General features: G+C 63.0%; 41 protein-coding genes (1 of these 41 cut by a window edge). 13 read left to right on the forward strand and 28 right to left on the reverse strand.

The genetic code is table 11. From position 1 onward, the window contains the following. From BLW02_RS09270 to BLW02_RS09280, 3 genes are all read left to right on the forward strand, one after another. A protein-coding gene (locus BLW02_RS09270; protein WP_092698023.1) for a cyclic di-GMP phosphodiesterase crosses the window boundary here: on the forward strand, positions 1-66 show its end. 1,209 nt of this gene lie to the left of the window's left edge; 66 of the gene's 1,275 nt are visible here — the last part of the coding sequence; its start codon lies beyond the left edge, outside the window; its stop codon occupies positions 64-66. Positions 67-245: 179 nt separating this feature from the next. Next, positions 246-1,472, forward strand: coding sequence for a cyclic di-GMP phosphodiesterase (locus BLW02_RS09275; RefSeq protein WP_092698024.1), 1,227 nt, complete (start codon positions 246-248; stop codon positions 1,470-1,472). A 92-nt stretch (positions 1,473-1,564) separates the two neighbouring features. Then, positions 1,565-2,512, forward strand: a complete 948-nt coding sequence (locus tag BLW02_RS09280; protein WP_092698049.1) for a 1-phosphofructokinase family hexose kinase — start codon at positions 1,565-1,567, stop codon at positions 2,510-2,512. 81 nt (positions 2,513-2,593) lie between these two features. Here the strand turns inward: BLW02_RS09280 and BLW02_RS09285 are convergent, their stop codons facing one another. After that, positions 2,594-3,739 (reverse strand): GGDEF domain-containing protein, encoded by a 1,146-nt coding sequence (locus BLW02_RS09285; RefSeq protein ID WP_092698025.1) that lies wholly within the window; start codon positions 3,737-3,739, stop codon positions 2,594-2,596. 239 nt (positions 3,740-3,978) lie between these two features. Here BLW02_RS09285 and queA point away from each other — a divergent pair, with 239 nt between their 5' ends. Beyond that, positions 3,979-5,085 carry a tRNA preQ1(34) S-adenosylmethionine ribosyltransferase-isomerase QueA gene (gene queA, locus BLW02_RS09290; protein WP_092698026.1) on the forward strand — a complete coding sequence of 369 codons (1,107 nt, stop codon included), beginning with the start codon at positions 3,979-3,981 and terminating at the stop codon, positions 5,083-5,085. A 41-nt stretch (positions 5,086-5,126) separates the two neighbouring features. Here queA and BLW02_RS09295 read toward each other — a convergent pair whose 3' ends face one another. The 8 genes from BLW02_RS09295 to trpE are packed head-to-tail and all read right to left on the reverse strand — an operon-like array spanning position 5,127 to position 11,005. After that, the gene (locus tag BLW02_RS09295) at positions 5,127-5,858 is read right to left on the reverse strand and encodes a uracil-DNA glycosylase (RefSeq protein WP_092698027.1); all 732 of its coding nucleotides are present in this window, start codon (positions 5,856-5,858) and stop codon (positions 5,127-5,129) included. A gap of 58 nt (positions 5,859-5,916) precedes the next feature. Continuing rightward, on the reverse strand, positions 5,917-6,717 hold the full coding sequence (gene trpC, locus BLW02_RS09300; RefSeq protein WP_092698028.1) for an indole-3-glycerol phosphate synthase TrpC: 801 nt from the start codon (positions 6,715-6,717) through the stop codon (positions 5,917-5,919). Further along, complete coding sequence (locus tag BLW02_RS20020; protein WP_167544069.1) at positions 6,710-6,862, reverse strand: hypothetical protein; 153 nt, start codon at positions 6,860-6,862, stop codon at positions 6,710-6,712. The genes trpC and BLW02_RS20020 overlap by 8 nt, the downstream gene beginning before the upstream one ends. 7 nt (positions 6,863-6,869) lie before the next feature. After that, positions 6,870-7,907: an anthranilate phosphoribosyltransferase gene (trpD, locus tag BLW02_RS09305; protein WP_092698029.1), complete on the reverse strand. Its 1,038-nt coding sequence runs from the start codon at positions 7,905-7,907 to the stop codon at positions 6,870-6,872. Between the two features lie 24 nt (positions 7,908-7,931). Further along, positions 7,932-8,567: a LysE family translocator gene (locus BLW02_RS09310; RefSeq protein ID WP_092698050.1), complete on the reverse strand. Its 636-nt coding sequence runs from the start codon at positions 8,565-8,567 to the stop codon at positions 7,932-7,934. 23 nt (positions 8,568-8,590) lie between these two features. Then, the gene (locus BLW02_RS09315) at positions 8,591-9,175 is read right to left on the reverse strand and encodes an aminodeoxychorismate/anthranilate synthase component II (protein ID WP_092698030.1); all 585 of its coding nucleotides are present in this window, start codon (positions 9,173-9,175) and stop codon (positions 8,591-8,593) included. A gap of 4 nt (positions 9,176-9,179) precedes the next feature. Continuing rightward, entirely contained in the window at positions 9,180-9,509 is a 330-nt protein-coding gene (locus BLW02_RS09320) for a chorismate mutase (protein ID WP_026435349.1), read from the reverse strand. Then, the gene (gene trpE, locus BLW02_RS09325; protein WP_026435350.1) at positions 9,506-11,005 is read right to left on the reverse strand and encodes an anthranilate synthase component I; all 1,500 of its coding nucleotides are present in this window, start codon (positions 11,003-11,005) and stop codon (positions 9,506-9,508) included. The genes BLW02_RS09320 and trpE overlap by 4 nt, the downstream gene beginning before the upstream one ends. A gap of 346 nt (positions 11,006-11,351) precedes the next feature. Between trpE and BLW02_RS09330 the strand changes: the two genes are divergently transcribed. Further along, complete coding sequence (locus tag BLW02_RS09330) at positions 11,352-11,951, forward strand: chalcone isomerase family protein (RefSeq protein ID WP_026435351.1); 600 nt, start codon at positions 11,352-11,354, stop codon at positions 11,949-11,951. A 48-nt stretch (positions 11,952-11,999) separates the two neighbouring features. Here BLW02_RS09330 and gph read toward each other — a convergent pair whose 3' ends face one another. From gph to BLW02_RS09390, 13 genes are all read right to left on the reverse strand, one after another. Then, on the reverse strand, positions 12,000-12,701 hold the full coding sequence (gene gph / locus BLW02_RS09335) for a phosphoglycolate phosphatase (RefSeq protein ID WP_092698031.1): 702 nt from the start codon (positions 12,699-12,701) through the stop codon (positions 12,000-12,002). 49 nt (positions 12,702-12,750) lie between these two features. Beyond that, positions 12,751-13,536 carry a S1C family serine protease gene (locus BLW02_RS09340; RefSeq protein ID WP_092698032.1) on the reverse strand — a complete coding sequence of 262 codons (786 nt, stop codon included), beginning with the start codon at positions 13,534-13,536 and terminating at the stop codon, positions 12,751-12,753. Continuing rightward, on the reverse strand, positions 13,533-14,627 hold the full coding sequence (locus tag BLW02_RS09345) for a nucleotidyltransferase domain-containing protein (protein WP_026435353.1): 1,095 nt from the start codon (positions 14,625-14,627) through the stop codon (positions 13,533-13,535). Before BLW02_RS09345 ends, BLW02_RS09340 begins: the two co-directional genes overlap by 4 nt. Beyond that, positions 14,627-15,559, reverse strand: coding sequence for an HprK-related kinase A (locus BLW02_RS09350; protein WP_034711791.1), 933 nt, complete (start codon positions 15,557-15,559; stop codon positions 14,627-14,629). The genes BLW02_RS09345 and BLW02_RS09350 overlap by 1 nt, the downstream gene beginning before the upstream one ends. Continuing rightward, entirely contained in the window at positions 15,556-15,969 is a 414-nt protein-coding gene (locus BLW02_RS20310; RefSeq protein WP_342029665.1) for an HPr-rel-A system PqqD family peptide chaperone, read from the reverse strand. The genes BLW02_RS09350 and BLW02_RS20310 overlap by 4 nt, the downstream gene beginning before the upstream one ends. Further along, on the reverse strand, positions 15,857-16,465 hold the full coding sequence (locus BLW02_RS19925) for a hypothetical protein (RefSeq protein ID WP_159433780.1): 609 nt from the start codon (positions 16,463-16,465) through the stop codon (positions 15,857-15,859). The genes BLW02_RS20310 and BLW02_RS19925 overlap by 113 nt, the downstream gene beginning before the upstream one ends. Before the next feature lie 94 nt (positions 16,466-16,559). After that, positions 16,560-19,337, reverse strand: a complete 2,778-nt coding sequence (gene prsT / locus BLW02_RS09360; RefSeq protein ID WP_092698033.1) for an XrtA/PEP-CTERM system TPR-repeat protein PrsT — start codon at positions 19,335-19,337, stop codon at positions 16,560-16,562. A 22-nt stretch (positions 19,338-19,359) separates the two neighbouring features. After that, complete coding sequence (gene prsR / locus BLW02_RS09365) at positions 19,360-20,721, reverse strand: PEP-CTERM-box response regulator transcription factor (RefSeq protein ID WP_026435358.1); 1,362 nt, start codon at positions 20,719-20,721, stop codon at positions 19,360-19,362. Continuing rightward, entirely contained in the window at positions 20,718-22,811 is a 2,094-nt protein-coding gene (prsK, locus tag BLW02_RS09370) for an XrtA/PEP-CTERM system histidine kinase PrsK (RefSeq protein WP_092698034.1), read from the reverse strand. The genes prsR and prsK overlap by 4 nt, the downstream gene beginning before the upstream one ends. Before the next feature lie 23 nt (positions 22,812-22,834). Further along, on the reverse strand, positions 22,835-24,229 hold the full coding sequence (locus BLW02_RS09375) for a TIGR03013 family XrtA/PEP-CTERM system glycosyltransferase (RefSeq protein WP_092698035.1): 1,395 nt from the start codon (positions 24,227-24,229) through the stop codon (positions 22,835-22,837). A 146-nt stretch (positions 24,230-24,375) separates the two neighbouring features. Beyond that, positions 24,376-26,376: a hypothetical protein gene (locus BLW02_RS09380; protein ID WP_139285344.1), complete on the reverse strand. Its 2,001-nt coding sequence runs from the start codon at positions 26,374-26,376 to the stop codon at positions 24,376-24,378. Beyond that, positions 26,355-27,560: a pyridoxal-dependent decarboxylase, exosortase A system-associated gene (locus BLW02_RS09385; RefSeq protein ID WP_092698036.1), complete on the reverse strand. Its 1,206-nt coding sequence runs from the start codon at positions 27,558-27,560 to the stop codon at positions 26,355-26,357. The genes BLW02_RS09380 and BLW02_RS09385 overlap by 22 nt, the downstream gene beginning before the upstream one ends. Next, positions 27,532-29,184: an acyl-CoA ligase (AMP-forming), exosortase A system-associated gene (locus BLW02_RS09390; RefSeq protein WP_092698037.1), complete on the reverse strand. Its 1,653-nt coding sequence runs from the start codon at positions 29,182-29,184 to the stop codon at positions 27,532-27,534. The genes BLW02_RS09385 and BLW02_RS09390 overlap by 29 nt, the downstream gene beginning before the upstream one ends. A gap of 103 nt (positions 29,185-29,287) precedes the next feature. Here BLW02_RS09390 and BLW02_RS09395 point away from each other — a divergent pair, with 103 nt between their 5' ends. The 3 genes from BLW02_RS09395 to BLW02_RS09405 are packed head-to-tail and all read left to right on the forward strand — an operon-like array spanning position 29,288 to position 31,253. After that, positions 29,288-29,548, forward strand: coding sequence for an acyl carrier protein (locus tag BLW02_RS09395; RefSeq protein ID WP_092698038.1), 261 nt, complete (start codon positions 29,288-29,290; stop codon positions 29,546-29,548). Beyond that, positions 29,545-30,396: a hydrolase 2, exosortase A system-associated gene (locus BLW02_RS09400; protein WP_092698039.1), complete on the forward strand. Its 852-nt coding sequence runs from the start codon at positions 29,545-29,547 to the stop codon at positions 30,394-30,396. Before BLW02_RS09395 ends, BLW02_RS09400 begins: the two co-directional genes overlap by 4 nt. Further along, positions 30,393-31,253, forward strand: a complete 861-nt coding sequence (locus tag BLW02_RS09405) for a hydrolase 1, exosortase A system-associated (RefSeq protein ID WP_092698040.1) — start codon at positions 30,393-30,395, stop codon at positions 31,251-31,253. The genes BLW02_RS09400 and BLW02_RS09405 overlap by 4 nt, the downstream gene beginning before the upstream one ends. A 65-nt stretch (positions 31,254-31,318) precedes the next feature. Here BLW02_RS09405 and BLW02_RS09410 read toward each other — a convergent pair whose 3' ends face one another. The 4 genes from BLW02_RS09410 to BLW02_RS09425 form a co-directional block, all read right to left on the reverse strand. After that, positions 31,319-32,368, reverse strand: coding sequence for a GNAT family N-acetyltransferase (locus BLW02_RS09410; protein ID WP_244273656.1), 1,050 nt, complete (start codon positions 32,366-32,368; stop codon positions 31,319-31,321). A 22-nt stretch (positions 32,369-32,390) separates the two neighbouring features. Continuing rightward, positions 32,391-33,713, reverse strand: a complete 1,323-nt coding sequence (locus tag BLW02_RS09415) for a UDP-glucose dehydrogenase family protein (RefSeq protein ID WP_092698041.1) — start codon at positions 33,711-33,713, stop codon at positions 32,391-32,393. An 83-nt stretch (positions 33,714-33,796) separates the two neighbouring features. Then, a complete protein-coding gene (locus BLW02_RS09420) occupies positions 33,797-34,162 on the reverse strand; it encodes a DMT family transporter (RefSeq protein WP_092698042.1) in 366 nt (121 codons plus the stop codon). Continuing rightward, a complete protein-coding gene (locus BLW02_RS09425) occupies positions 34,159-35,607 on the reverse strand; it encodes a UbiA family prenyltransferase (protein ID WP_092698053.1) in 1,449 nt (482 codons plus the stop codon). Before BLW02_RS09425 ends, BLW02_RS09420 begins: the two co-directional genes overlap by 4 nt. A 1,175-nt stretch (positions 35,608-36,782) precedes the next feature. Here BLW02_RS09425 and BLW02_RS09430 point away from each other — a divergent pair. Beyond that, a complete protein-coding gene (locus BLW02_RS09430; protein ID WP_244273657.1) occupies positions 36,783-38,609 on the forward strand; it encodes a hypothetical protein in 1,827 nt (608 codons plus the stop codon). 172 nt (positions 38,610-38,781) lie between these two features. On the opposite strand, the gene BLW02_RS09435 is transcribed toward BLW02_RS09430, so the two are convergent. Then, on the reverse strand, positions 38,782-40,308 hold the full coding sequence (locus BLW02_RS09435) for a hypothetical protein (RefSeq protein ID WP_139285345.1): 1,527 nt from the start codon (positions 40,306-40,308) through the stop codon (positions 38,782-38,784). Positions 40,309-40,779: 471 nt separating this feature from the next. On the opposite strand from BLW02_RS09435, the gene BLW02_RS09440 reads away from it, so the two are divergent. From BLW02_RS09440 to BLW02_RS09455, 4 genes are all read left to right on the forward strand, one after another. After that, complete coding sequence (locus BLW02_RS09440) at positions 40,780-42,231, forward strand: oligosaccharide flippase family protein (RefSeq protein WP_244273658.1); 1,452 nt, start codon at positions 40,780-40,782, stop codon at positions 42,229-42,231. A 120-nt stretch (positions 42,232-42,351) separates the two neighbouring features. Then, positions 42,352-43,347, forward strand: coding sequence for a glycosyltransferase family 2 protein (locus BLW02_RS09445; protein WP_092698056.1), 996 nt, complete (start codon positions 42,352-42,354; stop codon positions 43,345-43,347). Further along, on the forward strand, positions 43,344-44,501 hold the full coding sequence (locus BLW02_RS09450; RefSeq protein WP_092698044.1) for a glycoside hydrolase family 88 protein: 1,158 nt from the start codon (positions 43,344-43,346) through the stop codon (positions 44,499-44,501). The genes BLW02_RS09445 and BLW02_RS09450 overlap by 4 nt, the downstream gene beginning before the upstream one ends. Before the next feature lie 60 nt (positions 44,502-44,561). After that, complete coding sequence (locus tag BLW02_RS09455) at positions 44,562-45,773, forward strand: polysaccharide pyruvyl transferase family protein (RefSeq protein ID WP_092698045.1); 1,212 nt, start codon at positions 44,562-44,564, stop codon at positions 45,771-45,773. Positions 45,774-45,866: 93 nt separating this feature from the next. On the opposite strand, the gene BLW02_RS09460 is transcribed toward BLW02_RS09455, so the two are convergent. Continuing rightward, on the reverse strand, positions 45,867-46,298 hold the full coding sequence (locus BLW02_RS09460) for a GNAT family N-acetyltransferase (RefSeq protein ID WP_244273660.1): 432 nt from the start codon (positions 46,296-46,298) through the stop codon (positions 45,867-45,869). Positions 46,299-46,386 lie beyond the last annotated feature (88 nt).

Genomic DNA, 46,386 nt, shown 5'->3' on the forward strand with positions numbered 1-46,386 from the left:
CCCGGCCACTGGAATTTTCCCGACATGATCGAGCTGTGGTCGGGTTTTTCCGAGCAGGTCTGGTAGCTTTACGCCGCCAGCGGCCTGCGGTCGCACCGGCCGCCCGCCCCCAACGCCAGTCACGGGTTCGCCCAGGGTGACTGCAGGCTGCAGCTGGCTCAGCGATCTGTCAGCCCCGGTGAAGAAAAAGACTAATATGGTTGCTGATTGTTACGCCTTTTTGCCACCCATTCCAGCCAGCCACCATGCTCAAACGCATCGACGTGAAGCACCTCACCCTGGGTATGTACCTGCACGAGTTTTGCGGCTCGTGGATGGAGCATCCCTTCTGGCGCGCCAAATTCCTGCTCCAGGACCCCGACGACCTGGCCCGTATCCTGGCCACCTCCATCCGCGAATGCTGGATCGACACCGACAAGGGCGCGGACGTCGCTGTCGGCACCGCCTCGGTGTCACGTGAAGAGGTCGATGCACAGATCGAAACCGACTTCAGTCTGCTGTCGGATCTGCCCCCCATCGAGGTCACCCTGCCGACCCCGCCGCCTCCGCCCAAGCGCAACCGCCAGCCTGCGGACATGCAAAGTGAGCTCGAAATGGCGGCCGCCATCTGCGTGAAGTCAAAGCAGGCAGTGGTCTCCATGTTCAATGAGGCGCGCATGGGCCGCGCGGTGGATTCGGTGGGACTGCAGAGCCTGGTAGAGGAAATCTCCGATTCCGTGACCCGCAATCCGGGTGCGCTGATCAGCCTGGCCCGCCTGAAAACGGCCGACGACTCCACCTACATGCATTCGGTGGCGGTGTGCGCGCTCATGATTGCACTGGCAAAACAGCTCAAGCTCGGGGACGACCAGCAGCGGCTGGCCGGTTTGGCCGGTCTGATGCATGACCTGGGCAAGGCCGCCATTCCCCTGAAGGTGCTCAACAAGCCGGGCAAGCTCACAGACCAGGAATTCACCGTGGTCCGCAGCCACCCGGTGGAAGGCTTTCACATGCTCAAAGAGGGTGGCAATATCCCCGAAGCCGTGCTGGACGCCTGCCTGCACCACCACGAGAAGGTGGATGGATCGGGCTACCCCGACAAGCTCAAGGGCGATGGCATCAGCGTGATCGCCCGCATGACGGCCATCTGCGACGTGTACGACGCCATCACCTCCGACCGACCTTACAAGCGCGGCTGGGACCCCGCCGAGTCGCTGCGACGCATGGCCGACTGGACCAACGACCACTTCGACCCCCGGCTGTTCCAGGCGTTCGTCAAAAGCATTGGCATCTACCCGGTGGGCTCGCTGGTGCGGCTGACTTCTGGTCGCCTGGGCGTGGTGGTAGAGCAGGCCCCTGCAGCGCTCACCACCCCGGTCGTCAAAGTGTTCTTTTCGACCAAATCCGACCTGCGCATTCCAGCCGAGCTGGTGAACCTGGCCGCGCCCGGCGCCACCGAGAAAATCGTGGCGCGGGAAGACCCCGGCCAATAGAATTTCCCCGACATGAACGAGCTGTGGTCGGGTTTTTCCGAGCAGGTCTGGTAGGTTCGCGCCCAACTGTTTGCCCCACCCGAATGCTGCCCGTGCCCGCACTGATCACCCTCACCCTGAACCCCGCACTCGACCTGGCCACCACCATCGAACGCGTGGAGCCTACGCACAAGCTGCGCTGCGGCCCTGCGCAACGGTTTGCAGGCGGTGGCGGCATCAATGTGGCCCGCGTGCTGCACCGGCTGGGCAGCGATGTGCAGGCCTGGGCCCTGGTGGGGGGTGCCTCGGGCGCGCAAGTGCGCCAGTTGTTGGCAGACGAAGGTGTGGCCGCCGACATCCGCCCCATTGCGGGCGATACCCGGGAAAATTTTTCGGTCGTCGAAACTGCCACCGGCCAGGAATTTCGCTTCGTGCTGCCCGGCCCCACTCTGCAGACTGCGGAATGGCAGGCGTGTCTGGATGCCCTGGCCACAGTCACCGTGGCCCCGCGCTGGCTGATTGCCAGCGGCAGCCTGCCGCCCGGCGTGCCGGATGATTTTTATGCCCGGCTTGCACCCGGCGCCCGCGCACGCGGCACGCGCCTGGTGGTGGACACCTCTGGCCTGCCACTGGCCGCTGCGCTGCAAGCCGGCACCACCCTGGTCAAGCCCAGCCTGCGCGAATTGCGCGAGGTGCTGCGGCAGCCGTTGGAACACCCCGCGGACCAGTGCGCGGCCGCGCAAGCGCTGGTGCACTCTGGCCAGACAGAGATGGTTGCGCTATCGCTGGGGGCGCAAGGCGCCGTGCTGGCCACGCGCGATGGGGTGTGGCAGGCGCCAGCCCTTGACGTGTCCGCGGCCAGTGGAACCACGGGTGCGGGCGACTGCTTTCTGGCCGCGCTGGTCTGGTCACTGGACCGCGGCGCCCCCCCGCCTGATGCCCTTCGCTGGGGCATGGCGGCGGGCGCTGCCGCGCTGCTGGTGCCCGGCACAGCGCTGGCCCGGGCGACCGACGTGCACCGGCTGCAATCGCAGGTCATCGTGCGCGCATCACCGGTTTGAATGGCGTGGCCGGCGTGAGAACAGTGCGAACGGCGAGCTGGGCGCGGGCGCCCTTGTGCCCTCACGCACTGATCGGTCGCGTCAGGCCGATTCCGCCATAACCCAGCGATTGCGCCCCTGCTCCTTGGCCCGGTAAAGCGCCGCATCGGCCTGGGCCACCAGGGGTGCACTGGCATCGCGCTGCGCCGGAATGCCGCTTACCGCCCCCACGCTGACCGAGACATGCGTAGCGACGCCCGAGGCCTTGTGGGCCAGCCCCAGCGCTGCCACCGCAGCCACCACCCGTGCAGCCACGGCGGCGGTGCCGGCGGCGTCGGTATCGGGCAAGATCACGGCCAGTTCCTCACCGCCATACCGGGCCACCAGATCGCTGGCGCGCAGCATGGCACCCTGCACTGCAGCAGCCACCGCCTGCAGGCACGCATCGCCAGCCTGGTGGCCGTAGCTGTCGTTGTAGCGCTTGAAATAGTCCACATCGATCATCAGCAGCCCCAGCGGTTGCTCGCGCCGAAAAGCGGTCGCACAGGCTTCTGCCAGCCGGGTGTCGAAATACGCGCGGTTTGCCAGCTGCAGCAGCCCGTCGGTGCGCGAGAAGGCTTCCAGCCGAACATTGGCCAGCTTCAGTTCTTCATTGGTCTGGGCCAACTCTGCGGTGCGCTGGGCCACGCGGTCTTCCAGGTGCAGGTTGGCCCGCGCCAGATCGGCGTTCTGCCGGGACAGCACACGGTAAAGATTGCCAATCATCTTGATCAGGGCCTGCGTGCCGTGGTCTTGCGCCGCCCCCTCGCGCTCGAAGGCATCGGCCGGGGCAACCCCCTGGCGTATCAGGTTGATCTGGCGTGCCAGCGACTGGTCGATGCCCAGAATATGCAAACCCAGCCACGCCGTCAGAAACCCGACAAAGGTCTCCGCCGGATCACCCATGTCGGCGCGCCGCCCCCACATCGTGTTGACCTGCGCCACAAACTGCTCATGCAGGGCGTGGTGCACCGCGATGTGGCGCGCGTCCACCCCCTCGGAATGCATGAGGGCCTCTTCGTCGCTGAAATGCTCGCGGGTATAGGCTTCCAGCCGCCGGAAGGTATCGGCAAGCACCACCTCGCGGTTACCTTCCGCCAGAAAAAACGAGCTGCTGAGTTCATTGAAAAGGTCCACCAGCGCGTGGTGCTGCTGGTCCACCAGGGGCAGGCCGGTGAGCAGGTTCTGATCCCGGACAAAAGTTTCCATAGAGGCAGATAGGTGTTGTGTTCGAGTGGCCGGGCGTTCAGATGCGTCAATGCAAGGCGGCATTGTCAGCCCAGGCACCACACCGCGCAATGCATGGCCGGTTGTGTGGCTTTACCTCCGACTTGCCTTTCTCGCGTCACCGTCACCGTCACCGTGGGCGTAGGCGTGGGCGTGGGAAAATCTGCGCCTCCCTCACCTCCCCCTTTTCTTGGCACGGACCCGTCCGGTCCTCAAGCTCCATGATCGATCACCCCGGCGGCAGCGCCCGCACTTTTACCCTCAGCGATTTTGATTTTTCGCTGCCCCCCGCACTGATTGCCCAGCACCCCGCCCCGGAACGCAGCGCCTCGCGCCTGCTTGACGGCCGCGCCATGCAGCCCGTGGACCGCATCTTTCGCGAGCTGCCCGGCCTGCTGCGCGAGGGCGACCTGCTGGTGTTCAACGACACCCGCGTCGTCAAGGCGCGCATCTTTGGCGAGAAAGCCAGCGGCGGCAAGCTCGAACTCCTGATCGAACGTGTGCTCACCGGTCACGAGGTGGTGGCGCACATGAAAGTCAGCAAGAAGCCCCAGAGCGGCAGCACCGTGCACATGGCCGGCGGGCGCCAGGGCGGCGGCTTCGACGCCACCTTGCTGGGCCGTTGGCCTCATGAAGACGGCCCGCTGTTCCGCTTTGCACTGCACGGCCCGGCCGGCGAGAGCCCCTGGGAGCTGATGGAGCGCCACGGCCACCTGCCGCTGCCGCCCTACATCGAGCGCAATCAGAACACCGACCACGACCCCGACGCCGCCGAGGACAGCCAGCGCTACCAGACGGTATTTGCCCGCGCCCCCGGCGCCGTGGCCGCACCCACAGCGGCGCTGCACTTTGACGACGCCGTGCTGGCCGACCTGGCAGCGCGCGGCATCGAGCGTGCCAGCGTCACGTTGCATGTCGGCGCGGGCACCTTCCAGCCCGTCAAGACCGAGAACCTGGCCGAGCACCAGATGCACAGCGAGTGGTACGAGGTGCCCCTGGCCACCCTGGCCGCGCTGGAGCGCTGCCGCCAGCGCGGCGGGCGCGTGGTGGCCGTGGGCACAACGACGGTGCGCACGCTCGAATCCTGGGCGCGCTCGGGCCAGGCGAGTGGCGACACCAATATCTTCATCACGCCGGGCTTTCGCTTCCAGGTGGTGGACCTGTTGCTGACCAACTTCCACCTGCCCAAGAGCACGCTGATGATGCTGGTGAGCGCGTTTGCGGGCTATGCCCACATCATGGGCCTGTACCGGCATGCGATTGCGCAGGAGTACCGGTTTTTCAGCTATGGCGACGCGATGCTGCTGGAGCGCCAGGATTTGAAATAGAAAAGACCTCCAGCGCCTGATGGAAAAGCGCCAACAGCTATCTAATCAGTCGCAACTGGTGCCTCATGCGCCTGCCGAAACAGCCGCGCCTGCCCGAAATGCCCGCACCCGATGAACGGCACCGGCGGCCGCAGCGCCGACAGCGGCGAGGGGTGGTTGGCCGTGAGCACCAGGTGCCCCCGGTCGCGCGGAATCACGGCGCGCTTGCTCTGCGCGTGCGCGCCCCAGAGCATGAACACCACGGGCCGCTGCCCCTGTGCCACATGGCGGATGACGGCGTCGGTCAGCACCTCCCAGCCCTTTCCCGCATGGCTGGCGGGCTGGCCTTCTTCCACGGTGAGCGTGGTGTTGAGCAGCAGCACGCCGTTACGGGCCCACTTCACCAGGCTGCCGCCGGGGTCGGGCATTGCCGGGAAAGGCGTTCCCAGGTCGCGCTGCATCTCCTTGAAGATATTCTGCAGCGAGGGCGGCAGGCGCACACCCGGCACCACCGAGAACGCCAGCCCCTCGGCCTGGCCCCGGCCGTGGTACGGGTCCTGCCCCAGGATGACCACGCGCACCTCCTCGGGTGGCGTGAGTTCCAGCGCGCGCAGCGGGCGCGGCGGGAAGATGGTGGCACCGGCAGCCAGCCGGGCCTGCAGAAAGGTCAGCAGCTTGTGGCCGGTAGTGCTGGCGAAAAAGTCCTGCACCAGCGGCTGCCAGCCAGACGCCACGGGCCAGTCGGCCGGGTCGGCGCTTTGCAGTTGCGTGGGTGCATTTTGCAGATCATTCATGATCAAACTGGGTTCCTGCGTTTAACCAGAAAGCGCAAGCAACTATCGATTTTGCAGGTCAGGCGAACAGCTTGGCCAGCTCCAAACCCGGCTCCGGGGCGCGCATGAAGGCCTCGCCCACCAGGAAGGCGTGCACGCCAGCATCGCGCAGGGTCTTCACGTCCGCAGGCTTTAGGATGCCCGACTCGGTGACCAGCAGGCGGTCTTGCGGCACATCCTGGACCATGCCCAGCGTGGTCTGCAGCGTGACCTCGAAGGTGCGCAGGTTGCGGTTGTTGATGCCGACCAGCGGGGTCTTGAGCTTCAGGGCGCGCTCCAGCTCGGGGCGGTCGTGCACCTCCACCAGCACGGCCATGTCCAGGCTGCGGGCGATGGCCTCGAAGTCGGCCATCTGGGCATCGTCGAGGCTGGCCGCGATCAGCAAAATGGCATCGGCTCCCATGGCCCGCGCTTCGTACACCTGGTAGGCATCCACGAGGAAGTCCTTGCGCAGGACGGGCAGCTGGCAGCTCGCGCGGGCCTGCTTGAGGTAGTCCACGCTGCCCTGAAAGAACTGCTTGTCGGTCAGCACCGACAGGCAGGCCGCGCCGACCGTGCCGTCGCCATCGGCGTAGCTCTGGGCAATGTCGGCCGGGATGAAGTCGGCCCGGATCACGCCCTTGCTGGGGCTGGCCTTCTTGATCTCGGCGATCACGGCCGCCTGGCCTTTGGCGATTTTGGCGCGCAGCGCGCCTTCGAAATCGCGCGTGAGCACGCGGCTTTCGGCGTCGGCACGCATGGCGGCCAGCGGCAGGCGCTTTTTGGCGGCGGCCACTTCTTCGTGCTTGACGGCCACGATCTTGTTGAGGATGTCACTCATGGTTTTCAGCCTTGTGGTTGTCGTCGCCAGGCTCCGCAGAGCCCTGTTTCAGTATGCGGGTGAACACGCGGTGCATTGCCAGCCCCACCACCACAAAGAGCGCCGAGACGCCCAGTGCGATCCAGGTGCCGGGGTCGCGCCACATGCTGCGCTCAGGCCACGGTGGCCAGCGCATGCGTGCGCGTGACCAGCTCGCCCAGCTTGGCCTTGGCGGCGCCGCTGTCGATGGCCTGCTGCGCACGCGAGAGGCCGGCGGCGATGCTGTCCACCACGTTGGCCGCATACAGCGCGGCGCCGGCATTCAGGCAGACGATGTCGCGCGCCGCGCCGGGCTTGCCATCCAGCACATCCAGCACGATGGCGCGCGACTGCTCGGGGTTGTCCACGCGCAGCTGGCGGGTGCTGGTCATGGCCAGGCCGAAGTCTTCGGGATGCACTTCGTATTCGCGGATGGCTCCGTCCTTGAGCTCACCCACCAGGGTGGAGGCGCCCAGGCTGATTTCGTCGAGGCCGTCGCGCCCGTAGATGACCAGGGCGTGCTCGGCGCCCAAGCGCTGCAGGGCGCGCACCTGGATGCCCACCAGGTCTTCGTGGAACACGCCCATGAGGATGTTGGGCGCGCCGGCCGGGTTGGTCAGCGGGCCCAGGATGTTGAAGAGGGTGCGCACACCCAGCTCCTTGCGCACGGGCGCCACGTTCTTCATGGCCGGGTGGTGGTTGGGCGCGAACATGAAGCCGATGCCCACCTCGGCAATGCAGCGGGCAATGGCTTCGGGTGACAGGTTGATGTGGACGCCCAGGGCTTCCATGGCGTCGGCACTGCCGCTCTTGCTGCTCACGCTGCGCCCGCCGTGCTTGCTGACCTTGCCGCCGGTCGCTGCGATCACGAAGGTGGCGCAGGTGGAGATGTTGAAAGTGTTGGCGCCATCGCCGCCCGTGCCCACGATGTCCACCATGTGGCTGGTGTCTGCGACATGCACCTTGGTGGAGAACTCGCGCATCACCTGCGCGGCGGCGGTGATCTCGCCGATGGTTTCCTTCTTCACGCGCAGGCCGGTCACGATGGCCGCCGTCATGACGGGCGAGAGCTCGCCGCGCATGATGAGCCGCATCAGGTGCAGCATCTCGTCGTGGAAGATTTCGCGGTGCTCGATGGTGCGCTGCAGCGCTTCCTGGGGGGTGATGGGCATGGTTTTGTCCTTGCTGATGGGGTTTCAGGCCTTGGGGCTCTCAGTGAAGGCCAGCTTGAGTCCGAAGCCGATGAACATGACACCCGCCACGCGGTCCAGCCAGTGCATGCCACGCTGCACTGCGCCCACGCGGCGCGACATCCAGGCGGCCGCCAGCGCCCAGCCGACGTTGACCGGAATGGCATTGACGTTGAACAGCACGCCCAACAGCACGAAGGCCAGCGCCTTGTTCTCAATGCCCGGAGCGATGAACTGCGGCACGAAGGCCAGGAAGAAGATGGCGACCTTGGGATTGAGCACGTTGGTCCAGAAGCCGCCCAGGAACACGCTGCGCAGCGAAGCCGTCACAGGCGTGGCCGACTGCGCAGCCGCAAGGGCGGCGCCGTTGCCGCCGCCGGCGCGCGAGAACAGCATGCGCACCCCCATCCACAGCAGGTAGGCCGCGCCCAGCCACTTGAGCACGGTGAAAGCCGTGGCCGATGCGGCCAGCAGCGCGCCCACGCCCACGGCAGCGGCGAAGATGTGCACGAAGCACCCGGCCGTAATGCCCAGCCCCGCCACGATGCCGGCGCGCGCGCCCGAACGCAGCGCGTTCGAGACGATGTAAAGCACGTCGGGCCCCGGCGTGAGGTTAAGCAGCCAGCCCGCGGCGATGAACATCAGCAGCTGGTGGGTGTCGATGCTCACGCGCGCTGCTCCAGGAAGTTGCGCAGCATGGCGTGGCCGTATTCGGTAAGGATGCTCTCGGGGTGGAACTGCACGCCCTCGATGGCCAGCTCTTTGTGGCGCACGCCCATGATCTCGCCGTCATCGGTCCAGGCCGTCACCTCCAGCACCTCGGGGCAGCTCGCGCGCTCGATGGCCAGCGAGTGGTAGCGGTTCACCGTGAAGTGCTCTGGCAGCCCCGCGAACACACCTTTTTGCGTGGTGGTGATGACACTGGTCTTGCCATGCATGAGCTCCTGGGCGCGCACGATGGTGCCGCCAAAGGCCGCACCGATGGCCTGGTGGCCCAGGCACACGCCCAGGATGGGCAGCTTGCCGGCAAAGTGCTGGATGGCGGCCACCGAGATGCCCGCCTCGGCGGGCGAGCAGGGGCCGGGCGAGATCACGAGGCGGTCGAGCTGCCCGGCATTCAGGCGCGCTTCGATGTCTGCCACGGTGATCTCGTCGTTGCGATGCACTTCCACATCCGCACCCAGTTCGCCGAAATACTGGACGATGTTGTAGGTGAAGCTGTCGTAGTTGTCGACCATCAGGAGTTTCATGGCCTCACCCCTCATGTGCAGCGGTCTGGCGCAGGCGCGCAAACTCGCGGTGTTCATGGGCGATGTAAGCTTCCATCATGCTGCGGTAGATGGCCTCCATCACATCGGGCTCGCCGCCTTCGATCAGTGTGCGCGCACGCACGCGGTCCACGATGGCCTGGATGCGTTCTTCATCGCGCACCTGCGATGCGTCCTGCTTGATGCGCGCGGCCTGGGTCATGTAGCCGCCGCGCGTGACCAGCAGCGGCACCAGCACGTCGTCCAGCGCGTCGATGTGGCGACGCACATCGTCCATGGTCGTGCAATGCTGCACGTTGTTGATGGCCTGGCTCATTCCAGCCCCTCCTCGACAAGTTCGGCGGCGCGCAGCAGGGCGCGGGCCTTGTGTTCGGTTTCCTTCCACTCCAGCTCGGGCACCGAGTCGGCCACCACGCCAGCGGCCGCCTGCACATACAGCGTGCCGTCCTTGATGATGCCGGTGCGGATCGCAATGGCCACGTCCATGTCACCCGCGTAACTGAGGTAACCGCAGGCGCCGCCGTACACGCCGCGCTTGACGGGTTCGAGCTGGTCGATCAGCTCCATGGCATGCACCTTGGGCGCGCCGGTGAGCGTGCCGGCAGGGAAGGTGGCCTTGAGCACGTCCATGCTGGTCATGCCCTCGTTCAGCAGGCCTTCGACATTGCTCACGATGTGCATCACATGGCTGTAGCGCTCGACCACAAAGGCTTCGGTCACCTTGACAGTGCCCGTCCGGGCGATGCGCCCGATGTCGTTGCGCGCCAGGTCGATCAGCATCACATGTTCGGCACGCTCCTTGGGATCGTTGATGAGCTCCACCTCGGCGGCCTTGTCCTTCTCGGGCGTGGCACCGCGCGGGCGCGTTCCCGCCAGGGGCCGGATGGTGACCTTGGTGCCCGCATCGGTCTGCTCCTGGCGCACCAGGATCTCGGGGCTGGCCCCCACCACATGGAAGTCGCCGAAATTGTAGAAATACATGTAGGGCGAAGGGTTCAGCGAGCGCAGCGCACGGTACAGGCTCAGGGGGCTTTCCGTGTAGCGCTTGTGGATGCGCTGGCCCACCTGCACCTGCATGAAATCACCGGCGGCAATGAGCTCCTTGGCCCGGCCCACGGCCGCCAGGTAGTCGGCCTTGGCAAAGCTGCGCTGCGCGGGATGGCTTTCGGTGGCCTTGACCACGGGGGCGCTCACCGAATATTTGAGCTGGTCCTTGAGCTCGCGCAGGCGCTTCTTGGCCCGGGTATAGGCCTCGGGCTGGGCCGGATCGGCATAGACAATGAGATAGAGCTTGCCCGACAGGTTGTCGATGACCGCCAGCTCTTCGCACTGCAGCAAGAGGATGTCGGGTGTTTCCAGCGCATCGGGCGGGCAGGTGGTTTCGAGTTTCTTCTCGATGTAGCGCACCGTGTCGTAGCCGAAGTAGCCCGCCAGGCCACCACAAAAGCGGGGGAGTCCCGGGCGCAGGGCCACCTTGAAGCGTTTCTGGTACGCCTCGATGAAATCCAGCGGATTGCCCCGCACGGTTTCCACCACCTGGCCGTCGGTGACGACCTCGGTGCGCGCATCGGCGCCAAACCCGCTGGCGCGCAGCAAGGTGCGGGCAGGCAAGCCGATGAAGCTGTAGCGGCCAAAACGCTCGCCGCCCACCACCGATTCCAGCAGGAAGCTGTGCTTGCCCCCATCCTTGCTGTGGGCGAGCTTCAGGTACAGCGAGAGCGGGGTTTCCAGATCCGCAAAGGCTTCCACCATGAGCGGAATGCGGTTGTAGCCTTCGCCGGCCAGGCTTTTGAATTCAAGTTCGGTGATCACGGGGGAGACTCCCTGCTGGGGTGGCGCGCAGACCGCAAGAGAAGGGTCGGGCGCCGCTGTTCATCGGCGGGCTCCAGGCGGGGCCCAGACTGCACGCCGGGAATGAACCCAGGTGCCATCAGGTGTTCAGGCAGACAGGCCGACGCCAGGGCCAAGCTCCCCGGTCGCTGCGACCTGTGATGAACACGTGGTGTATGAACATGCCCAAAGTGTAGCAAAGGTCCTTGACCCCATGGAGGGCGCTGCACCCATTCACAGGACACAACCTCTCGAAAACCCTGTGGTGACAACCAGCGCTTCTTGCAACAATTAGAAACGAACGATCGTTCACTTCCAGGAGCCCTGCATGAAATTCCTCCATCGATGCGCCTTGTCGGCCGGTGCGTTTGTCAGTGCCTGTTGCATGGCGGCCAGCGCAACGGCCCAGCCCGTCACCGTCGCCGACGTGAAATACGAAGAAACCAGTGTGGTCGCAGGCAGCACCTTGCAACTCAATGGGGCGGGCGTGCGCTACAAGACCGTTTTCAAGGTTTACACGGCCGGGCTGTACCTGGAAAAGAAGGCATCGACCACGCCGGAAGCAACCTCCGTTCGCGGGCCCAAGCGCCTGAGCATCACCATGCTGCGCGAGATTGACTCTGCCGAGCTGGGCAAGCTGTTTTCACGAGGGATGGAAGACAACATGGACCGGGCCGCATTCTCCAAGCTGATTCCCGGCGTGCTGCGCATGAGCCAGATCTTTTCAGAGCACAAGAAACTGCAGGCCGGCGACCAGTTCATGATCGACTGGATTCCCGGGACGGGGACGGTCATCACTGTCAAGGGCAAGCCCCAGGGCGAACCCTTCAAGGAACCCGAGTTCTTCAATGCGCTCCTGAGTATCTGGCTGGGCCACGTACCCGCGGACTGGAAACTCAAGGACGCCTTGCTGGGCAAGCCTGCCTGAGTCCCGCGGACTCACCAGCCCCCCAACCTTCACGCTCCGCCAGGCCACTCAGGCCAGCAGCAGTTCCAGCGAGTCCACGTAACCGTCCGCATCCACGGCCTGCACCGGCAGGCCGTGGTTGTAGCCGTAGGTGACCAGCACCACGGGGCAGCCGGCGGCGCGAGCGGCCTGCGCGTCGTTGGAAGAATCACCCACCATCAGCGTGCGGGCGGGCTCGGTCTGCAAGGCCTCACAGGTTTTCAGCAGCGGCAACGGGTCGGGCTTCTTCCTGGCAAAACTGTCGCCACCGAACACCTGCTCAAAATAGCCGTCCAGCCCCTTGGCACGCAGGAGGGGCAAAGCAAACGCGGCCGGTTTGTTGGTCAGGCAGGCCAGCCGCAGGCCGGCCTGGCGCAGGGCCTGCAGACCCGCCACCACGCCGGGATAAACCTGCGCACAGTCGCCGTTGATGGACAGGTAGTGCTGCTGGTAGCTGGGCCAGGCACGGGCGTAGAACGCGTCTACTTCAATCGCTGTTGGCGCTTTACCTGCCTGGTCTAGAACGTGATGGAGCACTGAACGCAGCAAATGCTCGGAGCCCTTGCCCACCATCTGTTCTATGGCCGGCGCGGCAATCGCCGGCAACGCCAGGTCGCTCAGCATGCGGTTCAGGGCCTCGGCAAAGTCACCCAGGGTGTCCACCATGGTGCCGTCGAGGTCGATGATGGCGGCGTCCAGGGTGGCGTGGTTCGATCCAATAGAGTTCAGCATGGGCCGGCAGGGTTCGAGACAAAGCGCAGGATGTTACTGCGCCACGCGTTCATCTGCCGGAGTGCCGCGCCATCAACTCCAGCACATAACGGCTCGGAATCGCGTACGAAATGCCCGAGGGCTGGCTCATGGCCGATTCGCGCGTGCTCTTGACCAGCACCATGTTGATGACGCCCAGCACGGCACCGTTGCGCGGATCGAACAAGGGGCCGCCGCTGTTGCCAGGGTAGGCCGTGGCATCGAGCTGAAACACCTGCAATGGCCCGGCGCGCAGGCTGCGGATGGCGCGTTCGCTGAGCTGCTGCCCCGTCGGGCTGGGCAAGGCCATGGTGGTGATGGACGAAACGGTGGCGCGGTGGGTGACGCTGGAAAAACCCAGCACCCCGCCAATGGGGAAACCCATGAAAGCCAGATCGTCGCCCTCGCGCACCGACTCCGACACCACCACGCTCAAAGCCGCCGCAGCCGGCCCATCGATCTGCAGCAGGGCGAGATCATGCTCTGGGACGCTTTCCAGCACCCGCGCGGGACGCATGGTCCAAAGGCTCGCTCCCGCGCGCAGCTGCACGACCAGCGCCGGTCTGTCGGCCCCTGTGGCGCCGATGGCAGACACCACATGGGCATTGGTCACCACGCGCAAGCCGTCGCCCACCACGAAGCCGGTACCCACATAGCGAAACCGCGGTGTGTCGGTCGCCTGGTAGGTGCCCACCAGCACCACGGCAGGCTTGACCCGCTCCACCGTATCGGGCAGCTGCGCCAGTGCGCTGCTGCTCCATGCACCGTGGAACAGCAGCACGAGCGCCCAACGCATCCACCAGCATGTGGGGTTCATGGTTTCTCCTTGGGAAAGAGGCCGCGCAGCGTCTTGCGCAACAGGTGCGGCAGCAGCAGATGCGGCGGCATGCGCAGGCGGTGACCGTGCAGGTAGAGCGTGCTGCGCGCCAGTGGCGTCCACGCATCCGCAGTGGAGGCGTGGTCGGGCCGCAGCATGCGCAAATACAGGGCATCGCGCAAGCGATGCATCCAGGCCTGCTGGCCCACGCTGCCCGCCAGCGCCGCCACGGCGCCTGGCGGCACGGGGGTGTCCATGATGGTGTGCGCATAGCGCAGCGCATGGTGCAACGGCCACTGCAAGTCCAGCTCTGCCGAGCGCGCCAGCAGGCCTGGCCAGAAGCCGGGCACGGCAGCAAACTCGCGCAGCAAGGCGTCAAGGTCCACCACGCCCCTGAATCCGTGCGCGAAGTCGCTTTCGTGGAAAAGGTGGGCGGCACTGTGCAGCACCATGTCGGACGGTGCAAGCACGCACACGCCCGGCTGACCGGGCAGCGCCTGCGCCGCCTGCAGCAGGCGCTGCGTGCTGGGCCGGGCCCTGGCGGTGGGAGGCACCAGGGCATGGTGCACATCCAGTATCGTGCCGCGGCGCAGGTGCCGCAGCGGCGGCAGCTCGTGCATCCAGGTGCGGTAGTAGTGCTGGTCGTAGGCGTCGCGGTTGGCATGCACCCAGCCGGCCATCATCAAGGCGGTTTCCACGTCGGCCAGGCGCTCGCGCGGCACCAGAATGTCCACGTCCGAAACCATGCGCCCCAGTGATGCCTGCAGACCCGCCAGGGCGTAGGCGCCGCCTTTGAGCAGCACCACGGGCAGGCCTGCTGGCTGCAGGGCACGCGCTATCTGCGCCACCTCGAAGCGCAGCTCGCGCTGCTGGCGTGTCGCCAGGGCCAGTGCCGATGCCAGGTGCGGGCGCGGTGCAGGGGCCACGGCGTCCCACGCGCCGTGGGCCTGCGCCAGTGCGGCAATGCGCGCCAGCACGTCGGCGCGGCGCGCTTGCCGCACCACCACATCCCATTCGGGCAACGTCAACCGGCTGGGCTGCGGCGCCGGACCCAGCAGGTTCAGCAGCGGCTGCATTGCGTTGCCCTGCATCAAGAATCCCCCATGGACGGCGGTTGCAACGCGTCGAACCAGGCCAGGGCCTGGTCGAGCTGGCTGTAGCGCAGATCAAAGCTGTCGCAGGCATCGACCAGCCGGACCAGGGCCTCGAAGCCTGCACGGCCGTGTACGTGCTGGTTGAAGCTGTTGCGCGCCAGCTCCACCACGGTGGTGGCTCTGGTGCGCGCCTGCACCTGCAGCGTGGCGCCGCGCTCGTACCGGGGAAAGACCACCCAGGCAGGCAGGGCGCGTTCGTCGGCGCGGGCCAGGCTCTCTGGCTGCACCTTGAGGTGGGCGACCGTGCCTTTTTGCGTATCGTGCGCCACCGGCCCCAGGACGCAGCCGGGTGCACGATCGCGGATCACAGCGATGGAATCGTTCTTGAGGCTGATGGGCCGCGGCGAAGGCACGACCCAGCCACTGCCGGGCTCCAGCAGCGTCAATTCATCGGACAGCAGGCGCCAGCCATGGAGCATGAGGGCCGCGCACAGCGTGCTCTTGCCCGCGCCCGGTGGCGCCGGCAGAACCACGGCGCGCCCGCCCCTTTCCAGCACCGCCGCATGCAGGCTGATCCACTGATGGCAATGGCTGGTCACGCACCAGTTCAGGCCCCACTCGAAAAGTGCAAAGGCCTCGCCCTGCGCCAGCGGCGTGAAAGGTTGGCCTCCATCCAGCTCAAAAAAGCACAACGGGCGAAACCATGGGCGACGCGGCTGCACTGCCACATGAAAGTCGCTGAAACCGCCCCCGTCCAGCGGGGCCAGCGGGTGGTCTGCATAAAGGCGTTCCAGCCCCTCGGCCACCACGGTAATCCGGCTGCGCACCCGCACCACAAAGGGCGGAATCACGATAGCCAGGCCGTCTCCACCCAGCAGCCTGCCGAGCTGGAGCCTGGACAGTGAAGACAACAGGGGTTGGGTGTTCACGCGCCGCAGGGTTCGATAAAACCCAGGAATTCGAATTCACGCAGCATCCTGTCCACGCTGCAAACATCTTCCCAAGCAGGCGCCTCACCCAGCAGCGTCCGGGCCAGGCTCTCGGCGCAAGACTGCGGCACCGTCAACAGATGGCGCAGCACCTCGCCCGCCATGGGGCTGAGCGCATGGATATCGCCACTGGCTTCGTCGTACACCACAGCGCCGTCGGGCCACAGCTGCAGCCCGTAGTCTGCGCGCCGTGGGCAATGCCAACGCGTTGCAGGTCCACCCGGCGAGGGTCCCGCATCAGCCGTAACGGCGCGCACCGTAGATGGTTTCAAAATAGGCGGTGGTTTGTGCATAGTCCCACTGGGCACCGGCAAACGGACTCCAGTTGCCGCGCCCGTTCCAGATGGCATTGCATTGCGCGGTGGAGAGCGCCAGCACGTCGCGATCATCGTGGAATTCGAGCGCTGTCAGATAGGCCGCCACCACATAGCGGGCCAGCACAGTATCGCGGTCATGGCCCTCGTAGCCCAGCACATCGCCCAGCGTCACGCGGCGCCCATATCTGCCTTCGGGATTGGCGGCAAACCCGCATTCCTGAAATTTCCTGGTCTTGAGTTCGCTCTGCCTGACTTGCCACTCTGCTGGCGTGCGAACTTCGCAATCGGTCTTGTAGCGGGCATTGCTGACCCGCCCCTGGTTGGCTTGCAGCGACGCAAAGGCCGATGTGGTCACACCACGGCCCTGGCCGCCACCCGTGGCTCCGGCCAGAACGGTGTTGCTCTTGAGCGCCATGACCACGGGTGCGGCGCTCAGACCCGCACGAACCATCTGACGGCGGCTGACTCCGTGGGCATCCTTGCCTGGTGCCGCGCCAGACGGTGTCGATGGGGTTTCGGGTGTTTTCATGGCTGCCTCCAAAGCAGTTCAATTTGTCTCGCTGGCGATACCGCGTTTCACCAAGGCTCCCAAGCCGATCGCCCGTCCAGCGCGCAACGGCGATTCACAATGTTTTCTTGAGGCGGTCCACCTCGGCCTGGGCAGAAAACTTGTCTCCTGCCGCACTGAGCTCGTCGAGCAAGGCACGGGCAGCATCCTTGTTGCCCGCCTTGATCTGTATTTTGGCCAGGTTCAACTTGAACGCCAATACTTGCGGCTGCAGCTGAACCACCTTCTTCTGCAATTCCACGGCGCGCTCATGCTGGTTGGCGGCAGACAGCAGCATGGCCCAGGTATCCATGAACGCGGGTTGATTGGGTGCCAGGGCATTGGCACGTTCGACATCGGTCAGGGCACCGTCTTGGCCGAGCTGGCCCTTGATCCAGGCCAGATTGTTCAAGGCGGCGGCGTTGTTGGGCTGAAGCGCCACCACGCGCTCGAACTGGCGCAGGCTCTCTGGCAACTCATTGAGGGTGAGAGCCCGGGTCCCCAGGTAGAAGGGGAAGGCAGCATCCTTGGGCTGGGTGCGCAGCCACTCGGCCGCCCATCGGTCGGCTTCGGGTTTCTTTCCGGCCGACAGCAGCACGTTATGCAGCCGCATCGCCAAATCCGGGCTGGCCACCTGCTTGAGCCCCGCGCGCAAGGCCTCTGCGGCCTTGTCCCAGGCCTTGCCGGCTGCGTGGATCTCACCTTCGAGCACGTAGCCTACCGCCTCCTTGGGTCTTTGCTTTTGCACCGTGCGGCTGATGGCCAAGGCATCGCCGGGCTTTTGCACCGCCATCGCCAAACGGACCTGTCCTTGCTGTGCCTCCAGCGAATTGGGTTCAATCTCCAGCGCCTTGCGCAGGTTCTGGCTGGCCGCGGCACGGTCGCCCGCCACCAGGTTGGCACGGGCCATGCGCAGGTAGGGCAGGGACGACTGCGGCTGCAGCGTGGCCATGCGGTTGAAGCTGGCCTGCGCCTGGTTGTGTTCGCCGTTGGCCGACTGCGCGCGCCCCAGGACATCGAGCAGTTGCACATTGTCAGGCAGTGCGGCCACCGCTTGCTGCGCCACCGTCAGCGCATCTTTCGGCTCGCTGTTGCGCAGGTGGTGCTCCGCCAGAAGCAGGCGCGGAATGGGGCTGCTGGGCGCCGCATCAATCACCTTGCGCAAAAGATTCGCCAGCTCCGACTTGTCCGCGCCATTGGCCGCACGCAGCTCCACCAGCGCCAGATGTGCTTGCACATTGCCCGGCTGCCGCTTGATCGCGGCCTCCAGGCGTGCGCGCGCATCGTCTGGCCGCTTGTCGGCGTTGTCGAGCACTGCCAGCACGCCCACCGCAGGAAAATAATTGGGATCGATCTCGAGAACCCGCTCCATGGCCTTGCGTGCACCGGCGGTGTCATGTTGGAGCAACAAGGCGCGGCCACGCAGGAAGACGGGCAACACGTCCGCTGGACGTTTTTTTTCCAGCGCATCAATGGCCTTGAGGGCCTGCTCCACCTTGCGCTCCTGCAGCAGGGCATTGATCAGGGCCATGTCTGCCACCACACCATCGTCAGATGCCGCAATGCTCTGCAATTCCCCCAGCGCGGCATCGCCCTGCCCCGATGCCAGGCGGCTGACAGCCAGGGATGTGCGTTTGACCGGGTCTTTCGGATCCAGACTGGACGCCCGGGCGAAGTAGCGCTGCGCGCGATCGACCTCGCCGTGGAGCATATATACCTGCCCCGCCAGGGCCACCATGCCGGGGTCGCGGTCGTTGCGATCGATATCGGCCGGCAGTGCCGACAATGCCTTGTCCAGCCGGCCCAGTCGCACATAGGCCGTCACCAGGCCGCGCCGGGCCATGGGCAGCCCGGCCTCCAGCTGCAGGGCCTTGGCCAGCAGGGCCTCGGCCTGAACGTAGGCACCCAGGCGCAGCTCCGCCATGCCGGCCAGCTCAAGCGCCCGAAAATTGTCGGGAGTGAGGCGCATCAGCTTCTGCGCGTGTTCCTGTGCTGCCTTGAAATCATTTTTTGCGTAGGCCAGCATGGCTTGCAAATACAAGGTCTGCGGCTTTCCGGGCGCCGCCTGTGCCAGCCTCTTCAAGGCGCCAGCGGCGGCCTCTGTCTTGCCTTGCAGCAACAGCAGCTGAACAACCGCGGCCTGTCCCTCCTTGTAGGAGGGATGGACCTGAAGCGCATCCCGGTACGCAGCCATCGCCGCATCCATGTCGCGCTTGCCATAAAGCAGCAAATCACCACGCAGCTTGAGCGCCTCGCCGGCGGCAGCAGACTGCCGGGGAATCTTGTCCAGCCCCTGCAGCGCAGCATCCACATCGCCGCGCTGGGCACTGGCACGGGCCAGCTCGATGAGCGCAGGCGCATGGTCGGCCTTGGCCTTGAGCGCCTCATCGATGCTTGCGCGGAACTTGTCTTCCTCGCCCTGGCGCAGCCAGGCAATGGCCACGGTGGTCTTGAGACTTGCCTGCGCTGGGGCACTGGCCAGCTGCAGGCCGGCATAGTCGGTCGTGATCTTGCGGTCCTGTCCGCCCAGCCACAGGGCTTCGGCCAGCTGCGGCACCACTTCGTCCGGGGATGCCCCCAGATCCTGTGCCTTCCTGAACTCGGTTTCAGCGCCCGCAATATCACCCGAAAGCTGCAAGGCCTGGCCCAGCAGGAGGCGTGCCTTGGCGGAGTCAGGATGGTCCTTCAGCACATTCTTGAGCTGGATGATGGCCGCTGGCGCATCATTGCGCGCCAGGTAGCCCTGCGCCGACGCCATGAGCGCATCCGGATTGCCGCTACCGCAAGCCGAGACCAGCAAGGCCGCAGCAAGCGTGGCGACAGGAACCATGGAACGCAAAAGGGGAGCCTTCATGGACGTTCTCCATAAAAATGGTTCAGGGCTTGAGGCCCAGCCGGTGCATCAGGTCGTACAGCGTGGGACGGCTGACACCGAGCAGGTCGGCCGCCTTGGCCACCGTTCCGTCCGCCCGGGCAAGCGCTGCAATCACCGCCCGCTGCTCGGCCGCCTCGCGCGTCACGCGCAGGTCCAGTGATCGATCCCCCTCTGCGCCATCGGCGCCGGCCAGCCCGACATCTTCGGCAGTGATCTGATGGCCATCGGCCATGATGGTGGCCCGCTTGATGCAATTTTCGAGCTCGCGGATGTTGCCCGGCCAGGGGTGCGCCTCGATCGCACGCAGCGCATCATCGGCCAGCGTCAGGTTGCGACGGTGCTCCTGACCAAACCGGCGCACGAAGGCGTGTGCCAGCAATGCAGCATCGCCCACCCGCGCGCGCAGGGGCGGTATCTCCACCACGATTTCCGCCAGGCGGTAATAGAGGTCTTCTCGAAACCGCCCCTCTTTGACGCATTGCGCAAGGTTCTGATGGGTTGCACACACAATGCGCACATCGACGGCAATTTCCTGGCGCCCCCCCACACGCTCGACGACACGCTCTTGCAGGAACCGCAGCAGCTTGGCTTGCAAGGCCATGGGCATGTCCCCGATTTCATCGAGCATGAGCGTGCCTGCGTGCGCTGTCTCGATCTTGCCCGGCGTGGTCTTGGCAGCGCCTGTGAAAGCCCCTTTTTCGTAGCCGAAGAGTTCGCTTTCGAGCAGGTTTTCAGGAATGGCTGCGCAGTTGATGGCCACGAACTTGCCATTCCTGCGGTGGGACTGCTGGTGCAGGCCGCGCGCCAGCACCTCCTTGCCCGTGCCGCTTTCGCCCAGCAGCATGACAGAGGCATTGGTGTTGGCGACTTTCTCGATGGTGCGGCAAACGCGCAGCATCTGCGGGTCGCGGGTCAACAGGCCCGCCAGCGCATCGGGTGTCTGCATCGCCTGCAGCCGCTTGTTCTCGGCTTGCAATTGGTGCAGCCTGAAGGCACGTTCCACGCCCAGATGGAGGACTTCAGGCTCAAACGGTTTGGCCAGGAAATCGTAGGCCCCCATGGCAACGGCCTTGAGCGCGTTGGACTGGTCATTTTGCCCGGTCAGCACGATCACCTTGATGTCGGGATCCGCGCCAAGAATCTGCTCCAGCAGCTTGAACCCCTCGGTGACCGAGTCGGCATCGGGGGGAAGACCCAGGTCCATGGTCACGACAGCTGGCGCGTGCCGGCGCAATTGCGCCATGGCGCTTTCGCGATCATGGGCGGTGACGGATTCAAAACCATCCAGCGACCATTTGATCTGCTTTTGCAGCGCCAGGTCATCCTCAACAATCAGCAGAGGCTGCAACTTGTCCGGGCTCATGCCCCCTCCTGTGGATGTAAACCGAAATCACGACCGATCTCAAACAAGGGAAGCAGCAGACGCACCACGGTTCCCTGGCCTACCTTGCTGTCCACGGAAACCTTGCCGCCGAGCTCCTGCACGTACTGGAAACTTTCGTAAGTTCCAATCCCCATGCCCGCCTCCTTGGTGGTCTGAAACGGCTTGAACAGACGCGTCTGGACAAACTCCTCGGTCATTCCCTGGCCCTCGTCTCCCACTTCGACACGGGCATGGCTACCGAAACGATCCACTTTCACCCATACCCGGTCATCGGCATCCGTAGCGTCGAATGCGTTGTGCACCAGGTGTCCGATGATGCGCTCCAACCGGTCAGCCTGTCCACGGGTAAAGATCTGGGGCGCGACCTCCAGTTGCACGGTGCGCCCGTGGCGCAAGGCATTGGCCGCCAACCGCTCAGCGATCTTGCACAGGTCCACGCCCACGGTCGTATCGCCGGGCGCGGCGTCTCCGCGCAATTGCAGCATCAGCTGGCGCATGCGATCCAGTGAGTTCTCGACCGTCATCAACATGTCGGCCTGGAACTCCGGGTTGTGCTGCAGTCGCTTCGCGTTCTTGACCATGAGCGACAGCTGGGCAACGATATTTTTCAGATCGTGCACCACAAAGGCCGACATGCGATTGAACGCTTCAAATTTGCGCGACTCCAGCAGCGCCTCGGTGGCCTGTATTTGCGCAAGAAAGCTCGCAGCCTGGCGTCCGGCAGTTTTCAAAAGATCGGTGACTTCCCAATTGACGTCCACCCGCGTACGCGGACTGGCCAGCAACACAAAGCCCAGCAAATCCGGGCCTTGCCACAGCGGGACCAACAGCCAGGCCTGCGGGTACTCGGCCAGCCACTCGGGCAAACGCAAATCGCGGTAACGCTCGGGCGAAGCGCGGAGCTCCTCCAGATTGACCACCCACCCGGTGGCGCGCATGAAGGCAGGGAGTTCTGCATTCTTGTCCAGGGTCTGGGTCGTGGAGGCCAGATTCCACCGGGCCACCTGCCGGTACTGGTCGTCTTCCGGGCGCAGCAGCCACAACGCGCCCGCGGGACTCTCCAACATATCGGCAAGGCCCCGCACCACGTTCTGGCCCGCCTCCTGGGGGTGCGCCTGGCTTGACAGCGTGGCGGTGAACTTCAGCCATTCGTCGCGGTAGTCAAAGCGGTAGCGAAAAAAATGCTTGCCCAGAAAGACGCGCAACTTGGCGCGCAAAGAGCCCGAAAGCGCCAACGCCAACGCCAGCACCAGGCCCACAAAAACCAACCCCAATTGCAAGGCGCCGCCCCATTCACCACCAAAATAGCGCACGTAGTAACCAACACCCGCCATAAAGAGCAGGTACAGCCCCACCAGCGCCAGCGTCGCGGAGTGAAATACCACCTTGCGCGAGACGCGTATCTTGGCGATCCAGTTGCGGTGCCGCGTAGTGGCCAGCAGCAGAAACGGCACCATCAGCGCGTGCACGAACGGCCTGGCAGCAAAGGCATCAGGGTCCACCCCCTGAAAAAGCACACCTTGGGAAAACAGGTACAGGTCAAACAGGAAGGTGCCCGCCAGTCCCAGGCAAACCGGTTTGGCGCTCCACAGCGAATCGTCAGGAAGATTGCGGAACAATTGCTCCACCAGAACCAGTCCGCCAAGCGCCAGGAACACCATGAGAAACAGCTGCCCCACCACCCCGGCCAGGACACTCATGATCACAATCAACGCGGGCACACCCAGCAAGCCCGCCGACGCAAACCCAGGCAACCACCGATACCACGGGCCATGCACCACACCCGCATCAGGCTTGAAAAAAAGGGCCAGAAAGACACCCCAGCAGAGATAGCGCAGCAAGTCGGCCGACTGCGCCGCCAGCCACCACGCAGCGCCCACTGTCAGCGCCAGCAAGCTGAAGCCACTCCAGATCACCGTCAGCAGTGCAGCCGCCAGCATTGCCACACCAATGCGATTGACCGGCACACGCAGATATTCCTGGCGGAGCAAGCGCAGTGCCAGCAAGGCGTAGGCCCCTGCCGACAAAGTCAAGCCCCAGTAAGCCAGGGCAGTTTCACTGTTGTTCATGGCGATGCGAGGTGGGCCGATTTTTACTGCGCACCTTTGCCCGTCAGAACCACACCCACCGTTTCGAAAAGAATGACCAGATCAAGAAACCAGGAGTGGTTTTTGACGTAGTAAAGGTCGTATTGCAACTTGTGCTGCGTATCCTGGATGGATGCCCCATAGTGATAGCGCACCTGGGCCCATCCGGTTAATCCTGGTTTGATGCCATGCCGCAATGCGTAGTAAGGAATTTCGAGCGTGAGGCGGTCCACAAAATAGGGGCGCTCAGGCCGGGGCCCCACCAGGCTCATGTCACCCTTGAGCACGCAAAACAGCTGGGGGAGTTCATCGATGCGCAACTTTCGAATGATTTTTCCAATGCGCGTGATCCGCGCATCTTTGGCACTGGCCCAGCGGGGGGTGCCGTCTTTTTCCGCATCATTGCGCATGCTGCGAAACTTGATCACATTGAAAATCCGGCCGTTGAGTCCGACGCGCTCCTGGCGATAGAGAACAGGCCCACCACTTTCGAGATAAATCAAGAGCGCCGTGACCAGCATCACGGGTGCGGAAATTAACAACAACACTATCGCCCCCACCATGTCAAACAGCCATTTGACGATCGAGCGCACCCATCCCTGCTTGAACCCGTCGCCAAAGATCAGCCATCCGGCAGACACCGCATCCAGGTGGATCTGCCCCAGAAACTGCTCGAAATGGGTGGCAATGTCGATGACCTGAATACCATTGAGCTTGCAATCGAGCAATTCACGCATCGGCATGCTCCCGCCGCGGCGCTCATTCAGGGCCACCACAATTTCATCCACACGGTGATTTTTCACCACATCGGTCAGTGTTTGCCCCGAGGAAAGAATGTTGCGCTCGGAAACGCTGTGTTCTTTTTCCTGGGGTCCGGAAAAATAACCGACCAATTCGATCCCTGAATCATTGGCCTGTAACGATTGACCCACGATGCACGCACGTGGTCCCGTACCAAACACCAGGACACGCTGGCGCGTGTACGACACAGGCAATATTTCGCCACCGAATAATCGAATGATCAGCAGCCCGCTGACGATCAACAGCAGTGCCACCAGTGCCTGTTCATTCTGGTAAGGGGACTGCAGCGGCAAGAGAAACAAGATCCCGCTGGCAATCGCCATCGAGAACAGAAAGGAAAGTACAGCCCGCGCCCGGACCTGACCCACGGTCAGTTTGCTGGGGCGCTCATACAGGCCAAGGGCGAAATTCACCGTGAGAATACCGACGGCCATCAACCCCCCTCGTACGACTCCCGAGGCGATCGCCACAACATTGAACATGCCCATTCCTGCCTGCATCGTCAACGAGACAATCAACGTGCCAACGATCAGCACCGAATACAGCATGACCTGCAACATGGTGCGTCGGTGAAAATAATGGCTGAAAATCTTGATCATTGCCACGCCCCGCCAAGTCCGATCGCCGGATGCCAAAATACATGCCAGTAAATCGCCCTCGCTCGGCAATTCATGCAACAAAACGTTTGCGCTGCATTCCAGTTATCGACATGTCAAAAGTTGCTTGACAACCCAATGAATCCAAGTCAACCACCACCTCCCGTCGGATTCAATACACGGTGGTTCAGTGATGGGTTGCGGACGAGGGGAGATACGATAAGCAACAGCCACAGCATAATGGATACACGTGGAATTTCAATGGTGCTAATTACCGCTCCAATCAGTAGGGTGGTAGCAATTGAAACTCCCACCACAAGGGCCAAAGCGTTTTGCCGGGCAGCACCTTGAGCGGCCAGCACCAGCGCCCCAACCGCCCATGCGGCCAGCACCACCCATCCCAGCAATCCACGCTCGATCAACAGTTCCAGCTGCATGTTGTCGATATGCCAGGGCAGGAAGTTCGCATGGGCGATGCTGCTCCAATGCCGCGGCCCTTGTGCAAAAGCTGCATTTTTGAGGATCTGCCGGCCCTGTGGATCGATCAGCTCCACCGCGTCCAGGCGCACAGGCGTCTTTGCCTGCACCACCGTGATCGAGAGCACACCTTCTCTCCAGGCAGAAAGGGCACCCTCCGGCACAAAAGCGGGGCCTTGCAAACGCGCTTCCAGCCAGCCGCCCGCGTCATCGCCTGACGCAAGCACACGGGGCATTTGCTCCTGACACCGGAAGGAGTACAGCAGATGCCGCTCACACAGCTGCACCTTCAGCAACGCGGACGCCCCGGCGTACCCGTGCAGGCGAACGCTGTAGGCGCCGCCCGGCGCCAAAGCCACGCGCTGGGCCAGCGCCAGTTCGCCCTTGACACCCGGTCGGGCAGGCCCCGAAAGCCACACCTGGGTGCGCCCACTCGTACCACGCACCCAGCGCACCTGGCCTGGCAAGGCGCCCTCCAGGGTCTGCGTGCTGTAATGCGCCGGCAACCGTCCCAGCCCCAGCCCAAGGACCCACTGGCCGGGCGTCTTCAATAAGTCCACACCGCGCTGCCAGTGGGCAAACCGCTGGTAGAGGTCCTGATCGGATCGGGCCAGCCGACCCGGCATGAATGAGCCGCCCAGCAAAACACCCAGCGCTTCCACCACCAAGGCCACCAGCAGGCACACCATTGCCCGCCGATGCCAGACAGAACCATCCGGCGCGACAAGGTGATATTTGTGAGCCAACACGGCCAGCGCAATCAATGCCAACGCCACAGACAGATAAACGCCGCGTGAGTACGTCATGAGAACCGCATAGATCGACACCAGCACCAGCGCCGCCGCAGCCCACCAGCGCCAGCCATGCGGTGCAATCCATGCCGCCCACCAGGCAAACGGCAATGCCAACGCCAGATAGACGTCGATGGCGCCGCCGCCGACATGCATCTCCCAGAACCAGGCCGTAATGCGATAGTGGTCGCTGAAATCCAGGCCACCCACGTAAACGCCGCGCTCCCACACCACCGCGGCGCAGACCAGTGCCAGCCCGGCGACCATGCCCCGCGCCAGCCGCAACGGGGCGCCCTCGCCCGCGCGGTACAGCACGGGCATCAGCAGCAGCCCCCACACCAGGCTCTTGGCCACACGCAGCGTATTGCCCGGCAAGTCGTAGTCCCCGTAAACCCCCTGGGCCCACAGGTCCGCCAGCAACGCGGTCCACGGCGCGGCGCCACGCGCATCGTCCAAGCCGCGCCACACGCCCAGGAGCAGCACCGGTGGCAGCACCCAGTACACCCAACGCATGCTGCGCGGCGTGCGGTGGATCACGGCGGCGGGTCTGCGCCATGCATCCAGGCTCCAGCGCAGGCAGGCGCCGCCCATGGCAGCAAGTATCAGCAGGTCGGATTCGTCCACCAGCCACCAGCCCGTCCAGGGCGCGAAACTGGCCACCGGCAAAAACGCTGGCAACATGAACCACAGGTCGCCAGGCCGCCAGGCGGCCCAGGCCACGACGATGCACAGCACCGCCACGGCCAGAGCGGGCGCCACGGGGTGCTGCCCGGCGACCCCCAGGGCTGCCGTCGCGAACCATAAGCCGCACAAGCCCGGCATGCCCGCACGGACAGCGGCGGACGTTGAGTTGCCTGCTTCTACACCAGCACTTCGGGACATGGCGGATGCCCCAAAAAGGCCTGCGGGCTGGCCGTCGCGCCATAGGCCCCGGACTGGAACACCACCACCAGGTCGCCGGGCTGCGCCACGGCCAACTCCATCCGGTCGGCCAGCACATCCAGCGGGGTGCACAGCGGCCCCACGACACAGGCGGTCTCGCGCTCGGGCGCCTGCAGCCGGTTTCCGATCACCACCGGGTAGTTGCGCCGGATCACCTGGCCAAAATTCCCCGAGGCGGCCAGATGCTGGTGCATGCCGCCGTCGGTCACCAGGAACACCTGTCCACGCGAGACTTTGCGGTCAATCACCCGCGCCACATAAATGCCCGCCTCGCCCACCAGATAGCGCCCCAGTTCCAGCACCAGCCGCGCCGCAGGCAGCGCACGCCCCAGGTCGGCCTGCACCTGTGCCAGGGCATGGGCCACGGGAGCGAGGTCCAGCGCGTGCTCACCCGGGAAATACGGTATGCCCCAGCCACCTCCGAGGTTGACGTGGCGCACGGGTGCGGGTGCATCCTGCGCCAGGCGCAGCACCAGGTCGAGCGAGCGGCGCAGGCTCTCTGCAATGACGTTGCCACGCAGGTTCTGCGAGCCCGGATAGAGATGAAAGCCCTCGAACGCCACGCCGTGCTGCACCATGCCGCGCAACAAGGCCGGCACCTGCTCGGCGTCGATCCCGAAGGGCTTGGGGCCGCCACCCATGTGCATGCCGGCACCGCGCAATTCGAAATCCGGATTGACGCGCAGTGCCACGCGCGCCGGCCGCCCCAGTGCCTGCGCGGCATCGGCCAATACCCGCAGTTCGCGCGCCGACTCCACATGCAGCAACACCCCTGCGGCCACGGCCTGGCGCAACTCGGCATCGCTTTTGCCCGGCCCCGCAAAGCCGATGGACTGGACATCCGCGCCGGCATCCAGTGCCAGCTTGAGTTCGCCAGCCGAAGCCACGTCCATGCCATCGACCAGCGGGCGCACGAAGCCCACCAGGGCCGGCATGGGATTGGCCTTGATGGCGTAGTGCAGGTGCACGCCCTGCGGCAGCACCTGCCGCACGGCTGCGATGCGCGCGGCGATCAGCGCACGGTCGTAGGCGTAAAAGGGCGTCTGGCCGACCCGCTCGGCCAGCAAGGACAGCGGCATGCCGCCGACCTGCAGTTCATCGCGGGAGGTGTCGAATCGATCCATATTCCTGTATCCAGCGTTGGCGGTCCAGCTTGCCATTGGGGCTGCGCGGCAGCGGCTGGCGGACCCAGTCCAGTGCTTTGGGCAGCATGTATGCGGGCAGATGCGCGCGGCAATGCGCCAGAAGGGCCGCACTGTCTGCGTCGGCGTTGCCGCTGGCCTTGGGCGAAGCCAGCAGCGCCGCGCAGATGGCGCTGCCCAGCGCCTCGTCAGGCACCGCATGCACCAGCGCTTCGGCCACCAGGCCGCTGGAATACAGCACCTCTTCCACCTCGGTGGGACTGACGCGGTAGCCCGATGTCTTGATCATCTCGTCGCGCCGGCCCACAAAATACAGGAACCCATCGGCATCGCGACGCACCGTGTCGCCCGAGTACACCGCCCGCTCCGGGGCACGCCAGTCGCCGCCGGCGGGCAGCAGGTCCGCAGGCCAGGGCCTGAAGCGCTGCACGGTCGCCTCGGGCTGCCGCCAGTACCCCAGGGCCACCAGCGGACCGCGATGCACCAGTTCGCCAGGCTCGTTGACGGCACACTCGCTGCCGTCTTCGCGCAGCACGCGCACCTCGGCGTTCGGTATCGCCCGCCCGATGGAATCGGGTCGCCGGTCCACCTCGTCGGGCGGCAGATAGGTGGAACGAAACGCCTCGGTCAGTCCATACATCAGAAAGGGCGAGGCTGCGGGCGCCAGATCGCGCAAGCGCTGCAGCGTGGCCCGGGGCATGCGCCCGCCGGTGTTGGCCCAATAACGCAGATGTTGCGCGGCACCGGCCGGCCAGTCCAGCGCCGCCAGCTGCATGTACAGCGGCGGCACCGCGGTCAGGCCCGTGACCCGCTCGCGCACCATGGCCTGCAATACATCGCGCGGCAACAGGTAGTTGAGCAGCACCACGCGCGCGCCCACCAGAAAGGCCGTGGTGAGCTGGCTGAATCCGGCGTCGAATGACAGTGGCAGCACTGCCAGCAAAGTGTCATCGGCGTGGTTGTGCAGGTAGCTGGCCACGCTGGTGGCACCGGCCACCAGATTGCGGTGCGACAGCACCACCCCCTTGGGCTGGCCGGTACTGCCGGAGGTGTAAAAAATCACCGCCACATCCATGTCCAGCAACCGGGGCGGCGCAACCGGCTGACTGGCCAGCACATCGGACCAGGCATGCACCCCAACGTGCGCCGAAAAAGCATCTGGAGCGGCCGGCAGGTGCCCATCACACAGCACCACGTGCCGCAGTCCGGGACAGCTGGCCAGCACCGGGGCCAAAACCGCCAGGCGCGCAGCGGATGTCACCAGCACCTGCGCTTGCGCATCTTGCAGAATGTGCGCCACCTGCCCCGCCTTCAGCAAGGGGTTCACGGGCACCAGCACACCGCCTGCGGCAGGTGCGGCAAAGCTGGCCACCACGGCTTCCACCCGCTTTTCCAGGTACACCGCCACGCGGGCCCCGCGCTCCAATCCCAGGGCCAGCAGGCCCGCCGTGCAGCGCTCCATCTGCGACTGCAGGTCGGCATACGACAGGTGCAAGCCCTCCACCGTCAAGGCCGTATGACCCGGCCAGCATGCGGCTGCCCGGGCCGGCAGCTCGTGCAGCAAGACGGGGGGCACTCCGCTGTGGAAATCCGACGCTTCGGGCATGTGACGGATGGTAAGCCATTGCCATGCTGCGCAGTGCCCTGCCGCACGCAACCCGCGGCCTGCCTAGAATCCATCCGCAACCCCGCCACACACCATCCCCGCCATGAACCTGACCGAACAAGTCCTTCACGTGCTCGACAACGCACTCAGCCTGCAAGGTCGCACCGCGGGTTTCACGCGCGACACCCCGCTGCTGGGCGCCCTGCCCGAGCTCGACTCCATGGCCGTGCTGGCACTGCTCACCGGTCTGGAAAACCACTTCGGCATCACCTTCAGCGATGACGACCTCCGTGGCACGGTGTTCGCCACCGTGGGCAGTCTGAGCGCCCTGGTGGAGCAGGGGCTGGCCCGGCAGGACCCATGAGCCTCCTCGGGCCTGTCCCCCTGCCACAGGCATTTTTCCTGCCGACCGGCTCCGGGCAGCGCTTTTGCCTGTTTCACCCTCCGCAAGGCGATGTCCAGCGGGGAGGCGTGCTGTACCTGCACCCGTTTGCCGAAGAGCTCAATGGCACGCGGCGCGTGGTCGCTCAGCAGGCGAGGGCGCTGGCGCAAGCCGGCTACGGCGTGCTGCAGATCGACCTGCTGGGCTGTGGCGACAGCGAAGGCGACTTTGCCGATGCCACCTGGCAGGCCTGGCTGCAGGACGCGCTGCTGGCCCACCGCTGGCTGCAAGAACACGCCAGGGGCCCGCTGTGGCTGTGGGGCCTGCGCGCCGGCGCCCTGCTGGCCACGGCGCTTGCGAGCGAGCTGGCCGATCCTTGCCATTTGCTGCTGTGGCAGCCGGCCATCCGCGGGCAGCAGCAGCTGCAACAATTTCTGCGCCTGCACACCGCCAGCCAGTGGCTGGGCAATGGCAACGCCAGCGGACCGCCGCCAGCGCACCTGCTCGACAAGGGCCAGTCCGTGGACATTGCCGGCTACACCCTGACCCCCACACTGGCGCAGGGTCTGGCTGCGGCGCGGCTGCAGCCACCACAGAAGCCCCCAGGTCGGCTGGTCTGGCTGGAGTTGTCAGCCCAGGCAGAGCCCATGCTGACCCCGGCCTCCGTCCAGCATCTCGCCCTTTGGCGCGACGCAGGCTGGGCGGTGTCTGCACTGGCGCTCACGGGCCCGCTTTTCTGGCAAACCGTGGCCCACGATGAAGCCCCCGCCCTGTTGCAGGCAACGCTCGACACGCTCCACGGGGCAGGCGCGCAGGGAAAGACGCCATGAACTGCCAAGAGCAACCCCTGGTCATCCCCGGCCCCCACGCGCAAGACATGCTGGGCATCGTCAGCCTGCCCGCACCGGGCACACCGCAGTCCACCACGGGCGTGGTGATCGTCGTGGGCGGCGCGCAATACCGTGCAGGCAGCCACCGGCAGTTCGTGCAACTTGCCCGATTTCTGGCTGCCGCAGGCTACCCGGTGTTGCGCTTTGACTTCCCCGGCATGGGGGACAGTCCAGGCGATCCCGTGCCCTTTGAAGACTCCGCCCCCCACATCGCCGCAGCCATCGACGCCTTGTGCAGCCACCCCGTGAAGGTGGACAGGGCCGTGCTCTGGGGCCTGTGCGACGGAGCCTCGGCCAGCCTGCTCTACCTGCAGGCCAGGCATGACCCGCGGGTGACGGGACTGGTGCTGCTCAACCCCTGGGTACGCTCCGACGCCGGACTGGCCCGCGCACAGGTCAAGCACTACTACCGCCAGCGCCTCCTGGAGCCCGCCTTCTGGCGCAAACTGGTCGCCGGCGGCGTAGGCTGGCAGGCGCTGCGTGGCCTGGGGCGCAACCTGCGCACCATGCGGCAGGAATCGCCCCAAACGATCACATTTCAAGAGCGCATGGCGCAGGGGTGGCAGGCGTTTCCTGGGTCCATCCTGCTGCTGCTGAGCGAGCGTGACCTCACGGCACTGGAATTCGTCGAACACGCGAACACCAGCAGCGGCTGGATCGGCTGGTCCCGAAAAGCCGCACTCATCCGGCACACACTGCCCCTGGCCGATCACACCTGCTCTGCCCCCCAGTCACAGCAATCCGTGCAGGCCCTGGTACGGGACTGGCTGGACGCGCTGGTACGCCCATCCACTTGAGCGCTTCATCGGTGGAAAAACCGATGACGGCTTTGAGCACCTTGGCTGAACGGAACCCTTCCCTTTTACGTTTCGCGAGATGCCCGTAAGTCCTTTTGTTTGGTCACAACCGGCAGCAGCCGGGCCATCCGCCCAATCCACGCCCCCGTGACATGCCGACCACCTGCCAATAAACCACGCAATCTGCGCCGATCGAACGCTACCAGCCCGACACGCTCGCGGCGCTGGGCCATCCAGTCGCGCTTGTAGGCGTCGTCACCGCTGAGATAGTCAACCTCCCGCACCCCATCCACGTCCATGGCATGCGCCATCAGTGCCGCCGTCAGGACCGAGCCGGGCGACAAGCGGTCCTGCCCCTTCACATAAGCCAGCTTGTAGATATTGGCCTTGCCACCATGCACCAGCCAGACCTGCGCTGCCAGGGGCTGCTCGCCCAGCCACAACACGCCCAGCCGCAACCAGCCTTCGTGCGCGGCGGTGCGCACCAGCCCTGGCATGAAGCCGGGACAAGGCTCCGGCGGCTTCCAGCTTTGGGCATAGACCGCCTGGTACGCGGCCAAAGCCCGGTCCACGTCGGTCGATGCACCGGTATGGATGTCGATGCGCCACGCCCCCGCACGGTCGAGCCGGCGCCGGCCCCGCTCCACACTGTGGCGCAGCGCAGATGGCCGCTGCTGCCAATACACAGCAAACCCGCCCTGCGGCACGATTTGGTAGTGGTTACCGAAACAAAAGAACCGGTCAGTCCAGTATCCGGCGGCTTGCAGCCCGCACTGCAGCGCCGCCAGCCACGCACTGTCGGCATCCAGCGGCTGCAGACGCAGCACGGCGCTGCCCGGCAGCTGTCGCAATGCCTTTGCAAACGCCTGCCACTGCTGGGCAGAAAGCTCGCCAACCGCTTGCGCCGAACCCACCGGGCCATAGAGGCAGCTGTAGTAGTTGCCCAGCGCAGCTAGCGGCTCGCCGGGCGCCTGCTGCATCAGGTGCAGGTGCGCAACCCCCGCCCCGGATGACACGGGCAGCGGACATGTCCAGTGCCGGTGGGGTGCCCGCTCGAAACCATGGGCCTGCAAATTGGCAAACCAGGCCTCGGTCTCAAACACGTCGCCGGGCATGCCGTCGCCCTGCCCTGTTCGTTCAGCGGCCGATGGCCAGGTAGTCGAACCCCTGGCTGCGCACCCAGGCGGGGTCGTAAAGGTTGCGGCCATCCACGATGAGCGGCTGCTTGAGCCGCGCCTTGAGAAGTTCAAAGTCAGGGCTGCGGAACTCTTTCCATTCCGTCACGATGACCAGCGCGTCCGCCCCCTCCAGGGCCTCGTTGGGTGTCTGCGCATAGCGGATGCGCGGCTCGTCGCCCAGCACGCGCTGTGCCTCCGACATTGCCACCGGATCGTAGGCGGTGACGGTGGCGCCAGCAGCCAGCAGGTCGGCCAGCAGCTCCAGACTGGGCGCTTCGCGCATGTCGTCGGTGTTGGGCTTGAACGCCAGGCCCCACACCGCAAAATGCCGGCCCGAGAGGTCTTCACCCAGCCGCTGCTTGATCTTGTGGCCCAGCACATGTTTTTGCGCGGCATTGGCGTCTTCCACCGCCGTGAGCACCTTCAGGTTCAGGCCTGCATCGGCCGCAGCGGTCTTGATGAGGGCTTTCACATCCTTGGGAAAACACGAACCGCCGTAGCCACAGCCCGGGTACAGAAAGTGATAGCCGATGCGCGGGTCTGAGCCCATGCCCTGGCGCACCATTTCAATGTCGGCGCCCAGCTTTTCGGCCAGATTGGCCAGCTCGTTCATGAAACTGATGCGCGTGGCCAGCATGGCGTTGGCGGCGTATTTGGTCAGCTCGGCGCTGCGGGCATCCGTCACGACCAAGCGATCACGGTTGCGCTGAAACGGCGCGTACAGCGCACGCATGAGCAAAATGGCCCGCTCGTCGGAGGCGCCGACGATGATGCGGTCCGGGCGCATGAAATCCTCGACCGCCGCGCCTTCCTTGAGAAACTCGGGGTTGGACACCACCGCATAAGGCGTCTGCGCGCCACGCTGGCGCAGTTCGTCGGCAATGGCGGCATGCACCTTGTCGGCCGTGCCCACAGGCACCGTGCTCTTGTTCACCACGACCTTGTAGTCGGTCATGAGGCGGCCAATATTGCGCGCCGCAGCCAGCACATATTGCATGTCGGCCGAGCCATCTTCATCGGGCGGCGTACCTACCGCAATGAACTGCAGGGTGCCATGCTGCACGGCGCGCGCCACATCCGTGGTGAAGTGCAAGCGGCCGGCCGCTACATTGCGCTGCACCATGTCCTGCAAGCCGGGTTCATAAATGGGGATCCCCCCCGTCTCCAGCACCCGGATCTTCTCCTGGTCGAGATCCAGGCACAGCACATCGTTGCCCACCTCGGCGAGGCAGGCCCCGCTGACCAGCCCCACATACCCTGTTCCGATGACTGTGATTTTCATGACGCCTCAATAAGAAACTGTGCCGCGCTGGCATGCCAAAAGGCATCATAGCGACGACGCCCCATCCAGCGGCCGGTGGATTTTCAGGACTGTGCCACCAGAAAAACCCCTGCACAAATCAGGGCAACCCCGCCCGCGCGCAACGGGGAAACCTGCTCGCCCAGAGCGAACCCCACCACCACCGTAAGGGCGAACCCCAGCCCGACGAGCGGATAGGCCTTGCTGACATCCCATTTCGACAGCACGCCCAGCCAGATGACGGCCCCCAGGCCATACAACACAAATCCCCCCAGCACATATTGGTTGGCCATCACCAAGACCAGATGGACCAGCGAATGCGGCTGCGCCATCGCATCCCGCACCCCCGGGTCCGACATGCCGGCCTTCAGCAAGAACTGCGCAGCCACCGACAGCACGACGCTCAGCAAGGCAATCGCAAAGGTGTTCATGGATAAAGTTCCCAAGTGAAAAAATGCGCTGCCATGGCTGCGGCGATCATGGCCAGCACCGTCAGGCGGCTGCCACGGTTCTTGAGGGCGTAGACAACCGGGTCATCGTGCATCTCACCGCGCGATGTCTTGATCCACAGGCGTGCCATCCAGTACACCAAGCCGATGGCCACGAACCACAGCATTTGCGGGGTGGCGTAGCGCGCCTGGGTCTCGGGCGCGCTGATGAACAGGCCGAACACCACCACGGCACACAGCGCTGCGCCAACCCCCAGTGGCCACAGCACCACCAGATCGCTTACCCGGTAATCGCGTCCACGGGTCGCACCCGCGCCGGCGTCTTTCAGCGACACCAGTTCCGCACAGCGCTTGACCAAGGCCAGGCTCAGAAATATGAATGCCGAAAAGGCCAGCAGCCAGGAACTGGTGATCGCACTGATCGCCACCGAGCCTGCCAGTATGCGAATGGTGTAGAGAAGCGACAGCATGAGCACGTCCATCAACACGTATTCCTTGATCACCCAGCTGTAGAAGCTGGTCAATACCAGGTACGTCACCAGCATCCCGAGAAATCCTTGCGACACGACACTGGCCAGGCCAAGCGCCGACACCAGCGCGATGCCCGCCACCAGCAGCCCCTGCAGAATCGGCAGCGCGCCGCTGGCAAAGGGACGCAGGCGTTTGCGGGGATGCGCGCGGTCGCTTTCGAGATCCCACAGGTCGTTGACGATATAGGTTGCGGATGCGGCGAGGGAAAACGCCGCAAAGGCCAGCGCCATGCTGGCCAGCTTGTCCATGCGGGTGAATTCGAACGTGGTGAGCAGCGGAACGAACAGCAACAGGTTCTTGATCCACTGGTGTACCCGCAGAGCCCGCAGCCACACCGCCATGCTGCGGGCCTGCTTCGGGTACTCGCGCTCGATGGGCACTTCGCGCCGCACCTGGGCCGCTGTGCGGTGCGCCACACCCACCAGAATTGCCGCCTGGGCCTGCTGCCAGATCGGCAGATCGGCGTTGCAATCGCCGGCATAGACAAACGCCTCGCCCACTTGTGCCTGAATCGCCTGGAGTTTCGCCCGGCCCTTCAGGTTGTTGCCACCGTGGGTGGAAAGCACCTTGTCGAAAATCCCCAGGTGCCTTGCCACCCCCTGTGCGGTGGTGTGGTGCGCCGCCGTGGCAAGAACGATTTCCCGCCCCCTGGATTTCTCTGCGCGCAGGTACTCCAGCAGCGGTGTGCAATAGGGAATGTTTTCAGCGTCGAGGGTGACGCGGGACGCAATGGCCTCCTTGAACCCTGCCCGGCCACGCATCAGCCACAAAGGCAAGCGCAAAACGCTCCACGGAGAACGCTTGAGCAGCCGGACCAAGGACTCCAGCAAGGTGTCCGTGGGCGTCAGGGTGCCGTCCAGGTCCACGACCAGGGGCAAGTTCGATGTCTGGACCACACTCCCCTCCTCCATGAAGTGAAGCCCGTTGTAGCAGATAACCCTGCCAGCACCACACTCTTTTTACCCGCCACTACCAAAGTGGTATGGAAATAGCCAGAAGCTCTTTAAAACAAAGAGTTTACAGCTACTCAATTGATAGCAAACAACAGATGATGCAAGCACAGTGCAACCCGCCGCCCGAGCCCTGTGCCGTTGGCATTGCGCTGAAATGAGGCCCAAAGCGCATGTTTCTTGTTCCGGTTCACGCAAAAATGCTTGAAGATGTTTCTGTTGCATGGAGCAATGCAGGGCTGCTGCTGCGAGCCAACATGCCCTCTCTGCTGCCAACGCCGCCGTGGCTGCCAACACCTTGCTGAGACAGCGGAAAAGTGCTGGCGATCGCACACTCAATCTAGGTTTTTCGCTATGGGTTTTGCTCAATTTTTAAGCATGACTGGAGCGAATCTGCGGACTATCCGAGCCGGCCAACAGACCAATCCACACCGCCACCAAACCTGGCTGCAAGCTGTGACATCCAGTTTCCTCTTTCGCCCCCCCCTCTCCGACAATTCCTTATCGGTCGCAGACCCGCACGGTCTGCGCCCGTAGTCCATACCGGCAAGCAAACGCTTGTTGCGCAGATTTCGCCCCCTATGCGCTTAGGGAGGGCCTGGTTTCATGGCCCTCCCCGGCAGCGGCGCAAGCCGTTTGCCAGCACATATCAGCAACCCCCTCCATCGAATGGCCCGAAATACATGAGCACTCCACTTTTCCAGAAAGACACAATAAGAAACAATTGTCGCAACAGGCTTACAGGCCTGCTTCTATTAGCCACCTTGTCAGCCTGCGGTGGCGGTGGCGACAGCGCAGCACTCGAAATGCAGTCTGCGCAAATGCCCGCGACCGACACCGCAATTGAGCTCCAGCGACAGCGCACCACCCCTCCGGGCCAAGACAAAACCACAACAACCGACACGAGTACAAGTACAAGTACAAGTACAAGTACAAGTACAAGTACCACTACCACTACAGCCCCGATTGCCACGGCCCCATTTAGCTGCGCAGCCGGTGCAATCACCTGTATCGAGGTAGCATCCACCAGTTCACAGGCGCAGGCCAGCCTGCCAGTTACCTTTGGTCAACCGTTCAAGGCGGGCGATTGGCTGCACACCACGCAAGGGCTTGTTGCCCAGGTGGGCGGCGCTACCATCCCCCTGCAGGCCGACGAGATCTCTTCGCACCGCGACGGCTCCGCCCGTTTTGCCGTGCTCAGCGCGCAGTTGAGCAACGTCCAGCCGGGCGAAGCACGCATCATCAATATCTTTCCAGGCGCCAAGACCAGCAGCACTCCCAACGTGCCCGCATCCCCTGACTGGAACCTGGAACTCGAAGCCCAGGTGTTTGATGCCAACGGCAACGTCACCGCCACCCTCATCGCGCAGCCCCAGACCCAGCTGGTGAACCAGATTGCCAGCAACACGGGCCGCCGCCTGGCTGGCGCCGTGGCCAGCGAATACACCGTGGCTCTGCCGTTCAAAGACAAAGCCAGCGGCACCCAGCACCCGCACCTGACGGCCCGCCTGCACACTCGCCTGGTGGACAACGGCCAGCGGATCCGAACCGACGTGGTGATGGAAAACACCCGCACCTGGACGGCCAACCCCGGCAACATCACCTATTCGTTTGCCGTGAAGCGCAACGGCAGCACGATCTACACCCAGCCCAAGTTCACCCACTACCACCACGCCCGCTGGCACAAGGTGCTGTGGACGGGCGCCTTGGCCGAGCCGCAGGCACGGGTGCGCCACAACATGCCTTACTTCATGGCGAGTAAGGCGGTGTGGAATTACGACTTGAACGTCAAGATTGCCGAAACCACCTTGGCCAAGGACTATGCGACGCTGACCCAGGCCCGCACCGATCAAGCCGCACTGGGCCCCATGGGCAATGGTCTGCTTGAGAAGTACTTCCCAATGACAGGGAGCCGTAGCGACATCGGCCCCTACCCCAGATGGACTGCCAACTATCTGGTCAGTCAAGACGATCGGGCACGCGAAACCATGATGTCCGTCGCAGACTCGGCCGCGTCTGTGCCGGTGCACTACCGCGACGAAGACACAGGCTACCCGCTTGACCTCGACCGCTATCCAAACGTATCTATCACACCTGAGTGGTCGACTCCGGTCCTGCCCACTGTGGTCAACGGCACGACTATCTGGACCCCGGACATCGCACACCAGGCCTCCTTTGCCTATGTGCCCTATCTCATCACGGGCGACGCCTTCTACTTGGACGAGATGATGTTTTGGACGGCCTGGAACGCCGCCGTACCCAACCCGACTTACCGCGGGGGCGGACAAGGTCTGGCCAAAGACAACCAGATTCGTGGTCAAGCCTGGGCCATGCGCGCCCTGGGCGAAACGGTCCGGTCTCTGCCCGATAACCACCCACGTAAAAGCTACTTCAGCGGACGCTTGGGCATCAACCTTGATTGGTACGCCAAGCAATACCCGCTGAACCCCAGCGCCGCCTCGCTTTATCCGCTGAACGCGCTGCCCAAGCCCGATGAGCCCCATCTTGTTGGGCCATGGCAAAGCGACTTCTTCGGAATGGTTTTCGCCCAACTGGCAGAAAACGCCGAGCCGAATGCCAAGCTGGTGCTCGACTGGGCAAGCAAGTTCAACATCGGACGCTTCAACAGTGAAGCGGACGGGTTCTGCACCGCACGTGCTGCGGGCTACTACTGGACGATCGTCAACGCGCAGAGCGCGCCCTACACCACTTGGCGCGATCTTTACCAAGCGAACTATCCAGGCGAAGTGTGCAGCTCGGTGACGACCATCGACGGATACCCCAATTGGGCAGGGGGTTACGCGGCCGGTGCGCGAGCCATGATGGCATCGGCTGCCAACGCCGGGGTAACCAACGCCTCCGCCACCTACACGAAGTGGCGCAGCTTGACTCAGGCGATGGATCAAGACTTCGCCACCGATCCGACCTTCGCGATCGTGCCCCGTTAACCAAGCGTAAGCCCTGGGGGTGGCAATGGCCACCCCTGCTTTCAGCCGCACTCGGCCGCAAGGCCTGGGCGGCTGAATTGTTTCTTGCCATCCCCCGCCCAAGTGGCGCAAGGCCGAACCTCAGGCCGACGCACCTGGCGCAGGCCGAAACCCCGATCCGCCACGGGGTGGTCTAGTCACAAGGCTCGTGCGTTGACCTCTCGTAGATCGCCGAATAGACACCCCGGAAACGAAGATCGCCCAAGACACTGTGGGTGGGCAGATTCCCGGCCCGGCCGTCCTCGCGCATGACTACGATGAATCGGTAACAAGGCGAGATGTGCCGAAGGTCGAAATCGGGGTAATCGCGCCGACCGGCGACCACGTCATCAAGATCGGCCAGGGGGATTTTCTGCAGTTGCGCGATGCTGGGCGACACGAGTGACCTGTCCTGGAAGGCAATGGTCTGTGCTCCGTGAATGGGGTAGGCAAAAAGACCGGGCCAGAAAACGCCACGGGAGATAACGGCGTACCCAGCGTGCTCCGTCAGTGGAATACGTGGCAGCCCGAGCGGGCTGCTGGTGCCCACCACCGCCACGACAGACGATTGCCTTGGCAGCTCCTGGTACGAGCGCATCAATTCCTTGTGAATGGGCTCATAACCCAACCAATCCTGGCGCACCAGCAGCACGCGCACGGCCACCAACAGAAGCAGCCCGACCAAGCCCCACGGCTGCCATCGCCCGGCGCCGCGCTCGCCCGGAAGAACCAACACGGAGACAAACAGGGCGATGGCAATCGGCAGGCGTTGATCAGCACCATAGCTGGAGAACAACTGGGTGGGCATCACCAAGTGCAGCAACAGCAAGATCGCCAAGCCCAGCAACAGGTACCTGTCGCCAGACAGACGACACAGGCGAAGCCAGAACGCCCCGACCAGCATTAACACAGTCACCACTGCCAACAGCAGATCGGTACGGACATTGGGCCCGACCAGAAGCCCCACAACAGCCGAGACCTTGCTCATCCAAGGCCCCCAGGCCACCGAGTGGTTGCTCTCAAACACTGGCGCCCCCAACGCAAAAACACCCAGCGCGACCAATACTGGGCTGAGGCGGTAGGCGCATTCGAGAATCCACTGCTTGGACAGCAAGAGCAAACTATCAACCGTGCGAAATGTGAGCACGGTGATCACGATGCAGAAAACCGCAAACGCGTAAAGGTGCAAGCCCAGCATCAACGTGGCCAGCGCACAGGCCATCGCATACCAAGAGATTCTTTGCCCCTGGTCGACCTTTTTCAACCAGAAGGAACTGAGGACGAAACCCATGCCCAAGGAAAATAGATAGCCAAGGAACCCCCAGAAAAAGAGCCGGTTATAAACAAAAAGAAACGGCAGAAAGCTCCAGAGCGTGTACCGTCCCCAAAGTACGCGCCCCAGAATGGCAGGACCAAGCGTCAAAGATGCAATGGTCAATACAACAAAAGTGCGCCCTGCATTCTCTAACGACACGATTTGAGACAAAGGACCCACGATCAACTCGAACGCCATATTGGGTTGAAGTGCCCAAACAGGCTGCACATGTGGAACAGCCTGCGCCGAAGCAGATGACATCCAGATATAGACACGGGCCAAATGGTTTGGGTAATCCGCCAGCGGTGGCTGCAGAACCGACAACACGGGAAAACTTGCCATTACCAACAAGGCCAACCAGATCACAAAAAATCTTCTACTCCCCACCTATATCTCCCTATCAACACGTTAAAAATCACGGTTGCCGTAAACGGATTAACAGAGACCCAGACATCACTCTCTCAATTCACTTTAAAGAGCGCGATCGCATTCACATCGGTGGCCGCAAGAACGAGAGGCGAGTACACGACGGCACATCCTCCCCAGCTGAGCCGTGGCAGAGCGCACCGGACGGGTTCACCGCTGGGACGGCCGTTGGATCAGGAGCTTCTGCCCCCCGCTGCCGAAACCTCCAACAGATAAAAGTAGATATGAAATTATCAAATTGTGCAAAATTTGATGGTGGACTATTCTAAAAAGTGTGAAAACACGCATACCTCAGACCTAAGCCTGTAGCATCTGCCGTGCCCATCCCGTCCGAGCAGGTGGCGCACAGGCGAAGGTCCTCTCCGCGTCAGTCGCACGACGGGATGTGTTCCCAACTATGGAATCTCATTCGTGTCCTCGGTCCGCCAAAAAGTCGCCCTGCAGTTTCTCGTCAGCAACTTGGCTCTGGTGGCCAACTTTGTGCTGACCATCGTGCTGGCCCGCCTGCTCAGCCCGCAGGACATTGGTATCTTTTCCATGAGCGCGGTACTCATGGCGGTGGCCCACGTGTTCCGAGACTTTGGCGTTACAGCTTTCATCAAGCGCGAAAAGGAACTCACCCACGGCAGCCTGCGCAACGCGCTTGGGGTTTTGCTGGCCACCTCATGGAGCGTGGCAGGGGCGATGTACTTGAGCGCTCCTTACTGGGCCGAATTTTTCCGCGAGGGGCGGGTTGAGCCAGTGGTTCAGGTGCTCGCCATCGGTTTCGTGTTCATTCCGTTCGGGGCCATTCCGATGGCTCTCCTGTCGCGCGAGATGGCAGTGGAAAAGTCGGCTCGGGTGACAGCAGCCAGCACCGTCGTCTTCTTCATCGCCTCTGTAGTGCTCGCGCTCAAAGGATTCGGCCCCATGACTATGGCCTGGGCCAACCTGATCAACATCATCGCCACCGGCGCCATGGCCCGGTGGGCCCTGGGCAGGCCGCTGCCCTGGCTGCCGGCCTTTGATCAGAGTAAAGGGATCGTGCACTTTGGAGTAGGTAGTCTGCTTACCGCCCTGCTCAAAGCTGCGGATAGCGCCCTGCCTGACATTCTGCTGGGCCGTAAGATGACGCCAGCCGATGTAGGCCTGTTCAGCCGCGCCAACTCCACGGTGAACATGGTGAGCACGGCCCTGCTGCCCACCGTGAACTACTTCGCCCTGCCCTACATGGCCAGGGTTCACCACGCCAATGGGCCTGTGGCACATGAGTACTTGCGGGCCACCTCTCTAATCAATGCCCTGATGCTGCCCGCCTTGGCCGCCATTGCGGTGCTAGCACATGACATCGTGAGCTTCCTGTACGGCAAGGCCTGGCTGGACGCCGTGCCCGCCATCCCCTGGCTGTGCCTTGCCTACGCAGTGAGCAGCCTGTTCACGCTGAGCGCGCCAGCACTCACAGGTGTGGGCAAGCCCTATGCCGCTATTGGCCCCACTGCCTTGCTGGTGGTGGCCAAGGTCGCGTGTGCGCTGTGGCTGATGGATGGCACACTCAACACCTTTGCGCTGGCCATGGCTTTGGGCCAACTGCTGAGCCTGCCTTATCAGTTGTGGATTCACCAGCGTCACCTGAGCCTGCCGTGGACCGATTGGGCCAAAAGCACCCTACCGCTGCTGGTGCAGACTGCGCTGGTGGGTGCGGTGTGCTTCGGCATCCGCGAGGCATTGCCCGTGAACACGCCGGCTTGGGCGGCCATCGCGACCGTGGGTGCGGGCGCCTTGGTTTCCTTCCTGGCCGGCTGCTTCCTGCTGGCTCTCCCGATGGCAGACGAATTGAAGCGGCTGCAACACGCGGTGCTGCAGCGCGCGCGAGGCAACACGTGAGCTCTCGGTCTGATGAACACGTATTACGGCCCACAAACTTCAGCAGCAGAGCCGGGCTGTTGATCGGTCACACAAACTTGTGCATCGCCTGACAAGATGGTGCACCACCACTCCAACACCATGAACCAGCCCCGAGTCTCCGTCGTCATCCCCGTGCGCAACGGCAAGGACTACATACAGGAAGCCCTAGACAGCGTGCTGCAGCAGTCGTTCACCGACCTGGAACTGCTGCTCATTGACGACGGCTCCACCGACGACGACTACGACCGGTACGCACTGCAAGACGAACGGGTGCGCGTGATCCACCTCACGGGAACCGGCGTCTCGCGGGCTCGCAACGTGGGCATGGCGCAATCGCGCGGGGAATTCATTGCCTTTCTCGATGCCGATGACGTGTGGTTCCCCGGCAAGCTGGAGGCGCAGGTGCGCTACTTTGATGCGCACCCCGATGTGGGGGTGGTGTTTGGCAAGTTCATCCGCTGGCATGCTTTGCCTGGTGGCGGGTTTGCGCCGGCCAGTTCGTTGACGATAAATGTCAGTGATCTCACCGAGTCGGATGCTGAGCGCTCTGGTTGGCTCTATGCAAGATTGCTCAAGGGGCTATTGGTGGGAATGAACACGGCAGTCATTCGCCGAACTGTGCATCAAGCTATTGGGGGCTTCAACGAATCGATGCGCCAAGGCGAAGATTACGATTTTTGGCTCAAATCATCTCGCATAGCAGAAATGCACTCACTGAACGGATCCATCGCACTCTACCGAATTCACGGTGCAAGTGCGATGCACAAACTATCAGATGAGAATCATCTAGCCAATCTAATAAAAGTTGCGACGCTTCGATGGAATATTAATTCACGCGCAGGAGATGAGATCACCTCATCCGAACTCAATCGACGCTTAGGAGAGGCAAACTTCATGCATGGATATTCCCACTATTGGGGCGGGAACAAGTTTGTAGCCCAAAAGAGCTTCATCCAATCTCTGTCACATGGCCACAAAAAGACAAGGAGCTTAATCTATGCAGTTCTATGCTACTCCTTAATCGTTGTCAAAACATTAACCGGGCACAAAGATCAACAACAGCCTGCTCAGCAAAATAAACAGCACAAAAAATGAACACCCGCCTCCCCGGATTCCAAAATAAAAACCAAAGCGATGACTCCCAAATCACTCATGAGAGGCTTCGCAAAATTGCGGACTCGGCAGCCGACAACCCTTATGACAAAAAAGCAACAATTACATCAATCAAAGAAACCATTCTAGACTCCATCAAATGGCGACTAACCTACATATTATCTATTGCTCCGCCTCATGAGAACTGGTATCTCGCTGCGTCTCTCTGGCCACTCTTAATTGACACGACAGAGAAGGCTGAACAACTGGAAATTCTAAAAAGGGCTATCGACAAGCAACTGGATAGTACAGGGGCATGGAAGTACCCCCTGAATACCGCGTTCAAATTTTTGATGTGCACCCATGTTGTGAGACTATGGGAGCTGACTGGGGACGAGCGCTACCTAAATGCAACGATAAATGCCCTAAATCAGGTTAAAGAGATGAAGCGAGCTCCGAATGGAGCCTTCCTTTATCTACCAACCAGAGACGAAATTCTCGTTGATACCCTTGGCATGATCTGTCCATTTTTGGGAGCCTGCGCCAAGTCGCTTGGCATCGATGAAGCAGGCGAGATTCTAAGAGAACAATTGCAAATTTACTGGGGAAACAATATGGACTCAGAAACCGGATTGCCATTCCATGGCTATTATGCCGGCGGCCCCAAAAAACTGGGTAACCTAGGCTGGGGCCGAGGCGTCGGATGGTATATGCTGGCAATGGCTGCCGCCCAAAAGTGCATGAGGCCGGATACAGATTTCGCAAATCAGATGTCCGACTGGAAGCTCCGAATTTTACAAACACTGATAAAAATCCAACGCACAGACGGACACTGGAGCGAATTTACCCTAATCAAATCCAGACCCGACTCCTCAGCAACAGGCATGATTTTACTCGCCCTGACCTCCGAGAACAAAAGCACTGAAGACCTGGACCAAATTCAACTCAAATCACTAAAAAATTCAATACAATCAGCAAGGCTGGCGCTTCTAAAATCCATTGGGAAAAACGGATTGATTCAACATGCAACAGGCGAAGCTCCAGCACTTGGCAGCTACTCCCATGCACATGGGAATTACCCTTGGGCCCAGGGTTTTGGCACAGCGGCCCTAGCGCAATCGAATCGATGGTTACAACAAAACTCATCGCACATCTAGAACCCCTCTCTCAAACAAATCGATTCGATTGAACTCAATTTATCGTACTGCGACGCTCAGATGAAAAACGTCTCACCCTCTCGGATTATTATTTACGGCGCCGTTTCACGTCCGCCATCCGACAGCCCAAGAGCACTGGATAAAATTAAACAACTGATTCATCGCGCCATCGACCGATTTGCGATAAAACTAAATTTCCACCAAAGAATTGATTACAAGAACTATGAGAGGCGATGGACTTACAACAGAGGCGATCTTGCAATTGCAGATTCAGTTCAAGAAACTCTGAAAAAAATTGGATGCACTCTGCCTGCCGTTCGTGCAAACTGGGGCGAGCTGTCTGAAGTTGGCCTGACCGATCTGGACACTGTGATCGTGGCGGGGAGCGGTTACATCCACCCCGACAAGACTGGCAACCTGCATGCTCGGATTTTCTCCGATTATCACGCTTTTGCAAAGTATCAATGCCGCGTTGCCCTTATCGGAATCGGAGTAAATGTGCTACTCGACTGGGACCGATCGAAAGCAACCCATTTGGCACCAGATTCTCGCGATGTTCTGGAAAAAATTTTTCAGCTATGCTCGTCCATTACCGTCAGGGATGAGCAGTCACAAAAATTCATTCAGCAACTGGGCAACCACCCCACCTCGATCATTGGGGACCCTGCACTGTTTCTATCCGAACAAGGCAGTGAGCACAATGACAAAAAACCTGACTCAGGCCCTAGGATTGGCCTAAGCATTCCATTTCACGGCACAGAGCCAACAGAATGGATTCGAGACAACATCAAGTCCTTCGTAGAATTTTTGAGAAAAATTCAGAAATCAAAAAAGGCCAGGTTCGAGTACTTCCTTCATTACGATTCCGAAAGGCTGGTTTATGAGGTGATGCGGGACTATGGCCTTGATGTCACATTGAGGGAAGGCGACACTCAAACACTCTTGAGGCACTACCATGATCTGGATTTGCACATCGGCGGCATGCTGCATTCGTGCATCATGGCAAGCTCGCAGCGCATTCCAACGATCGCCCTGGCATACGACGCCAAGCACTTTGGATTTTTCAAGCTTTTGGAAAGAGAAGAGTTCTGCGTTTACAACCAGTCGCTGGACTATTCGAATCTCCATAGTCTGATTGACAAGATCATCAACAACCTGCCCACCCAAAGGCAGAAGCTTGATAAAAAGATCAAGCAGCTTGAGACTGGGTATAGAGAGGCAATCTCAAATGCAGTCTCTATGGAGACTCCTGCCATCGCGAGAGTGCATTGAGTTCGAGTTCAAGCTGGGAGTGTCGCGCAGGATGCAGGCCGCACACGCAGCTTGAGCCAGATAGCTTGCATCAAACGCCGGCTCTCGGGAGTTTCATCCAGAGAAGCGCCATTCCCACCGCAGCGGCAGCATGGACGCAGCACCTCGCGCGCCCCACGCCATCACGACCTTGGCCAGCTCGTGTGTCTCGCTAGCCGCGGCCTCTTTGTAATCGGCATGGCCTTCGCCGAAGTCGATCACTTGAATGCCCAGCTGTTCGCTGCGCTTCATGATCTCGGCCAGCAGCACCTTGCCGGGCGAGTACTTGGCGTGCCCGGGCTCGTACACCGGGAACCAGTAGTGCAGCCGCCCGCCCCCCAACAGCCCCAGGTGGGCGGCGATGAGTACGTCGCCGCAGTACAGCACACTCAGGGGTGCCGAGAAACCGTCGCTCTGGCCTGAGGCCAGCGCCTTCAGAAAGGCCTGGTGGTCGGCCTGGTAGAGCGCGGCCCCTTCCTTGCCGGTGCGGGCGTACTGGTTGCGTATTTCGGCGAATGTGACCGGTCATTTCGGCGCATCGTGACCGGTGGTCAGAGCGATGTTCTCAGCGCCGTTTCGGTAACGTGACCGCCCG

The organism is Acidovorax soli, from assembly GCF_900107605.1.
In the GTDB taxonomy this organism is placed as follows: domain Bacteria; phylum Pseudomonadota; class Gammaproteobacteria; order Burkholderiales; family Burkholderiaceae_C; genus Acidovorax; species Acidovorax soli.

Coding starts and splice junctions, on each gene's coding strand:
- queA (WP_092698026.1), top strand. CDS start 3,979: ATGATCGATCACCCCGGCGGCAGCGCCCGCACTTTTACCCTCAGCGAT.
- BLW02_RS09390 (WP_092698037.1), bottom strand. CDS start 29,184: ATGCCCGAAGCGTCGGATTTCCACAGCGGAGTGCCCCCCGTCTTGCTG.
- prsT (WP_092698033.1), bottom strand. CDS start 19,337: ATGAAGGCTCCCCTTTTGCGTTCCATGGTTCCTGTCGCCACGCTTGCT.
- trpD (WP_092698029.1), bottom strand. CDS start 7,907: ATGCCCATCACCCCCCAGGAAGCGCTGCAGCGCACCATCGAGCACCGC.
- prsK (WP_092698034.1), bottom strand. CDS start 22,811: ATGAACAACAGTGAAACTGCCCTGGCTTACTGGGGCTTGACTTTGTCG.
- BLW02_RS09310 (WP_092698050.1), bottom strand. CDS start 8,567: ATGTTCATCGCCGCGGGCTGGCTGCTTAACCTCACGCCGGGGCCCGAC.
- BLW02_RS09275 (WP_092698024.1), top strand. CDS start 246: ATGCTCAAACGCATCGACGTGAAGCACCTCACCCTGGGTATGTACCTG.
- BLW02_RS20310 (WP_342029665.1), bottom strand. CDS start 15,969: ATGCCATCTGGAACGGGCGCGGCAACTGGAGTCCGTTTGCCGGTGCCC.
- prsR (WP_026435358.1), bottom strand. CDS start 20,721: ATGAGCCCGGACAAGTTGCAGCCTCTGCTGATTGTTGAGGATGACCTG.
- BLW02_RS09315 (WP_092698030.1), bottom strand. CDS start 9,175: ATGAAACTCCTGATGGTCGACAACTACGACAGCTTCACCTACAACATC.
- BLW02_RS09445 (WP_092698056.1), top strand. CDS start 42,352: ATGAACCAGCCCCGAGTCTCCGTCGTCATCCCCGTGCGCAACGGCAAG.
- BLW02_RS19925 (WP_159433780.1), bottom strand. CDS start 16,465: ATGAAAACACCCGAAACCCCATCGACACCGTCTGGCGCGGCACCAGGC.
- BLW02_RS09330 (WP_026435351.1), top strand. CDS start 11,352: ATGAAATTCCTCCATCGATGCGCCTTGTCGGCCGGTGCGTTTGTCAGT.
- BLW02_RS09395 (WP_092698038.1), top strand. CDS start 29,288: ATGAACCTGACCGAACAAGTCCTTCACGTGCTCGACAACGCACTCAGC.
- BLW02_RS09345 (WP_026435353.1), bottom strand. CDS start 14,627: ATGCAGGGCAACGCAATGCAGCCGCTGCTGAACCTGCTGGGTCCGGCG.
- gph (WP_092698031.1), bottom strand. CDS start 12,701: ATGCTGAACTCTATTGGATCGAACCACGCCACCCTGGACGCCGCCATC.
- BLW02_RS09405 (WP_092698040.1), top strand. CDS start 30,393: ATGAACTGCCAAGAGCAACCCCTGGTCATCCCCGGCCCCCACGCGCAA.
- BLW02_RS09340 (WP_092698032.1), bottom strand. CDS start 13,536: ATGAACCCCACATGCTGGTGGATGCGTTGGGCGCTCGTGCTGCTGTTC.
- BLW02_RS09375 (WP_092698035.1), bottom strand. CDS start 24,229: ATGATCAAGATTTTCAGCCATTATTTTCACCGACGCACCATGTTGCAG.
- BLW02_RS09415 (WP_092698041.1), bottom strand. CDS start 33,713: ATGAAAATCACAGTCATCGGAACAGGGTATGTGGGGCTGGTCAGCGGG.
- BLW02_RS09295 (WP_092698027.1), bottom strand. CDS start 5,858: ATGAATGATCTGCAAAATGCACCCACGCAACTGCAAAGCGCCGACCCG.
- BLW02_RS09400 (WP_092698039.1), top strand. CDS start 29,545: ATGAGCCTCCTCGGGCCTGTCCCCCTGCCACAGGCATTTTTCCTGCCG.
- trpC (WP_092698028.1), bottom strand. CDS start 6,717: ATGAGTGACATCCTCAACAAGATCGTGGCCGTCAAGCACGAAGAAGTG.
- BLW02_RS09410 (WP_244273656.1), bottom strand. CDS start 32,368: ATGCCCGGCGACGTGTTTGAGACCGAGGCCTGGTTTGCCAATTTGCAG.
- BLW02_RS09450 (WP_092698044.1), top strand. CDS start 43,344: ATGAACACCCGCCTCCCCGGATTCCAAAATAAAAACCAAAGCGATGAC.
- BLW02_RS09380 (WP_139285344.1), bottom strand. CDS start 26,376: ATGTCCCGAAGTGCTGGTGTAGAAGCAGGCAACTCAACGTCCGCCGCT.
- BLW02_RS09320 (WP_026435349.1), bottom strand. CDS start 9,509: ATGAGCCAGGCCATCAACAACGTGCAGCATTGCACGACCATGGACGAT.
- BLW02_RS09455 (WP_092698045.1), top strand. CDS start 44,562: ATGAAAAACGTCTCACCCTCTCGGATTATTATTTACGGCGCCGTTTCA.
- BLW02_RS20020 (WP_167544069.1), bottom strand. CDS start 6,862: ATGTGGCGCGACCCCGGCACCTGGATCGCACTGGGCGTCTCGGCGCTC.
- BLW02_RS09385 (WP_092698036.1), bottom strand. CDS start 27,560: ATGGATCGATTCGACACCTCCCGCGATGAACTGCAGGTCGGCGGCATG.
- BLW02_RS09420 (WP_092698042.1), bottom strand. CDS start 34,162: ATGAACACCTTTGCGATTGCCTTGCTGAGCGTCGTGCTGTCGGTGGCT.
- BLW02_RS09285 (WP_092698025.1), bottom strand. CDS start 3,739: ATGGAAACTTTTGTCCGGGATCAGAACCTGCTCACCGGCCTGCCCCTG.